At 72.4% G+C, this 57671-nt stretch carries 50 protein-coding genes and 1 pseudogene (2 of these 51 running past the window's edge); 31 read left to right on the top strand and 20 right to left on the bottom strand.

Annotated features, from left to right (window positions below):
* A protein-coding gene (locus F0L68_RS01275) for a DUF58 domain-containing protein (protein WP_149847492.1) crosses the window boundary here: on the top strand, positions 1–991 show its 3' portion. The gene continues 137 nt to the left of window position 1, outside the view; 991 of the gene's 1128 nt are visible here — the last part of the coding sequence; the start codon falls outside the window, past its left edge; it ends in the stop codon at positions 989–991.
* A gap of 485 nt (positions 992–1476) precedes the next feature.
* The gene (locus tag F0L68_RS01270; protein ID WP_223198400.1) at positions 1477–3783 is read left to right on the top strand and encodes a transglutaminaseTgpA domain-containing protein; all 2307 of its coding nucleotides are present in this window, start codon (positions 1477–1479) and stop codon (positions 3781–3783) included.
* 66 nt (positions 3784–3849) lie between these two features.
* On the opposite strand, the gene F0L68_RS01265 is transcribed toward F0L68_RS01270, so the two are convergent.
* Together F0L68_RS01265 and F0L68_RS01260 are read right to left on the bottom strand one after the other, a co-directional pair.
* Positions 3850–4632 (bottom strand): TIGR03943 family putative permease subunit, encoded by a 783-nt coding sequence (locus F0L68_RS01265; protein ID WP_149847491.1) that lies wholly within the window; start codon positions 4630–4632, stop codon positions 3850–3852.
* Positions 4629–5687, bottom strand: a complete 1059-nt coding sequence (locus F0L68_RS01260; protein WP_188316324.1) for a permease — start codon at positions 5685–5687, stop codon at positions 4629–4631. Before F0L68_RS01260 ends, F0L68_RS01265 begins: the two co-directional genes overlap by 4 nt.
* A 173-nt stretch (positions 5688–5860) precedes the next feature.
* Between F0L68_RS01260 and F0L68_RS01255 the strand changes: the two genes are divergently transcribed.
* Positions 5861–7693, top strand: coding sequence for a bifunctional metallophosphatase/5'-nucleotidase (locus tag F0L68_RS01255; protein ID WP_223198390.1), 1833 nt, complete (start codon positions 5861–5863; stop codon positions 7691–7693).
* A 145-nt stretch (positions 7694–7838) separates the two neighbouring features.
* Here the strand turns inward: F0L68_RS01255 and F0L68_RS01250 are convergent, their stop codons facing one another.
* Positions 7839–9362 carry a serine/threonine protein kinase gene (locus F0L68_RS01250; RefSeq protein WP_149847489.1) on the bottom strand — a complete coding sequence of 508 codons (1524 nt, stop codon included), beginning with the start codon at positions 9360–9362 and terminating at the stop codon, positions 7839–7841.
* Between the two features lie 141 nt (positions 9363–9503).
* Here F0L68_RS01250 and eccD point away from each other — a divergent pair, with 141 nt between their 5' ends.
* From eccD to F0L68_RS44455, 8 genes are read left to right on the top strand one after another with little or no spacing between them, the layout of a single operon-like run.
* Positions 9504–10886, top strand: a complete 1383-nt coding sequence (gene eccD / locus F0L68_RS01245; protein ID WP_149847488.1) for a type VII secretion integral membrane protein EccD — start codon at positions 9504–9506, stop codon at positions 10884–10886.
* 4 nt (positions 10887–10890) lie between these two features.
* Positions 10891–12324, top strand: coding sequence for a type VII secretion protein EccB (gene eccB, locus F0L68_RS01240; RefSeq protein WP_149847487.1), 1434 nt, complete (start codon positions 10891–10893; stop codon positions 12322–12324).
* 58 nt (positions 12325–12382) lie between these two features.
* A complete protein-coding gene (locus F0L68_RS44480) occupies positions 12383–12505 on the top strand; it encodes a hypothetical protein (RefSeq protein ID WP_276313809.1) in 123 nt (40 codons plus the stop codon).
* 57 nt (positions 12506–12562) lie between these two features.
* The gene (locus F0L68_RS44475; RefSeq protein ID WP_276313808.1) at positions 12563–12685 is read left to right on the top strand and encodes a hypothetical protein; all 123 of its coding nucleotides are present in this window, start codon (positions 12563–12565) and stop codon (positions 12683–12685) included.
* Between the two features lie 58 nt (positions 12686–12743).
* Positions 12744–12866, top strand: a complete 123-nt coding sequence (locus F0L68_RS44470; protein WP_276313807.1) for a hypothetical protein — start codon at positions 12744–12746, stop codon at positions 12864–12866.
* Positions 12867–12924: 58 nt separating this feature from the next.
* On the top strand, positions 12925–13047 hold the full coding sequence (locus tag F0L68_RS44465; RefSeq protein WP_276313806.1) for a hypothetical protein: 123 nt from the start codon (positions 12925–12927) through the stop codon (positions 13045–13047).
* Positions 13048–13105: 58 nt separating this feature from the next.
* The gene (locus F0L68_RS44460) at positions 13106–13228 is read left to right on the top strand and encodes a hypothetical protein (protein ID WP_276313805.1); all 123 of its coding nucleotides are present in this window, start codon (positions 13106–13108) and stop codon (positions 13226–13228) included.
* A 57-nt stretch (positions 13229–13285) separates the two neighbouring features.
* Complete coding sequence (locus F0L68_RS44455) at positions 13286–13408, top strand: hypothetical protein (RefSeq protein ID WP_276313804.1); 123 nt, start codon at positions 13286–13288, stop codon at positions 13406–13408.
* 91 nt (positions 13409–13499) lie between these two features.
* Here F0L68_RS44455 and F0L68_RS01235 read toward each other — a convergent pair whose 3' ends face one another.
* Genes F0L68_RS01235 through eccCa form a run of 5 tightly spaced genes read right to left on the bottom strand, consistent with a single transcriptional unit; the run spans position 13500 to position 21338 of the window.
* Entirely contained in the window at positions 13500–14771 is a 1272-nt protein-coding gene (locus F0L68_RS01235; protein WP_188316323.1) for a WXG100 family type VII secretion target, read from the bottom strand.
* Between the two features lie 10 nt (positions 14772–14781).
* Complete coding sequence (locus F0L68_RS42065; protein WP_188316322.1) at positions 14782–15375, bottom strand: hypothetical protein; 594 nt, start codon at positions 15373–15375, stop codon at positions 14782–14784.
* Between the two features lie 12 nt (positions 15376–15387).
* On the bottom strand, positions 15388–16908 hold the full coding sequence (locus F0L68_RS01225) for a hypothetical protein (RefSeq protein ID WP_149847486.1): 1521 nt from the start codon (positions 16906–16908) through the stop codon (positions 15388–15390).
* A gap of 20 nt (positions 16909–16928) precedes the next feature.
* Positions 16929–17303, bottom strand: coding sequence for a hypothetical protein (locus F0L68_RS01220; RefSeq protein WP_149847485.1), 375 nt, complete (start codon positions 17301–17303; stop codon positions 16929–16931).
* Between the two features lie 60 nt (positions 17304–17363).
* Positions 17364–21338, bottom strand: coding sequence for a type VII secretion protein EccCa (eccCa, locus tag F0L68_RS01215; protein WP_149847484.1), 3975 nt, complete (start codon positions 21336–21338; stop codon positions 17364–17366).
* A gap of 131 nt (positions 21339–21469) precedes the next feature.
* Here eccCa and F0L68_RS01210 point away from each other — a divergent pair, with 131 nt between their 5' ends.
* Both F0L68_RS01210 and F0L68_RS01205 read left to right on the top strand, forming a co-directional pair.
* Entirely contained in the window at positions 21470–21820 is a 351-nt protein-coding gene (locus tag F0L68_RS01210; protein WP_149847483.1) for a WXG100 family type VII secretion target, read from the top strand.
* Positions 21821–21857: 37 nt separating this feature from the next.
* Complete coding sequence (locus tag F0L68_RS01205; protein WP_149847482.1) at positions 21858–22154, top strand: hypothetical protein; 297 nt, start codon at positions 21858–21860, stop codon at positions 22152–22154.
* Between the two features lie 94 nt (positions 22155–22248).
* Here the strand turns inward: F0L68_RS01205 and mycP are convergent, their stop codons facing one another.
* Positions 22249–23532, bottom strand: coding sequence for a type VII secretion-associated serine protease mycosin (gene mycP / locus F0L68_RS01200; protein ID WP_223198389.1), 1284 nt, complete (start codon positions 23530–23532; stop codon positions 22249–22251).
* Between the two features lie 116 nt (positions 23533–23648).
* Between mycP and F0L68_RS01195 the strand changes: the two genes are divergently transcribed.
* The 6 genes from F0L68_RS01195 to F0L68_RS01170 are packed head-to-tail and all read left to right on the top strand — an operon-like array spanning position 23649 to position 31185.
* The gene (locus F0L68_RS01195; protein WP_223198388.1) at positions 23649–24029 is read left to right on the top strand and encodes a YbaB/EbfC family nucleoid-associated protein; all 381 of its coding nucleotides are present in this window, start codon (positions 23649–23651) and stop codon (positions 24027–24029) included.
* Positions 24026–24376, top strand: coding sequence for a hypothetical protein (locus F0L68_RS01190; RefSeq protein ID WP_149847481.1), 351 nt, complete (start codon positions 24026–24028; stop codon positions 24374–24376). Before F0L68_RS01195 ends, F0L68_RS01190 begins: the two co-directional genes overlap by 4 nt.
* 14 nt (positions 24377–24390) lie before the next feature.
* Positions 24391–29730 (top strand): WXG100-like domain-containing protein, encoded by a 5340-nt coding sequence (locus F0L68_RS44450; protein WP_149847480.1) that lies wholly within the window; start codon positions 24391–24393, stop codon positions 29728–29730.
* A 43-nt stretch (positions 29731–29773) separates the two neighbouring features.
* The gene (locus tag F0L68_RS01180) at positions 29774–30385 is read left to right on the top strand and encodes a hypothetical protein (protein WP_149847479.1); all 612 of its coding nucleotides are present in this window, start codon (positions 29774–29776) and stop codon (positions 30383–30385) included.
* Positions 30386–30405: 20 nt separating this feature from the next.
* A complete protein-coding gene (locus F0L68_RS01175) occupies positions 30406–30666 on the top strand; it encodes a hypothetical protein (RefSeq protein WP_149847478.1) in 261 nt (86 codons plus the stop codon).
* 54 nt (positions 30667–30720) lie between these two features.
* Positions 30721–31185: a hypothetical protein gene (locus F0L68_RS01170; protein ID WP_149847477.1), complete on the top strand. Its 465-nt coding sequence runs from the start codon at positions 30721–30723 to the stop codon at positions 31183–31185.
* Between the two features lie 12 nt (positions 31186–31197).
* On the opposite strand, the gene F0L68_RS01165 is transcribed toward F0L68_RS01170, so the two are convergent.
* Together F0L68_RS01165 and F0L68_RS01160 are read right to left on the bottom strand one after the other, a co-directional pair.
* Entirely contained in the window at positions 31198–32451 is a 1254-nt protein-coding gene (locus F0L68_RS01165; RefSeq protein WP_149847476.1) for a sensor histidine kinase, read from the bottom strand.
* Positions 32448–33113 (bottom strand): response regulator transcription factor, encoded by a 666-nt coding sequence (locus tag F0L68_RS01160; protein ID WP_188316321.1) that lies wholly within the window; start codon positions 33111–33113, stop codon positions 32448–32450. Before F0L68_RS01160 ends, F0L68_RS01165 begins: the two co-directional genes overlap by 4 nt.
* Before the next feature lie 34 nt (positions 33114–33147).
* Between F0L68_RS01160 and F0L68_RS01155 the strand changes: the two genes are divergently transcribed.
* From F0L68_RS01155 to F0L68_RS01145, 3 genes are read left to right on the top strand one after another with little or no spacing between them, the layout of a single operon-like run.
* Positions 33148–34449, top strand: coding sequence for a BTAD domain-containing putative transcriptional regulator (locus F0L68_RS01155; protein ID WP_188316320.1), 1302 nt, complete (start codon positions 33148–33150; stop codon positions 34447–34449).
* Positions 34449–36101: a right-handed parallel beta-helix repeat-containing protein gene (locus F0L68_RS01150; RefSeq protein ID WP_149847474.1), complete on the top strand. Its 1653-nt coding sequence runs from the start codon at positions 34449–34451 to the stop codon at positions 36099–36101. The genes F0L68_RS01155 and F0L68_RS01150 overlap by 1 nt, the downstream gene beginning before the upstream one ends.
* A 9-nt stretch (positions 36102–36110) precedes the next feature.
* Complete coding sequence (locus F0L68_RS01145; RefSeq protein WP_149847473.1) at positions 36111–36773, top strand: winged helix-turn-helix domain-containing protein; 663 nt, start codon at positions 36111–36113, stop codon at positions 36771–36773.
* Between the two features lie 22 nt (positions 36774–36795).
* Here F0L68_RS01145 and F0L68_RS01140 read toward each other — a convergent pair whose 3' ends face one another.
* Together F0L68_RS01140 and F0L68_RS01135 are read right to left on the bottom strand one after the other, a co-directional pair.
* On the bottom strand, positions 36796–37224 hold the full coding sequence (locus F0L68_RS01140) for an SMI1/KNR4 family protein (protein WP_149847472.1): 429 nt from the start codon (positions 37222–37224) through the stop codon (positions 36796–36798).
* 69 nt (positions 37225–37293) lie between these two features.
* Positions 37294–38832 carry a phytoene desaturase family protein gene (locus tag F0L68_RS01135; protein WP_223198387.1) on the bottom strand — a complete coding sequence of 513 codons (1539 nt, stop codon included), beginning with the start codon at positions 38830–38832 and terminating at the stop codon, positions 37294–37296.
* Between the two features lie 406 nt (positions 38833–39238).
* Here F0L68_RS01135 and F0L68_RS01130 point away from each other — a divergent pair.
* Together F0L68_RS01130 and F0L68_RS01125 are read left to right on the top strand one after the other, a co-directional pair.
* Positions 39239–40381 (top strand): annotated as a pseudogene (locus tag F0L68_RS01130) (transcription termination factor Rho, short form); the annotation flags it as partial.
* Positions 40382–40441: 60 nt separating this feature from the next.
* Positions 40442–41632, top strand: a complete 1191-nt coding sequence (locus F0L68_RS01125; RefSeq protein WP_149847470.1) for a serine hydrolase domain-containing protein — start codon at positions 40442–40444, stop codon at positions 41630–41632.
* Positions 41633–41698: 66 nt separating this feature from the next.
* Here the strand turns inward: F0L68_RS01125 and F0L68_RS01120 are convergent, their stop codons facing one another.
* Genes F0L68_RS01120 through F0L68_RS01110 form a run of 3 tightly spaced genes read right to left on the bottom strand, consistent with a single transcriptional unit; the run spans position 41699 to position 45508 of the window.
* Positions 41699–43666, bottom strand: a complete 1968-nt coding sequence (locus F0L68_RS01120; RefSeq protein WP_223198386.1) for a S9 family peptidase — start codon at positions 43664–43666, stop codon at positions 41699–41701.
* A gap of 34 nt (positions 43667–43700) precedes the next feature.
* Entirely contained in the window at positions 43701–44858 is a 1158-nt protein-coding gene (locus F0L68_RS01115; protein WP_223198385.1) for a sensor histidine kinase, read from the bottom strand.
* Complete coding sequence (locus tag F0L68_RS01110; RefSeq protein ID WP_149847469.1) at positions 44855–45508, bottom strand: response regulator transcription factor; 654 nt, start codon at positions 45506–45508, stop codon at positions 44855–44857. Before F0L68_RS01110 ends, F0L68_RS01115 begins: the two co-directional genes overlap by 4 nt.
* A gap of 88 nt (positions 45509–45596) precedes the next feature.
* Here F0L68_RS01110 and F0L68_RS01105 point away from each other — a divergent pair, with 88 nt between their 5' ends.
* Positions 45597–47492: a S41 family peptidase gene (locus tag F0L68_RS01105; RefSeq protein WP_149847468.1), complete on the top strand. Its 1896-nt coding sequence runs from the start codon at positions 45597–45599 to the stop codon at positions 47490–47492.
* An 11-nt stretch (positions 47493–47503) separates the two neighbouring features.
* Here the strand turns inward: F0L68_RS01105 and F0L68_RS01100 are convergent, their stop codons facing one another.
* Together F0L68_RS01100 and F0L68_RS01095 are read right to left on the bottom strand one after the other, a co-directional pair.
* Entirely contained in the window at positions 47504–47986 is a 483-nt protein-coding gene (locus F0L68_RS01100) for a P-loop nucleotide/nucleoside kinase family protein (protein ID WP_149847467.1), read from the bottom strand.
* A 109-nt stretch (positions 47987–48095) separates the two neighbouring features.
* The gene (locus tag F0L68_RS01095) at positions 48096–49211 is read right to left on the bottom strand and encodes a class II histone deacetylase (protein WP_149847466.1); all 1116 of its coding nucleotides are present in this window, start codon (positions 49209–49211) and stop codon (positions 48096–48098) included.
* A gap of 161 nt (positions 49212–49372) precedes the next feature.
* Between F0L68_RS01095 and F0L68_RS01090 the strand changes: the two genes are divergently transcribed.
* Both F0L68_RS01090 and F0L68_RS01085 read left to right on the top strand, forming a co-directional pair.
* Complete coding sequence (locus F0L68_RS01090; RefSeq protein WP_149847465.1) at positions 49373–51328, top strand: primary-amine oxidase; 1956 nt, start codon at positions 49373–49375, stop codon at positions 51326–51328.
* A 14-nt stretch (positions 51329–51342) separates the two neighbouring features.
* A complete protein-coding gene (locus F0L68_RS01085; protein WP_149847464.1) occupies positions 51343–52122 on the top strand; it encodes a MoaF C-terminal domain-containing protein in 780 nt (259 codons plus the stop codon).
* A 43-nt stretch (positions 52123–52165) separates the two neighbouring features.
* On the opposite strand, the gene F0L68_RS01080 is transcribed toward F0L68_RS01085, so the two are convergent.
* Together F0L68_RS01080 and F0L68_RS01075 are read right to left on the bottom strand one after the other, a co-directional pair.
* Positions 52166–53602, bottom strand: a complete 1437-nt coding sequence (locus F0L68_RS01080; protein ID WP_149847463.1) for an aldehyde dehydrogenase family protein — start codon at positions 53600–53602, stop codon at positions 52166–52168.
* Positions 53599–55059, bottom strand: a complete 1461-nt coding sequence (locus tag F0L68_RS01075) for an aldehyde dehydrogenase family protein (RefSeq protein WP_149847462.1) — start codon at positions 55057–55059, stop codon at positions 53599–53601. The genes F0L68_RS01080 and F0L68_RS01075 overlap by 4 nt, the downstream gene beginning before the upstream one ends.
* Before the next feature lie 280 nt (positions 55060–55339).
* On the opposite strand from F0L68_RS01075, the gene F0L68_RS01070 reads away from it, so the two are divergent.
* The 4 genes from F0L68_RS01070 to F0L68_RS01055 form a co-directional block, all read left to right on the top strand.
* Positions 55340–55477 carry a lasso RiPP family leader peptide-containing protein gene (locus tag F0L68_RS01070; protein WP_188316319.1) on the top strand — a complete coding sequence of 46 codons (138 nt, stop codon included), beginning with the start codon at positions 55340–55342 and terminating at the stop codon, positions 55475–55477.
* A 63-nt stretch (positions 55478–55540) separates the two neighbouring features.
* Positions 55541–57406, top strand: coding sequence for an asparagine synthase-related protein (locus tag F0L68_RS01065; protein WP_149847460.1), 1866 nt, complete (start codon positions 55541–55543; stop codon positions 57404–57406).
* The gene (locus tag F0L68_RS01060; RefSeq protein WP_149847459.1) at positions 57387–57644 is read left to right on the top strand and encodes a lasso peptide biosynthesis PqqD family chaperone; all 258 of its coding nucleotides are present in this window, start codon (positions 57387–57389) and stop codon (positions 57642–57644) included. The genes F0L68_RS01065 and F0L68_RS01060 overlap by 20 nt, the downstream gene beginning before the upstream one ends.
* On the top strand, positions 57641–57671 hold the 5' end (the start) of the coding sequence (locus F0L68_RS01055; protein ID WP_149847458.1) for a lasso peptide biosynthesis B2 protein. It continues 401 nt past the right edge of the window; the window shows 31 of its 432 coding nt (coding positions 1–31); it begins with the start codon at positions 57641–57643; its stop codon lies beyond the right edge, outside the window. Before F0L68_RS01060 ends, F0L68_RS01055 begins: the two co-directional genes overlap by 4 nt.

The following is a 57671-nucleotide window of genomic DNA, read 5'->3' as shown; positions in this document are numbered from 1 at the left end:
CACCATGGTGCGGCCGAAGGTCGAGATCGACCGGACCGTGCAACCAGACCGGATCGAGCGGGGCAGGCCCGCGCTGGCCACCATGGTGGTGCGCAACCCCACCGCGCGCCGGCACGGCGGTTTCGCCGCGGGCGACCGGATCGGGGCGCGGGTGCACCGGATCCAGGTGCGGCCGCTGGCGCCCGGCGCGGAGGCCACCTACCACTACGAGCTGCCGGCGACCGCGCGCGGCCGGCTCCAGGTCGGTCCGCACGTGGTCAACCGGCTCGACCCCTTCGACCTCGTCCGCAGCGACCGAACCACGGGCGGCACCACCAGCCTGTGGGTGTATCCGCGTCGACACCTGGTGCGGCCCGCGCGGGCCGCCCACCCAAGGCATCACCACGACGGGCCGATCACCGACCCGCCGCTGCACGGTTCGCTCGACCTGCGCGTGGTGCGGCAGTACGTGGTGGGTGACGAAGTTCGTTACCTGCACTGGAAAGCGACCGCCAAGACCGGTCAGCTGATGGTGCGCGAGTACGTCGACCCGGCCCAGCTGAGGTTCACCGCCGTGCTCGACACGAGGCCGGCCGCGATGGACGCCGAGGTGTTCGAGGAGGCCGTCGAGGTGACGGCGTCGCTGCTGTACGCGTCGGCGTCGGCAGGACAGCACTGCCGGTTGGTGACGCCGACCGGCGCCGGCACATCAGTCCACAGTGGACTGCGCGCGGCTAGGATGCTGTTGGACGAGCTGTGCCTGGTCACCCAGGACGCGCCGAGCGACGCGCCGCTGGTGCCGCGCGCGCTGGCCACCAACCGACCGGACGGCGCGCTGGTGCTGATCACCGGCCCGGACAGCGACATCGACTCGGCGCACCGGTGGCGGCCGGACACCGTGATTCGGCTCGGCGTCGCGCAACCGGCCGACGGCGGCACCGGACTGATCGCCGCCCTGGACGCGGCCGACGCGGCGGCCAAGTGGAACGCGGCTCGGCTGGGTGCGTCATGACGGCCGCGTCCGTGCGGTTGGTGTGTGGGCGGGTTATGGCCGGCCGGGCTGGTGTCGAGGTTGAGTGGCTCGTGGTTGTCGGGCGGCTTGGTGCGACCCGGGAGGTTCGACGGTGTGCGATCCGGTGGAGCGCGATCCGACGGGGTGCGTCGTGACCACGACGTCTGCGCGGTTGGTGTGTGGGCGGGTTGCAGTCAGCCGGGCTGGTGTCGAGGCTGAGTGGCTCGTGGTTGTTGGGCGGCTCGGTGCGACTCGGGCGGTTCGACGGGGTGCGATCCGACAGAGTGCGATTCGACGGGGTGCGATCTGGTGGTGTGCGTCGTGACGGCCGCGTCCGGGCGGTTGGTGTGTGGGCGGGTTACGTCCGGCTGGACTGGTGTCGAGGTTGGGTGGCTTGTGGTTGTTGGGTGGCTCGGTGCGACTCGGGCGGTTCGACGGGGTGCGATTCGGCGGGGTGCGATCCGATGGGGTGCGTCGTGACCACGATGTCCGTGCGGCGGCCGGCGCGGGCGACGTCGTCGCGCGGCGCGTCGTCTCTCTCGGTGCTGACCCGCCGCCGGGCGCGCGGGCCGATGCCGGGCGACCGGGCCGACGCCAGACTCAACCGGCTCGCGGTCGCCGGGCTGCTCGGTGCGACCGGAGTGGCCGGCCTGCTGTTCGCGCCGGTGTTCGGCATCGCGGCGCTGATCGTCCCGGTGCTGGTGGTCGTCCTCGTCGGCTACGGCTGCGTCGAGGCGTGCGCGCGGTGGCCGAGGATGGCGCCGTGGCGGCCGGTTCTGGTGCTGGCGGGCGGTGTGCTCGGGCTGATCGAGTCGGTGCTGTTCGGCACCACCGTCGCCGGCCTACCGACCCCGACGTCGCTGCTCGGCGTGTGGCGCGGGTTGACCGAGGGCTGGCTGCGCACGTTGCAGTCCACCTGGCCGGCCCGCCCGGAACCGGACCAACTGCTGTTCGTCCCGCTGGCCGTGCTGCTCGCGCTGCTCGTCGGCCTGGAGTTGCTGCTGCGCCTGCGAAAGCAGCTGGCGGCGTTGCTGCCGAGCCTGGCCGTGGTCGGTCTTTCCCAGGCGTACCAGGCCTTGACTGGTCTCGCGGCGGTGGCGGCCGCGGTGGCGTATGCGGCCCCGGCCGCCCTGCTGCTGTGGGCGGAGCGGCCCGGTCGGCAGGGTCCTGCCGACCGGCGGCCCGGTGGGCTGCGGTCGGCGCGGCGATTGTCCTCCGGCGGCGCGTGGTTGGCGCTGTGCACGGCGATCGCGGTGGTGGCCGGGGCCGCGGCCCTCAGCGGCCTCGACCCGGCCGACCGGGCGCCGTACCGACTCCAGGACAGCCACCCGGCCCCGTTGCGGCAGAACGCGATCAGCAACCCGCTCGACGAGATCGCGCAGCGGCTCACCCACCCGGACCGGGAGATGTTCCGCTATCGCAGCGACGCTCCGGTGGACCGGTGGCGGCTGGCCGTGCTCGACGGCTTCGACGGCGCGAACTGGACGGCCGACCCGCGGTTGCAGCGGCTGGGCGTCGGCCGGGACGGGCCGGCGGGCAGCACCACGCGGACGGCCGACGTGCGCCTGACCGACCTGTCCGGACCGTGGCTGCCGAGCCAGCAGAATCCCCTTGGCGTGGACGGGATCGCGCCGCTGGTCGACCAGTCCGGTGGCACGCTGCTGCTGGACCAGCCGACCGCCGGAACGGACCGGCAGTACCGGCTGAGCTGGTCGGCGCAGGAGGTCGACGGCAGGGACCTCGGCGTCGCGCCGGTCGACACCAGGGCCTCGGCCGGGCTCGGCGGGCTGGGTACGGTGCCGCCCGGCCTCAACCAGTTCGCCAGGGACGCCGTGCTCGGGCTGCGCCCCACATTCCAGTCCGCGCTGCAACTGGAACGCTTCCTGAGCAAGAACTATCAGGTCACCGTCGGCGGCGAGCTGCCGACGGGACACGGCTGGCCGCAGCTGAGGTACTTCCTCACCGACAGCAAGCGCGGCACGAGCGAGCAGTTCGCCGCGGCGTACGTGGTGCTCGCTCGGCTGAACGGGATCCCGGTCCGGCTGGCCGTGGGCTATCGAGGCTCGACCGAGACCGACGGCGGTTTCGCCGTCGTGCGCAACCGCGATGTGCTCGCCTGGCCGGAGGTCGCGGTCGCCGGGGTGGGCTGGGTGCCGCTGGATCCGACCTCGACGGCCGCCAAGGCCGGGCAGGCGCAGCCGGGTCAGGCGCGATCCGATCTCGCCAGGGCGGCGGCCCAGGCGCGGGACCAGCTGCCACCGGAGGGATCGCTTCGCCCGGCGCAGTTGCCGCAGCAGCAACAGAAAGCGGGAATCGGCGCGGCGGACGGCGCCGGTCCCGGCCGGTGGGGGACGGTGGCGGCCGTCGGGGCGCTCGCGCTGCTGCTGTGCTGGCTGGCCGGTGTGCCGCTGGCGAAGGCCCTGCGCGCCAGGCGAAGGCGGCGTTGGTCCGGGGCCGACGGGGTGGTCGGCGCGTGGGCCGAGGCGCGCGATCGGCTGCGCGCGCACGGCGTGCCCTACCGGGTCGGGATGACGCCGAGGGACCTGGCCGAGCTGGCCGGCCCGGTGGTCGGCGAGCCGACCGTGCGGCCGATCATCGGGCTGTCGCGGGTGCTGGACATGGCGCTGTGGTCCGGCGAGCCGGTGACCAACGGAGCCGTCCGGCGGGCCTGGGACGAGGTCGGCGCGATCCGCCGAGACCTCGCCGGGCGGCCGTGGTCCGCCCGGTTGCGGGCCGCGGTGGAGCCGCGCACCCTGCTGCCGCCGGCGACTCGGGGGAGCAGCAGGCGCTAGGGGGCGTCCCGTGGATCTTGTCCGCGCTAGCCGGGACTCCCATCGAACAAGATCCGCAGGACACCTCTAGGTCTCGTAGGGGTCGGCCGGGTCGGGGATCTTGAGGTCGCCGCCGGGGACCACGGTGAGGTGCACGCGGGGCTGCGCCGGGTCGGCCGGCGAATGGTCCACCGAGGTGAACTCGGCGATGACCTCGTACCACTGCCCGGTGCTTGGTTTCGGGGGCGGCGACTGCGGCCAACTGAGGTCCACCGAGGCCAGGAAGGCGTCGGCGGCGCAGCAGGAGATCACATACCGGGACAGGGTGGCGGTGCCCGGTTCCCCCTGCGGCTTGGTGAGGAAGCCCTGGACCCGAATCCGGTGCCCGCGCAGGGTTTCGCCGTCGTTGGACAGCCCGCGCTGGATGGTCTCCAGCAGGCTCAGCCGTGCGGTGCCGTCCGGTCCCGTCTGTAGTGGGGCATAGGAGGTGGATCGGCCCTGCGGCTGCGCCTGGACCTGCGGCGGGGCCGCGCTGATGCCTTCGGTGTCCGCGGTGGCCGCGTTCAGCCCCGGATGCCCGACGAGATACGCCAGTAGCAGCGGAACCACCAACAGCAGGGACACCGGCGTGATGCCGAGCCGGCCGTTCTCGTGGTCGTGGTCGTGGTCCGGTGTGGGTGGCCTGGCCGACAGTGCCCGCGCTGTCGTCCACAGGCCGGCGGCCGCCAGCAGCGCCGCCGAGGCCAACAGGTACGGCCCCATGCTGGGGCGAACGTAGGCCGTGTGCGCCCCCGAGAGCACAAGCTTGCCGAGCACCACCCCGGCCAACGCCGTCAGCAGGCCGGCGGCCAACCCCCTTGGCAGCCTCACAGCAGCACCGCCCCGACACCGGTGGCGGCCAGCACCGCGATCACGAAGGTGGCCGGTGCGAACCGGGCCGCGAACCGGCGGCCGAAGGTGCCGGCCTGTAGGGCGATCAGCTTCACGTCCACCATCGGCCCGACCACCATGAAGGCGAGCTGCGCGGTGCGGGAGAACTGCCGGAAGCTTGCGGCGAGGAACGCGTCGGCCTCCGAGCAGACCGCGATCGCCACCGCGACCAGGGCGAGGGCGAGCACCGCGACCGGGCCGAGGGCGGCGGCGGCATCGGCCACCGTGCGGGGCAGCAGCGCCTGAAGGGTCGCGCCGAGCCCCGCTCCGACCGTCAGGTACCCGGCCGCGTAGGCGAAGTCCTCCACGATGACCTCGGCCAGCCGGGACAGCCGGGCCCCGCTGCCGGCGCCGTCCGGCGTCGAGACGTACCGCTTCGGCAACCGGATGGGCACCCCGATCCGCCGCCACAGCAGGCCGACCGCCATCGCGGTGATCCAGGAGGCGAGGAACCGCGCCAACGCCATTTCGGGGTGCCCGGGGAAGGCCACCAGTGTCGCGGCGATGACCACCGGGTTAACAGCGGGAGCCGCGAGCAGGAAGGCCAGCGCCGCCGACTCGGAGACGCCCTGGCCGAGCAGCCGGGCGGCCACCGGCACGGAGGAGCACTCGCAGCCGGGCAACAGGGTGGCCGCGGTGCACGCCACCGGCACCCCGATGACCGGCCGGTCGGGGACCAACCGCCGGAGCGCGGCGGGAGTGACGAACGCGGCGAGGGCGGCCGAGACGCAGACGCCGAGCGCGAGGAACGGCATCGCCTGCACCACCAGCGCGATGAACACGGTGGCCCAGCGCGTTCGCTGGCCGGCGTCGGCCTGGACGAGCAGCAGCAGGCACCAGCCGACGACGAGGGCGGCCACCGCCATCGTCGGGGCCTTCGACCACCGCGACCTTGGCCCGGCGTCGGCGACGATCACCGGCCCGGCCGCGGTCGCGCCGGGTTCTGTCGCACCATCCTGGGTCGCCTCAGCCTTGGCCACCGGGGTCCCGTCCACGCCGAATGCCAACTTTCTACTCGGTCTAATCAGACATATTGCCCGGGATTGAGAGCACTCCGTTATGCGCAGTTGACGATATTCGTTCATCAGTATGAGTTAAGGTCTCGCCTCGTCAAGCTGGGGAAACAGGCTGCAAAGGCGTGTGCGGCCGTCGTCGAGGGAGATTTGTGATGAAGCGCACCAGGTTCGGTTGGCTGACCGGGGCGGTGACGATGGTCGGTGTCGCGGCGATCGCGACCGCCGTGGCCTGCAGCCCCAATCCGAGCACCGGTGACAACTCGGCGAAGGCCGCCGAGGCGGTCAAGCCCCCGTGTCAGCCGTCCGCTCCGGCCACTGGGCAGGCCGCGGCCGCGCCGGCGGCGGGCAAGATCCCGCTGGTCTCGACCGAGTCGGGGGAGCTGCCGGAGGCCAAGCCCGACCAGATCCACCTGTTCGGGTTCAACGACTTCCACGGGAATCTGGAGCCGCCGGTCGGCTCCGGCGGCAAGCTGGCCGGGTATGACTCCGGCGGCGCGGCCTACTTCGCCACCCACCTCAAGCGGCTGGCCCAGAAGTACCCGAACAGCGCCACCCTGATGGCCGGCGACGCGGTCGGGGCGAGCCCGCTGGACTCCGGGCTGTTCTACGACGAGCCCTCGATCAAGTTCTACAACCAGCTCTGCGTCAGCGCCTCCTCGGTCGGCAACCACGAGTTCGACAAGGGCATCGGGGAGCTCGCGCGCAAGCAGACCGGGGGCTGCCCGGCCGATGGCTGCGACCCGGGCAACCTGGGCGAGGGCGCCAAGTACCAGTACCTGGCGGCGAATGTCACCGACGCCGCCGGCAAGCAGCCGCCGGCCCTGAAGCCCTGGATCATGCTCGACCTGGCCGGCCGCAAGGTCGGCGTGATCGGCGTGGTCACCAAGAGCACGCCGAGCATCGAACTCGCCGACAACATCAAGGGCTACACCTTCGGCGACGAGGCCGACGCGGTGAACAAGTACGTGCCTGACGTGAAGAAGGCCGGAGCCCAGGCGATTGTGGTGCTGGTGCACGAGGGCGGCTCGCAGACTGTTCCCAAGGGCTCCGACGCCGACTACAACAAGTGCGACAACATCGACAAGATCACCGACGGGCTGGCCGCGAGGATGGACTCGGCCGTGAACGTGATCATCTCCGGGCACAGCCACATGCCCTACGTGTGCAAGCTGCACGACAAGCTGATCACCCAGGCCTCCTTCTACGGCAAGCTGATCACCGACATCACGTTGACCTTCAACGGCGACAAGGTGACCTCCGCCGAGGCCGTCAACCGGATGGTCACCCGCTCGGTGCCCGAGGACCCCGACGCCAAGAAGCTGGTCGACTTCTTCAAGCAGGCCGCCGGCCCCAAGGTCAACCGAGTGGTCGGCTCGATTGGCGGGGACATCACCAAGACGCCGCTGGCGGGCGGGGACACCGCGCTCGGCGACCTCATCGCGGACTCCATGCTGGCTGCCACCAAGGACACCGCCAAGGGCGGCGCGGTGGCCGCGTTCATGAACCCCGGCGGGGTGCGGGCGGACCTGACCGCCAAGGCCGGGGCCGGGGTGCAGAAGCAGGACGGCCAGGTCACCTACGGGGAGCTGTACACCGTGCAGCCGTTCAACAACCAGGTGACCACACTCGACCTGACCGGCCAGCAGATCCTGGCCCTGCTTGAGCAGCAGTGGAAGAACGACCTCGGCCCGAAGGTCCTGGACATCGCCGGAATCACCTACGCCTTCAAGGATGCCGGCGAGGCAGGCAGCAAGATCGTCGCCGACAGCGTGAAGATCGGCGACCAGCCGTTGGACGCGGCCAAGACCTACCGGGTGGCGACGAACAACTTCCTGGCCGGCGGCGGTGATGGCTTCACCACCTTCACGCAGGCCAAGAACCCCTCGCCGGGGCCGATCGACGTCGATGTGTTCGAGGCCTACTTCAAGGCCGCGGGCAGCTCGCCGGTCGCGCCGCTGACCACCGGCCGGGTGACCAAGCAGTAGGGCACCGCCTGGATGCCGCCCCCGCGCACGTAGCCACGGTTGGCCTTGGAGGAGTACGCCTTGTCCTCCAAGGCCCGCCCGGGACGTGTGCGGGGGCGGCCCAGGCCGCGACCACGAACTCGATGACGTGTAGGTGGCTACCGGCTCAGGAGCTGCACTGCGCGCCGCGGATCGGCAGCGGCTTGGTCTTGTACGTCTGTTGGCCGTTCGTGGCCCGCACCTGGAAGCAGTACCTGCGCGTCGGGTCGATCGGCACCCGCATGCTGTGCTGGCGGTTGGCGACCAGCACCATGGTGTTGATCTGTTCGCCGGCCACGACCACCGCGAAGTCCAGGTCGCCGTCGGCCTTCCAGTCCAGCTGGACGGCGGTGCCCTCGTCGGTCGGCGCGGCCAGTTCGAGGTTGATCACCTGCGTCGGGCCCGACGACGTCGCAGGCTGGTCGGACGACTGCGTCGGCACTCCGACGGCGGCGGGGGCTGGCGGGGTGGCGGGACCGCCGCGCCCGGCGATCAGCGGCACGGCGGTCAGCCCGACGACGACCGCGCCGATGCCGACCAGAACGGCGGGACGCCACCGAGTCCTGGCGGAGCCGCCCTGGCGGGGTGGTGTCGCGCTGAAGGTGTGCAGCAGGGTGCGTCGAGGCACGGCGGGCGCGATCGGCGGCACGATCGGCATCGCCGGCACGGTCGGCTGGTCGGGCAGGAAGCGGGTGTCGAGCGCCGCGGCGGGAGCGGTGGCCTCGGCGAAGTCGTCGAAGTCGAAGTCGTCCTGGCCGTCGTCGGCCGGTTCCGCCGCGTCGATGGTGCGGGCGGGCTCGGTGGTCTCGGCGGCGGGATCCGGTTCGGGCTCCGCAACGGGGACCGCCGCAACCCTGCTCAGGTGTTGGAACAGCTCGGCCACGCTCGCCGCGTCCTGCGGCCGGTCCGCGGGATCCTTGGCCAGCAGCTGACCGACCACAGTGGACAGTTCGGATGGGACGCCGTCGGCCTGGATCGGGGGCACCTGCTCCCGCAGCACCTGGAGGATCCGCTCGCCCGGTTGTTGGCCGGTGCGGCGAGGAAACGGCGGCGCCCCGGTCAACGCGGTGTACAGCACCGCGCCGAGCCCGTACAGGTCGGACGCCACGGACCTGGTGTCGTCGCGCAGCGTCTCCGGGGCGGTGTACTCCACCGCGTGCATCGGATCGCGCGGAAACCGTTCGCGCAGCGCGAGTCCGAAGTCGGCAAGGCAGACCTCGCTGGACCGGCGATACAGCACGTTCTGCGGCGTCACCCCGCCGTGCAGCACGCCGACCTGGTGCGCGGCGGCCAGCGCCGTGGCGACCGCCGACCCGACGACGAGCACATCGCCAACGGCCAGCGGGCCGGCGAAGGCGTCGAGCAGCCCGGCAAGCGAACCCCGACACAGCTCCATCCGCACACCGGACCGGCCGTCCGGGTGCTCGACCACGCCGTCGACGGGCAGCACCGATCGCACCGACCGCACCGAGTCCAGCGCCGCGCGCTCCCGGTCGAGCCAGGCCGCAGTGTCGCGGTCGATGCGGTCGTAGAACATCTTCACCGCGACCTCGACACCGGTGTCGGCCGACCGACCGACGTAGACCGTGGCGATCGGACCCTCGCCGAGCGGTCGCAGACCGCCGACCGCGCCGCCACCTTCGATGCTCATGAGCCGTTCTCCCGCCTGCGGAATCCGCAGTGTCCAGGGTAGGAAGTAATGCGCCCCAAGGAAAGGGATACCGCGTTCCGTCGCATGGCAGCTTCCTGCCTTCGCCGACCGCGAGCGGGTGTCGCGGGCGAAGCTCGTGCCATGCAGACCACCGGCCTGGTGCGGGTCACCATCGCCACTCCGCGTCGGCGGATCGACATGGCACTGCCGGAACACGCCGCCATCGCCGAGATCCTGCCCGGCCTGCTGGCCCGCGCTGGCGAGGGGCTGGCCGACGACGGTGTCGCCGACGGCGGCTGGCTGCTGCGTAGGGCGGACGGGACGGCGTTCGACCTGGATCGGACGCTCGGCGCGCACCGGGTGCGCGACGGGGAGATCCTGCATCTGACCGCGCGGCGGCTGGACTGGCCCGAGCTGGAGTACGACGACCTGGTCGACGCGATCGCCACCGGCTCCGGCCGCGCGGGGCGGGCGTGGGGGCCCAGGCACACCAGGCTGGCCGGGCTGGCGGCGGGCGCATCGGCGATGCTGCTCGGGCTGGTCGCGGTGCTGCGCGCCGGGCCGCCGTGGGCGTCGCCCGCGCAGTGGGCACTCGGCGCGGCCGCGCTGCTGCTGGTCGCCGGGGTGGTGCTGGCGCGCGCGATCGGCGACGCCGAGGCGGGCGCCGTGCTCGCGGCGGTCGCGCTGCCGTTCGCCTTCGTCGGCGGCGGGCTGCTGCTGGCCGGCGACAACCCGGTGACCGGGCTGTCGCCCGGCCACCTGCTGCTCGCCGGTGCCGCGCTGCTGCTGGCGGCGCTCGTCGGCTACCTGGGGGTGGTCGCGGCCCCCGCGCTGTTCGCCGGCGCGGCCACGGTCGGCCTCCTCGGCGTGCTCGGCGGCTGGCTGGCCACCACCGACGCGGTCGCGGGCTATCGGGCCGCCGCCGTGGTTGGCGCGGGACTGCTGGTGCTGTCCACCGTGTTCGCCCCGCTGGCGTTGCGGCTGGGCCGGGTGCCGATGCCGGTGCTGCCCCGGTCGACGGCGGACCTGGTCAGGGACGATCCGCAGCCGCCGCTCGCGCTGGTGCACGCCGCGGTGGCCAGGGCGGACGCGCTGCTCACCGGCCTGCTCGCCGGGGCGTGCGCGGTGGTGCTGTGCTGCCAGGTCGTGCTGGTCCGCAGCGGCAGCGAGGCCGGCGTGGTGTTGGTCGCGGTGCTGTCGGTCGGCTTTCTGTTGCGAGCACGGCTGTATCCGATCCTGCGGCAGCGGATTCCGTTGCTGGCCACGGGAATGGTCGGGGTCGGCTGCCTGGTGGTGGGCCCGGTCATGGCGGACCGCGCCGGACTGCTCGCCATGACCGGCCCGCTGCTGTTCGTCGTGGCCGCCGCCGTGATCGCGGCCGGTGTCGTGCTCAGCACCAGGGCCGCGAACCCCTACCTCGGCCGGTTCGCCGAGTACTTCGAGGTGTTGGTCATGGTCGCGATCGTGCCGGTCGCGTGCTCGGTGCTCGGCCTGTACGGCTACGTGCGCGGACTGGGGGGCTGAACCGGTGGCAAGCAGGCGCGACCAACTCCAGGCCTACCAGTTCCTGGTGCAGCGCGCGGTTTCCGCCCTGGCCACCAGGGAAACCGACCCGGAGCAACCGCCGTTCCGCAGGGCGACGAGCGCGTCGTTCGCCAGCGTCGCCATCGCGATCGTCGCGCTGGCCTGCGTCGGCGTGTACGGGATGATCGTGCCCGGCGGCAACAACGCCTGGCGCAAGGACAGCACGGTCATCGTGGAGAAGGAGACCGGCACCAGGTACGTCTACCTCGACGGCCGGCTGCACCCGGTCGCCAACTACGCCTCCGCGCTGCTGCTGCTCGGCGACCACCGCAGCACGACGCAGGTGTCGCGGGACTCCCTGGTCGGCGTGCCGAGGGGACCCAGGATCGGCATCCCGGACGCGCCGGACGCGCTGCCCGGCGCCGACCGGCTGCTGTCCGGCGCGTGGTCGCTGTGCTCCGCGCCGGCCAGCGACGTGGCCGGCAGCCGGATCGAGGAGTCGGTGCTGCTGGCAGGGGCCGACCCGACGGGCGGCGCCGAACTCGGCGACCAGGCGCTGTTGGTGGAACTGGTGCCGACCGGGGACCATTTCGTGGTCTGGCGCGGCCACCGGCACCGGATCACCGACTACGGCGCGGTCGGCACGGGCCTCGCGCTCACCACGGAACCGTGGGCCAGGGTCGGCCAGGCGTGGCTCGACGTGGTGCCGGAGGGAACGCCGATCGGGCCGGTCACGCTGGCGCAGCCGGGGGCGGTGTCCACGGCCGTGCCGGGGCGCACCGACCTCCGGGTCGGCACGCTGCTGATGGTGGAGACCTCCGGCGGCGGGCGGCAGTACTACCTCGCCGAGCAGGATACGCTGCGGCCGATTTCCGAGTTACAGTACGACATCCAGCGGGCCTACGCGCCGATCATGGCCGCCTATCCCGACGGCGAGCCGAAGGCCGTTGCGCTGCCGCCGTCGCTCGCCGCCGCCGCGCGGCAGCTCGACCCGGTCGGCGCGGCCGCCGACGCGGCGCCGGCCACCCGGCCGTCGATCGCCAGGATGCCGGACCGGAACGCCACGGTGTGCGCCACCTTCGCCAGCGGCGACACCACGCCCCGGCTGACCCTCGATCCCGCGCTGCCGCCAGCGGACCCGTTGGCCGCCACCGCGCGCCGCTCGGCGAACGGCACCCCGCTCGCGGACCGCAGCTACGTGCCGCCGGGCTGGGCCGCGGTGGTCGAGGCGATGCCGTCCGGGCAGGCGCCGAGCGGCACGCTGATGGTGGTGACCGATCTGGGACGCCGGTACCCGCTCGCGACGCCGGACGTGTTGAAGACGCTCGGCTACCCGGCCGCGCGTCCGGTGCGGCTGCCGGCTGGCCTGGTTGCCAGGTTGCCGGAGGGGCCGAGTCTCGATCCGGCGGCCGCGACTCACCAGTCCATCAGCGGCTGACCGCGGCGGTCCGGGACAATTCTGTTCTGGCACAACGACAATCCAGGAACGGCACGGCGTGAATGCGCTCGGTTGTCCGGCCGCGCGTCCGGTGCGGTTGCCGGTCGGGCTGGTCGCCAGGCTGCCGGAGGGGCCGAGCCTTGACCCGGCGGCCGCGACTCACCAGTCCACTATCGGCTGACGCGACGGTCGAGGACAATTCTGTTTCGGCACAACGGCAGTCCAGGAACAGCACGGCGTGAAGACGCTCGGTTATCCGGCCGCGCGTCCGGTGCGGTTGCCGGTCGGGCTGGTCGCCAGGTTGCCGGAGGGGCCGAGCCTCGACCCGGCGGCGGCGACCCGCCAGTCCACCATCGGTTGACCGCGACGGTCCAGGTCAATTCTGTTTCGGCACAACGACGATCCAGGAACGGCACGGCGTGAATGCGCTCGGTTGTCCGGCCGCGCGTCCGGTGCGGTTGCCGGCCGGTCTGGTCGCCAGGCTGCCCGAGGGGCCGAGCCTCGATCCGGCGGCCGCGACCCGCCAGTCCATCACCGGCTGACCGCGACGGTCCAGGACAACTCTGTTCTGGCACAACGACATTCCAGGAACAGCACGGCGTGAAGACGCTCGGCTACGCGGCCGCGTGCCCGGTGCGGTTGCCGGCCGGGCCGGTCGCCAGGTTGCCCGAGGGGCCGAGCCTCGATCCGGCGGCCGCGACCCGCCAGTCCACCACCGGTTGACCGCGACGGTCTGGGGCAATTCTGTTCCGGCAAAACGATAATCCAGGAACAGCACGGCGTGAATACGCTCGGCTATCCGGCCGTGCGCCCGGTGCGGTTGCCGGCTGGCCTGGTCGCCAGGTTGCCGGAGGGGCCGAGCCTCGACCCGGCGGCGGCGACCCACCAGTCCACTATCGGCTGACGCGACGGTCGAGGACAATTCTGTTTCGGCACAACGGCAATCCAGGAACAGCACGGCGTGAATACGCTCGGCTATCCGGCCGTGCGCCCGGTGCGGCTGCCGGCCGGCCTGGTCACCAGGTTGCCCGAGGGGCCGAGCCTCGATCCGGCGGCGGCGACTCACCAGTCCACCACCGGCTGACCGCGACGGTCGAGCACAACTCTGTTCCGGCACAACGACAACGACCCGGTGCCGGCCAGCGGATTGCTGGCCGGCACCGGGTCGGTTGTGGTCAGCCGCCGTGGCCCGGCGAGCCGGGGGTCGCCTCCCACAGTTCCTCGTCGAGCAGCTCGACGGAGCCGAACTCGGTCTCGGGGGCGTGCCGGTCGCGCGGCATGGTGAAGCCGCCGTGGTCGCCGGTGCCGGACCGACCGCGCAGCGTCGCCGCGACGCCGTCCGTCTCCGCCGCGCGCCGCCGCCCGCTGCCGGAGCGGCCGGTCGGGTGCTCGGTGGAACTCGGCCGGATCGTGCCGGCCGCGCCCCGGCCGGCGTGCGGCATCATCGGCATCCCGCCCGCGGTTCCCTTTGACGCCGCCGAGTTCGCCGCGCCCGGCTGGATCTCGGCGGCGCTGCCGGCGGCCCTGCGGGCCCCGCTCGGGCGCATCAGCGACGGGACGCCGCCCGTCCCGGTGAGCCCGCCCAACCCGCCGAGCGCGCCGAGCGGCACCGGCGGCGCGCCCGAGCCGGGCAGGCCACCGGACAGGCCGCCCGACATGCTCTCCAGGCCGGGAAGCTGGCCCGGCATCAGCGTGTTCGGCGCGAGCCCGGCCAGCGACGGCCCGCCCGCCGACGTGAGGTCCGGCAGCGACGCGCCGGAGCCCGTCGAGCCGAGGCCGCCGGTGAGGTCGGGCGACAGGCTGGACAGGTCCGGCGTGCTGCCGCTCCCGCCCCCGGTGAGGCTGGAACCCAGGCTCTGCAACGCGGACAACGCGCTCGTCGCCGACTCTGCCGACTTCGCCAGCTCCGCCGCCGTCGGCGCCTTGATGTTGTCAAGGCCGGGCACGAGGTCGGCGGGTGTCGCGGCCCCGGCCGCCGCGCACACCGAGAGCATGGAGCCGTCGAACTGCGCGCCAAGCGCGGTCATCCGCGTGCCGGACAGCTGCTGGATCGCGATGGCGGCCGGCACGCCGAGGCCGAACGGGACGGCCATGGCGGCTTGGTACGACTCGTGCAGGGCCGTCACCTCGGCGTGCGCCTCCGGGATCGCGGTCGACATGGTGGTCAGCGTCTGCACGACGTTGGAGCCGTCGATCCGCTCGCCCCACGTCTTCAGCTCGGCGAGGGACCGCTGAACCTTCTCGTCCAGCGCCCGCCCGGCGTCGTCGTTCCAGCCCTGGCTGAGGGTGCTCGCGCGGGAGTTCAGCTCCGTGTGCGCGGCCTCGACCCAGCCGCGCACCTCGGTCCACATCCGCGCCGCGTCGGCGAGGACCGAGGCGTTGGGGAGTTCGGCCGAGATCATCGCCACGTGCATCTCGATGGGCAGCAGGTTGTAGGGGATTGACATGGGTCGCTCCTCAGACGGTGCGCTGCGGGGCGTTGCCCACAGATTGGTCGGCGGGCTTCTGGACTGGCACGCCGCCGACGCCGGCCGCCGGTTGGCCCGCGGTGGCCGGGTGGGTCGGGGAGTGCGCTCCCGGCGTGCCGGGGTGCTGCTGGGTCGCCGAGTCGGCGCCGGTCGCGCCGGTGTGCTGGGTCGCCGAGTCGGTGGCGGTCGCGCCGGTGTGCTGGGTCGAGGAGGCCGAGGAGTCGGTGCTGGACGAACCTGAGGACCCGGTGACCTGCTTGACCAGGCTGATGCCTTGCTGCGCGAACTTCGCCCCCGAGGCGACCAGGTCGAGGCCGCTGGTCACGTCGGCGATGGAGTAGGTCGCGGCGGCGGTGTTGACCTTCGTCGAGTAGGTGACCATGTCGCCGGTGACCTTGGTCAGGTAGGCGGCCGTCACCGCCGTGGCGGCCTTGTCGAGCAGGGACATGGCGATGCCCTCGAACAGCCCGGCCAGGTTCGGCGGCGTGCCGAGCCTGGCCAGCGACGACGGCATCGTGGGAGCGGTGAGCTGCCCGGCGAACGTGACCATCGCCTCGGGGTCGCCGTCGATGTGTGTGGGCATGTGCCCCCTCCTTCAGTGTCCGGTGCGGTGCCTTGGTTCGGTGTCTTTCCGATCGACCTGCCACAGCTCCTCGTCGAGCAACTGGACGGTGTCGTTCTCGGGATCCCAGCTCCGCCGGGGTTCGGTCGGCGCGGCGGACCGCGGCGCGGCACCCTTGGCCCGCGCGGTGCGGCCGAGCAGCGACACACCGGGGGTGCCGTTGGGTTTCCGCTCGCGCGGCCGTGCGGGGTTGGCCTGTTCCGCGGCCCCAGGGCGGACGCCGCCTGCCGACTTCGCGCCTGCGCCGTGCGGCGGGTACATCGGCGGCACCATCCCTGTTCCGGACGTCGCGGACGTCCCGGTGGTGCCGGTGCCCGTCGTGCGCGCGGCGGCGATCGGCGCGGCCGCCAGCGGGGGCGCCAGGTCCGACCCGTGCACCGGCGCGACCCCCGGTTGGCCCGCCGCGCTGCCGAGCCCGGCCGTACCGCCCAACCGGCCGGCACCGCCGCCGATCCCGTCGCCGCCGCCGAGCCCGGCCAGGCTGGGCAGGCCGAGCGGATTGTCCGACGGGGCAAGGTGGTTCAGGTGCTCCAGGGGGTTGATCAGGCTGCCTAGCGGGCTTTGCAGCGACGCCAGGTCCGTCGGGGACAGCCCAACCGGGCTGGGCAGCCCGCTGCTGCCGCCGCTGCTCCCGCTGCCGCCGCCGAGCAGCTGTTCGAGCGTCTGGGCGGCCTGGGTCAGCGAGTCGAGCGTCGTGGCCGCCGTCTGGAGCTGGGTCGAGAGGGTGTCCTGGTTCGTGCTGGTTGTGTCGTTGTTGGTGGGCTGGGTGGTGGCGGGGTCCTGTTTCGGGTCGGTCGCGCCAGGGTCGGTGCCGCCGGGTTTGCCGCTGGAGTCGTTGCCGCCCTTGTCCTTGCCGGGTGTCACGGGCCCATCCGACGTCTCCTGTGTCGCGGCACGCGGGCCGGTCCACCTACCACCGATGGCAACGCGCATCGCGTCCGCCGCGGTCCCGTACTTCTGGTCGAGGGCGTCGAGCTGCGCGATCATCTGCGCCTTGATCAGGCTCTCGGTGTTGCCCCGCACCGCCACGTCGAGGCCGTAGTAGTAGTTGCGCAGCCGCTCGATGTTCTGTTGCGCCGTCTTGATGTCGCCGGCCAGCCCGGTGAGCTGGTCGATCACCTTGGACTGCGGGATGCCGACGCTCATCCTGGTCTCGTGCCCGAAGTTGGGCAGGAACGGGAGCGTCGGGAACGAGCCGCTCGGCGGAATCGCGGTGTGCGGCAGCGCCATGCTGCTTATCAGGTTCGAGTCGACCCACGAGTACATGGCCAACAGGTCCTTGTTCACCCGCTCGGTGAACATCCTGCCGGCGTTGTCCGGCCAGTTCCCGGTGAGCTTCTTCACCTCGTTGCTCAGGTACCCGGCCTGGGTGTCGATCCAGGTCGCCGCCTCGCGCCACATCGCCGCGGCCTCGGTGAGCCGCTGGGCGTGCGGAGCCTCGGCCGTGATGACGTCGTGCAGTTGGTCGATGTTCATGCCGTCGTACGCGGACATCTGGACGCACCTAACTCCGGCTACCGGGTTTCCGTCGTGTCGAGTTCGGGGATGATGGCCGGCAGTCCCTGGCCTGTCATCCCGTCGAGCGCGGCGAGAATGCCCTGCCGGCCGGTCTCGTCGGCCGCCACGTACGCGGCAGCCGAGCGATGCACGAAGGAGCTGTACGCGGCGAACCCCTGCACCACGTCGGTGATGAACGTGTGCAGGAAGTCGGTGCTGTCCTGGTCCGCCTTGGTGAGCACCTCGCACGAGCGCAGGCCGCCGCCGCACGCCGCCGCCACGTGCCGGCTGACGGCCTTGGGCATCCGTTCGAGCTGGACGCTCCCCGCCAGATGCCGGGAGAACTCCCGCATCGCGTCCGTTTCCCCGTTGATCTCGTCCCCAGCGCCCATCTCTCGCTCCCGATCTCGACTGTTTCCCTGCCAGGCACCCGATTTCGCGGTCTCCGCCGGCTACTCCGTCGGCGGCAGCCAACCGAGCTGGACGAGGTTCTTGTTGCCCCTGCGGTCCACCAGCCAGCCCCGCCCCGGCGGCAGCACCTGGGCCCGCATGCCGCCGAGCAGCGGTCCCTCGTCCCGGTCGCCGGACATCATCAGGCCGGGCGCGCCGACCTCCCGCAGCCTGCCGAGGAACGGCTCGAACAGCCCCCGGCCCGCGCCGCCGGTGCGGCGGGCCAGCACCACGTGCAGGCCGATGTCCGAGCCCTGCGCAGCCAACGGCAGCAGCGCGAGCAGCGGATGCTCCTTGTGCGTCGCCACCATGTCGTAGTCGTCGACGAGCACGAAGATCTCCGGGCCCTGCCACCAGCTTCGGGCCCGCAGCTGCTCCGGCGTGACGTCCTGGCCGGGCAGGCGCTTGGACATCGCCTCGGCCACCTCGGCCAGCACGCCCCTGCTGTGCGAGTCGTTGGTGCCGTAGGCGAGCAGGTGTTGCTCGCCGACCTCGCCGAGCAACCCGAGCCGGTGGTCGATGACCACGATCCTGGCCTGCTCCGGCGTGTACGCCTGGCAGATCCGCTTCGCCAACACCCGGAGGAACGTCGTCTTGCCGCTCTCCGTGTCGGCCAACAGGAAGAAGTGCGGGTCGGCGCGGAAGTCCAGCCGCACCGGCGAAAGGTCCCGCTCGTGGATGCCGACCGCGAGCCCGGCCTCCGGACCGGTCAACGAGTCGGTGGCGGGCAGTTCCGCGTACGGCAGCACGGCAGGCAGCAGTCGCACCGACGGCGCGGGCTCGCCCTGCCACGCCGCCCGGACCGCCGCCACGAGCGCGGCGGTGCCGGCGGCCAGGTCCTCGGCGTCGGCGCTGCCGTCGATCCTGGGCAGTGCCACCAGGAGCTGGTGCCCGCTCATCGCGACGCCCCGGCCGGGGGCACCGGCCGGCACGCTCATCGCGGCGCGCCGGTCGATGATCGAGTCGATCGGATCGCCGATCTTCAGCTCCAGCTTGCTGGCGAACAGGTCCCTGACGGTCATCCGCAGGTCGAAGGCGCGGGCGCAGCTGGCCACCACGTGCACGCCGTAGGCGAGGCCGCGGGCGGCGATGTCGCCAACCGACTCCTCGAGCTCGGCGAAGTCGTTGCGCAGCGTCTGCCAGCCGTCGATCACCAGGAACACGTCGCCGTGCGGCTGGTTGGCGAACCCGCCATCGGCGCGCATCCTGCGGTAGCTGACGATGCCGTCGATCTGGTGCTCGGCGAACATCCGTTCCCGTTGCGCCAGCACGGTTGCCACCTCGGCGACGGTGCGGCGGACGGCGCCGGCGTCCAGCCGGCTGGACACGCCGGCGACGTGCGGCAGGCCGGCGAGCGCGGCGAGCGTGCCGCCGCCGAAGTCCAGGCAGTAGAACTGTGCCTCCCTCGGCGTGTGGGTGAGCGCGAGGCTGGTGACCAGCGTGCGCAGCGTGGTGCTCTTGCCCGTCTGTGGAGCCCCGAGCACCAGCACGTGTCCTGCCGCGCCGGAGAGGTCAAGCACCAGCGGGTCGCGCCGCTGCTCGAACGGCCGGTCGACGATGCCGAGCACCGGCCGCAGCCCGCCGGCCAGCTCAGCCGAGTCGGCGGTCAGCCCGCGCTGCGGGTGCGGGACGATGGCAGGCAGCAGGCCGTCCAGGGTCGGCGACTCGGCCAGCGGCGGCAGCCACACCTGGTGGGCCGGGGTGCCCCTGCCCTCCAGCCGGTCGACGAGGATGTCGAGCAGGGTCTCGCCGACGGCGGCCTCGGCCTCCTCCGCCCGCGCGGCCTCGTCCTCCTCGTCGACGTCGACCTCGGGGGCGAGGTAGGTGGTGCTGTACTCGTGCAGCGCGAACTGCCGGCCGATGGCCGCCGCCACCCCGGTTCCCGAGGTGCGCTGGTACACGCCGGAGACGTAGGCGGAGCGGAACCGGTCCATGGGGTCGGTGCCGACCTTGAGGAACCCGTGGCCCGGCGCCCTCGGGAGGTGGAACCCGTCGGCGACGCCGAGCACGACGCGGCTCTCCATCTCGGAGAACGTGCGCAGCCCGATTCGGTAGGACAGATAGGTTTCCAGGCCGCGCAGCCGACCCTCGTCCAGCCGTTGCGAGGCGAGCAGCAGGTGCACGCCGAGCGACCGGCCGACCCGGCCGATCTGGACGAACATGTCGATGAAGTCGGGCTTGGCGGACAGCAGCTCGGAGAACTCGTCGCAGATCACCAGCAGAGTCGGCACTTCCGGCAGCGGGGCGCCCGCGGCGCGGGCCTTCTCGTAGTCCCGCAGGGACGAGAAGTTCCCCGCCGCGCGCAGCAACTCCTGACGGCGGATCAGCTCGCCGCTGATCGCGTCGGTCATCCGGTCGACCAGGTGCAGCTCGTCGGCGAGGTTCGTGATCACCGCGCTGGTGTGCGGCAACGCGTCCAGCCGGGTGAAGGTGGCGCCGCCCTTGAAGTCGACCAGCGCGAAGTTCAGCGAGTTCGGCGGGTGCGTGACGGCGAGGGCGAGCACGAGGGTGCGCAGCAGCTCCGACTTGCCGGAGCCGGTGGCGCCGATCAGCAGGCCGTGCGGGCCCATGCCGTCCTGGGCCGACTCCTTGAGGTCGATCTCGATCGGCACGCCGTCGGCCTGGATGCCGAACTTGACCCGCAACCGGTCCCGGTTGGGCCGAGGGGTCCAGGTGTCGTCGGGGTCGAGCTCGTAGGGGTCGCCGAGTTCGAGGAGGTCCGCAAGGCCGAGCTCGGAGCTCATCGGCGCGTCGCCGCGCATTCCCGCGGTCAGCCGCAGCGGGGCGAGCTGCCTGGCCAGCCCCTCGGTCGCCGTCGGGCCGAGCGCGTCGGCCCGGCCGAGCGGGGCGTCGCCGTCGATGGTCTCGCTGACCAGGGTGCCGTCGGCGTCCACGGCCAGCACCACCGAGGTCCGGTCGAGCGCGCGGGGCGGCACGGTGGTCAGGTCGACGACGGTCACGCCCTCGACGCCGCCGCCCGTCATCAGGTGGTCCGAGCCGGCGACCGAGCCGCCGTCGAGCACCACCACCAGGTGCGGCCCCGGGACGCGCAGGTCCACCTCGGGGTCGAATCTGGGCCGCTTGACCAGTTCCTCCTCCAGCATGGACTCCAGCGCCGGAATGGTCGCGGCCACCAGGCGCAGCGGGCCGAGCGCGTCGGTGCGTTCCGGGTGCAGGGCGTGCGGCAGCCACTTGACCCACTCCCAGTCGGCGCGCTGGTCCTCGCCGACGCACACCGCGACGCGCAGGTCGTCCGGCGACTGGAGGGTGGCCAGCTGCGCGAGCAGCGCGCGCAGCACGCCGAGCGCGGCCGCGCGGTCGCCGCGCAGGTAGATCCGGCTGAACCCGTTGACCGCGATGGCGATCGGCAGCCCGTCGACGGTGGTGTAGGTGCTGATGAACCGCCGTAACGCCAACGCGGACAACGGTTCCAGCTCCTCCAGCGGCTTGGTGTCCGGGGCGACCAGCGTCATAGCCGGGCTCTGCGGGCCGCGGCCGATCCGCGCGACGGCGAAGTCCGGGTCGTCCTTTCGCCGTTCCCACAACCGGAAGCTCGTCGCGAGCGACCACAGCGCGGTCGGGTCGGGGTGCAGGTACTCCATGGCCGTGCGCTGCCGGCGCACCGAGCGGCGCAACCGCAGCCGGTGCTGGGACAGGTGCCGCAGGTACCGACGCCGGGCGTGGCCCATCTCCCGCTTGCTCGGGCCGCCGCCCTGGAGCAAGCCCATCACGACCATGCCGAGCATGGCGACGCCCATCATCCCGTACATGACGAAGCGGATGGATCCGCCGACGCTGCCCGAGTACAGCAGCAGCGACGACGCCATCATCGCCACCATCGGCAGCACCATGAGCACCTGCGCCCACTGCCGGCCGGGCGGCGGCGGAATCTCCGGCGGCGGCTGAAGAATCAGCTCGCCCGTCGGCATCTCCGGGGCCGGTCGCCTGCCCGGCCGCTTCACCACGACTGTCGCCACATCCGCGATCGTCCGCGACCAACGGCGCCGGTCGGGCGGCATGGCATGAACATGCCGCCGGACCAGGGAGCGCGGTCCGTCGACCTAGCGTGTCGACGACAACGCTTGTAGGAAAGAGAACGGAGCGTGAGATGACAGGAGTTTCAGGCGATTTCATCCACGGTGATACCGAGGAGATCATCCGGCTGGCCCAGACCACGATCGGCAACTCCGAGGACATGCAGTCCAGGAGCGTGGCGCTCGGCAAGAGCCTCGACGAGCTGTCCGGGAGCTGGCGCGGGACGTCCTTCTCCGCGTTCCAGAACGTCTCGCAGCTGATGAGCGGCGACCACGTGAAGCACACCAACAGGTTGCAGCACAACGGCGAGAAGACCCGAGTCGTCGCCACCACCTACGACTCGGCCGACCAGGACGGGCACGGCGCCGTCGGCTCGGTCGACTTCGGCAGCGGCGGAGCCATCGGCGCCGCCATCAACCTGTGACGGCACGCCGCACCCCAATGTCCAGAAAGGACTGACCATGCCTCAGATCAGTATGAACTTCGGCCACGTCGACGAGAAGGTCGGCACCCTGCGGTCGGTCAAGCAGGAGAACTGGGACACCGCGCTCAACCACCAGTTCCGGTACGACCAGGACGCCGCCGAGGAGGTGCTGGCCGACGGCACCGGCATGGTCCGCGTCGACGACCAGCGCTCCTGGTTACAGGGTTACGACCACCACGTCGAGACCGCCGAGGTGTTCGCGTCGAAGACCACCGCCGCGCGCGACGTGCTGAACCAGGCACTGACCAACTCGATGCGCCTGTTCTCCTCCTAAGCAACCAGCAACCCTGGCCTGTTCTCCCAGCCAGGCAACGCGGTTGACGGCCCCGGCACGCTTCCCCGCTGTCGGGGCCGTCGCCGTGCTCGTCTTACGGCTCGGAGATCAGGAACACCTGCTCCGGCGGCTCTACGACGATCGGCTCGGTCGGCACCCGCGTCGCCCGGCTCGCCCGCCAGCGGCGGCGGCGCCCGCGCGGCAGGACCGCGGCGGTGAGCGCGGCCAACACGATGCCGCCGATAGCCGCTGCGGTGAGCCATTTCGCCACGGTCGCCGTGTGCTCCTCCTGCGCGATCCGGTGCAGCAGCGGCAGATCCGGCGGCTGCGGGACGTACGCCGGCAGCGCGGCCGGCTTGTTCGGGTCGAGGCCGTCGGTCACCGCGCGGTACGGGTTGACCAGGCCGGCGCCGTAGCCCGCGCTGCCGAGACCGCCGCGCGCCGGACTGGCCGTCGCCTTCAACCGCTGGACGACCTGTGCCGCGGTGAGCTGCGGCCACGCCGCGCGCACCAGCGCCGCGGTGCCGGCGACGAACGGCGCCGCGAAGCTCGTGCCGTCGACGTAGGCGTGGCCGTCCACCCTTGTCGCGGCGAGCACCTTGGCGCCGGGCGCGACGATCCCCACGTACCGGCCGAGCTGCGAGCCGGACATGCGGGCGCCGTCGATGTCCACGGCGCCGACGCCGAGCACGCCGTCGTAGGCGGCCGGGTAGGACGGCAGCTCGGCGGTCGTGTCCTGCTGCCCGTTCCCGGCCGCGGCCACCACGAGCGCGTCCCTGGCGACCGCGTAACCGACCGCGTCCCGGATGACGGGGAAGTCGCTGTGCCCGGCCAACGACAGGTTGATCACCTTCGCGCCCTGGTCGGCCGCGTAGCGGATGCCGTTCGCCACCGCGTCCGGGTTAATCTGGAGGGTCTCGCCCTGGTCGCCGAAGTCGCGGTCGGTAATCCGCACCGGCAGGACCTGCGCGTCCGGCGCGATCCCGTGGAAGCCGACGCCGGGCAGCGGATCTGCGGCGATGATGCTGGCCACCCCGGTGCCGTGGGACACGCAGTCGAACGCGCCGGGCAGCCCGCCGGTCAGGAAGAAGTCCCGGCCCGCGCGCACCTTGCCCGGCGCGCGCAGTTGCGGGTGGTCGGCGTCGACGCCGGAGTCCACCACCGCGACCAGCACGCCGGCGCCCCGGCTGTACGGCCAGGCACGGTCCGGGTCGAGCGTCTGCTGCGCCCAGGGCTGCGCCTGCACCTGCGGGTGCGCGGGCTCCGCGTCGTGGCAGGCCCCGGCGGGCGGCGCCGCGTCCGCCGCCGCGCCGCCGCCGACCCGCAGCGCCGTCGCGGCCAGTACGGCGGCGACCGCCGCCATCCGATGTCGTCTCATCGCCGCCATCGTCCGGCCGGCCAGGCCCGAATCGCGGCCGGTGGCCGCAACCTGTCACGCGCCCGTGCCGCGTCCGTGCCGGAGCCACACTGGCCGGACGCGACGAGGGAGGCACCGTGGACTCCACGCTTCATTCGGGCATGTACGCCGAGTACCAACGGATGGCCGAGGACGTTCGGTCGGCCAAGCGGCGCCTGACCGAGATCAGGGCCACCGCCGAATCCGAGGACGGGTTGATCAGCGCGACCGTCGGCGGCTCCGGCGAGCTGGTCGAGTTGTGGCTCGACCCGCGCATCTACCGCACCCCCGACTCGACCGCGCTGGCGGAGGCCATCGCCGGCACGCTCCGCGAGGCCGCCCAACGCGCCCAGGAGGAGGGTTTCGCCATTCTCGCGGACTTCCTGCCGTCCGACGCCACACCCGAGACCGCCGACCTCCGGTTCGACCCGCTGCTGACCGACCTCGACCGGGAGATCGCGGGAGGTGGCCGGCGATGACCGGGATCAGCCTGAACAACGACGGCGTCATCGACATGTATCCCGAAGAGACCAGGACACAGCTGAACAAGCTGAAGGCGGCAGGCGAGGACCTCGCCACCGCCTGGCGGTCGGCCAAGGACTCGATCACCAACCCTGGCGCGGTCGGGCAGGGCCCGCTCGGCGCGAAGTTCCTTGCGCAGTATACGGAAGCGAAGGACTCGATCATCAGGTCCATGGACTGTACTGGCGACTCCGACGGGGGCGGCGTCTCGGGCGTGTACCAGGGCTTCGCCGAGGCCGGCGGCAACTCGGTGCGGGACTACGAGGCCGCGGAAGTCCAGGCCACCAACGCGCTCAGCGGCTGACCTGTCCCGAGCCCATGGAAGACGCCGCCGAGCCGTCCTGCGAACTGTGGACCTACATCCTCAACGACGGCGGCCGCCCCAAGGACCATCTGTGGCCGCCGGACAGCGAGTCGGCCATCACGGCGCTCGCCCTGGCGTGGGGCAGGGCCGCGATCGCCCTGGACACCGCGCTGAAGATCTCCGAGTCCGCCGCGACCGAGCTGCTCAACACCTGGCCCGACGCGGCGGGTTACGCCATGGTGCACAAGCTCCAGTCCGTGAACAACGGTTCCTCCGGCGGGGGCGGGATCTCGCAACTGCACACCGTCATGACCAAGGTGGCGGTGTGCTGCGCGTCCTACGCGGCGCAGATCGCCGGGGCCAAGCAGATGGTCCGGGAGATGGTGCACCGCAACGAGGGCCGGTTCGAGCTGGCGGGCCTCATCGGCGGAACCCACGCCTTCTGGTGGTCGGCAAGCGATGCGCGGAACGCGCGGCGGTGGTTCGCGAAACGGCTGGCCACGCAGATCGCGGTCGCGCTCGGCGATCACGAGAACCGCAGCGTCCTCGAACAGGTCGAGGCATTCGGCGGCGGCCTGTTCGACGCCCTCGCCGGCAACCTCGAGGGCATCACCGCGCTGGTCGGCTTCGACTGGGAGAAGGGCTGGAGCTGGGGAACGGCCGGCAACGCCTGGAAGGGACTCGCCGAACTCACGGTGCTGATGTCGAGCGTCGGTCCGATGGCCCTGGGGCTCAACTCGGCCGTGGATCTGCCGTTCCTGCCCAAGGGCGAGCTGGCCAACACCGCGCTCAACATGGGCAAGAGCATCATCGCCTACAACGACTGGAGCACGGATCCGGCCCGCGCGGCCGGCGAGGCCACCTTCAACATCGGGGCGATCATCGGCACCAGGGGCACGTCGTCAGGGTTGCGCGCCCTGGCCACGGCGGCGAAGGCCAGCGATATCGCGTCCGTGGCGCGGTTCGGGGCGCAGCTGGAGAACTTCGCGAACGCCATCCCGCATCTCCCCAGGGTCACGGACCTGGCGCTCGACTCTCTGAAGAAGCTGCCCGGCGTGATCGAGCCGGTCAGGAACCTGTTGGGGCGCGAGCGAACCCCCGGTCTCGAAGCGCCGCGCACCGTGGAGCCCCCCGGCACGGTGGCTCCGGTCAAGGCGCCCCCGGTCGGCGGGTCCCCCGGCGGCGCCAACCCGGTGCGCGGGCCGGGCGTCCCCGATCGAGGCGCCGGCGAGCCGCCGCAGACCGCGCCGCCGGCCAGGGCGCTGCCGACCGAGCCGAAGCCCGTAACCCCGACGCCAGCCGCGCAGCCGCACCCGACGGTCGAACCCGCGCCGACGTCCGCGCCCCGGCCGGTGGCCGAACCACCGGCGGCCGGGCGGTCGCCGAACACCGAACCGACCCAGCACACCGCGCCGCCCAACGCCGCCCCGGCGCACGGCCCCGCCGTCGAACCACCCGGCCGAGGCGGTTCGGGCGTCCCCGCCCACGCCGAGAACCCGCCCGCTCTGGCCGCGCGTGCCGACCCGCCCCCGGCCGCGCCGCACTCGCCGCAACCGGCTCAGGTCCACGGTGGCGAACCCTCGACCGCGCCGGTGGCGGCCAGTTCGCCGCACGACCTCGGAGCCGGCCAGACGCAGCACACCGTCGTCGGCGCCACGCACGATGGCTCGACGGCCCGGCCGGCGTCGGCGGACACCGCGCCGGGTGAGTCGAGGTCGCCGGTGGAGTCGCGGGGCGACCAGGGGGCGACGGCCGAGCCGGTGAGGAACCCGCCGTCGGTCCTGCCGGCCCAGCCGTTGTCCGTTGGCGAGCCGTTGTCCGGTCGGCCCGTGTCGGCTGCCGGCGGGGGCCAGCTTCCGGCTGAGTTGCGGGGGGATCGGGGGCCGGCGTCGGCTGAGCCGCCAGGGGGTCCGCCGGCTGCGGTGTCGCCCGAGCCGAAGGGGGAGCCGCCGTCGGGTCGGTCCGGTCCGGCGCCCGGCGGAACCCAACCGCAGCCGTCGGTCGAGGGCGCGGGGCCGGGCGGTGCGACCGGCCGACCGGGACCAACGGTCGAGCGGCCCGGTGGTTCCGCGCCTGGTGGCCCGGTGCCCGGTGGTTCCGCGCCTGGTGGCCCGGTGGCCGGTGGTTCCGCGCCTGGTGGTCCCGGCCGGTCGGGACCCGGCGCTCCGCCGGTGGCCAGGGCCAACGGCGGGCTCGGGGGCACTCGACCGGCGGGACCCGGCGGCGCGGTCGCGCTCAAGGAACCCCACGCCGAGACCGGCGGGCCGGTCGAGCCGGACGTGCTGCCGCAGCGCGTGCACGAAAGCCCTGCCGAGGCCGTCGAGAACGGTCGGGCCGCCGCGACCGCGCCCCGGGGCGCGGCGGAACTGCCGGCGCTCGAAGGCCGGGGCGGACCGAAGCCCGTCCGGGCGCCGGAAACGGGCGACCGTCCATTCGGGACACATCAGGAGCCGGCGCAGCCCGGCGCGGCCGCCCGAACCGAGCCGCGCACCGGAGATCGCCCCATCGGAGATCGCCCCGTCAGCGAGCAGAAGCCACCGGCGGGGCCGGCAAAGCCGGAGGGAGGGCAGCCGGAAGGTCGAAAGCCGGGGGAGCAGCAGCCCGAACAGTCGAAGCCGCAGCCGTCGAAGCAGGCGAAGGAGCCGTCGCCCGATTCGCCGGCGAAGCCGCCGGGGGAGCCGCCGAAGAAACCGCCGGCACCGCCGGGAGAACCGCCGGACCCACCCGGCGAGCCGCCGGAATCGTCCGGGCCGCACGGGGAACCGCCCGAGGAGCCAGGGAAGACGCCTGGAGAGCCGCGCGAGCCGGGGCCAACCGTGGTGTTCGATCCCGTGACCGGGAAGTTCCACCTGCCCGACACTCCCGAGGTCGAGCAGACGATCCCGCTGCACGAGCGGGTCGACGGGGAGTTTCACCGGATGGCGCAGGAGGCGTCGTTCACCGACGGCCGGATCGTCTTCCAGCACCGTTGGCAAAAGTTGCTGTGGATGCTCCTGAGAGGTTCATCCGCGGAGAGTTCGACGGACCACGGGGTTCATGGGGACATGCCGACCGGCCCGCCGAGCGGTCCGCTGCCCGCGCTGGAGGCTGGTCCTGGGCTGCCGCACCGGACACCCGACGATCCGGTGTCCGGTCCGGGAAGCGAGCCCCCGTTGCGGCCGGGCGATCCGGGCTTGCCGCCGCATCCAGAGCTGAACGAGTTCGTCCCCATCGACCCGGCCTCCGGCAAGCAGGGGCGGCCGGAACCACCGGAGGAGCAGCCGCCCGGTGGGCCTGAGCCGGAGGGGCCGCCTCCACCGGATCCGTCCGGCCCGACGGCCCCGTCAGGCCCGACGCGCCCCACCGAGCCGACCCAACCGCCAGGCACGCCGCATTCGCCGGAGCAGTCGGTTCCAACGGAGCCAGTGAAGCCGCCGGAGCCGGAGCAGCCGCCCCCAGCGGAGCCGTCGAGGGGACCGGAGCAGTCGAGGGAGCAGGAGCAGCCGCCCCGAACGGAACCGGTGAAGCCGTCGGAGCCGGCCAAGTCGCCGGAGCCGGTCAAGGGGCCTGAGTCACCCAAGCCTGCGGAGCAGTCGGTTCCAACGGAGCCGGTCAAGCCGTCGCCGGAGCCGGCACAGCCTGTGGAGCCGGTCAAGCCGTCGGAGCCGGCAAGCGCACCCGAATCGCCCAAGCCGGTGGAGCCGTCGAAGGAGCCGGAGCAGTCGCTTCCGCCGGCCTCATCCGAGCCACCCAAGCCGCCGGAACAGCCGCCTCCGCCGGAGCCACCGCACTCTCCCGACCCTCCGGAGTCTCCCGAACCGCTCGGCAACCAGCCCGACGGCTCGTGGCGGGGCGAGGAGTTCGGGCAGCCGCTGCACCTGGATCCCGAGGCGAACCGGGCGGCCAAGGAGTTCATGGAGTCGGCCGCCAGCAACGAACCGGGGATCACCGACGCGCTGCACGATATCGAGCAGCGCATGCAGCGCGACGCCCCCGACGCGCACCTGGAGGGCCTGGAGTACCGGCTCAAGGGCGAGGACTCGCTCAAGCGCAAGCTCTCCGGCGACCTGGCCAACATCGCCGACCACGACCTGTCGCCCGCCGAGGTGTTGGCGAGCATGAAGGACGCGGTCCGCTACACCTTCGAGATCCCAGTGCACGACTACACCCGCGTCGCCGAGCAGGTGCACGACGCGCTGGTGGCGGACGGCTTCGAGAGGTCCGCCTGGAAGAACACCTGGGACAGTGACGGTTACAAGGGCATCAACTCCACCTGGGTGGATCCCCGGACCGGCCAGAAGTTCGAGGTCCAGTTCCACACGCCGGAGAGCCTTGAGGCCAAGACGGTCACCCACGAGCTGTACGAACAGAAGCGGTTGCCCGGCACCTCGGCGGAGGAGGCGGCGGAGCTGCAACGGCGGCAGGACGAGATCTTCGACAGGGTGGAGAAGCCTCCCGGCGCCGCCGAGTTGGATCCGGAGATCGCCCCGAAGGGCAAGGCGCCCGACCCGCCGTCGAAGCCGGAGACCGAGGCCGATCGCATCCACAACGCGATCAACCCGGACCAGCCGCGCGAAGCGACCCTGGATCCGGAGTCCCAACCCACCAACGAGCCGACGCTTGAGTCCACAAAGGATGCTGCCAAGGAGCCGGAACGCGAACCTGCCAAGGAACCGACCCGCGAACCGACTCACGAGCCCGCCAAGGAACCCGTCAAAGAGCAGCCCACCAAGGAGCCCACGGAGGGCGATCCGCACGAGACTCCGCCGGCCACCTCGCACGGTCACGATGGCCACGGCGGCCAGCACGCGGAGCTGACTCCGCCGGACCCGAGCGCCATCCACCACGACGCGGACGCCGTGCACCACATCCTGGACGGAGAGGGCGGAAAGCAGGGCGGTCACCGCGCCGGAACGGGCGTCCCCACCAAGAACGAGTTCCCGGAGCGCTGGACCGACCAGCAGATCCTCGACCGCACCGAGGAGATCGCGCGCACCACCGAACCCGTCGACGGCCCGTACAAGTCGAAGGACAGCGCGGGAAACGATTGCATGGCCTGGGAGTACGTCGCCGAGCGGGACGGCGTGGTCGTCCATGTGGTCGTGTTGGAGGACGGTCGCATCAGGACCGCCTATCCGGAGCCGGGCGGCACCGGCGTGATCGAGAACCCGCCGGCCATCAACCCTCCGCCGAAAGGCACCCCGCCAGGCTCCTCCCCGCGCTACAGCCATCCCGACGTCGGCGGCGACGGCACGTGGACCTACGTCGGGCCGAAGCGGAACAAGGCGACCAAGGTCGTCGAGATCCTCCGGGTCGTCACCGACGGACAGGGGAACACGCTGTCGTCCGAGGTCATCGGACTTCCAGAGAAATGAGTAGGGTCAGCATGCAGACGTGGGCACGGAAGGAAGAGACGGCGTGACGGTCGAGACGTACGAGTCCCGTGCGGTCACGCTGCTGCGCGGGTTGGCCGGACGGCTCGGCGACGGGACGCTGCGAACCCTGTGGTCGTTCCTGGGGGCGGGCGAACTGGTGTTGCTGGAGGACGCGCTCTTCGGCAGCCTCGACTCTGAGTCGGGCGCGCTGGACCCCGGCGAGCTGGACCTGCTCCGCGCGATGCTCGACGACGAGGCTGACCCCCGGTTGTCGGGGATCCGGCTGCTCGCCCCGGACGAACAGCGGCCCGCCTACCGGTTCACGGACGCGGCCGAGGACGCGGCGGCGGAGCCGAACCCGATCGCCGACGAGGTCGCGGTCGAGCTGGCGTCCCGTCGCCCCGAGGTGCGGCGGGTGGTGCGCGCCCTCCGGTTGCCGGCGAACGCGGCGGCGTCGGCCCCGGTAACCTGGGTGTACGTGGTGCAGGCCGCGCCGGGTTCGTATGTGCCGCACGCACTCGCCGGTATCCCGTCGGGGTTTCTGGTGAAGGGGCTGCGGAGCCGCTATCCGGTGGAGCCGGTCGTGCAGGGCGAGGATCTCCCGCCCTACCAGGCGGCGGCGTTGGCCGCCGGACGCCGGCTCTGGCCGGCGTGAGTCCGAGCGGAGGCCGGAGCATGGAGACCGTCACCTACTACGGGCTGCTGTACGGCGACCGACCCCCGGACAACCCCAGCGGCCTGCTTCGCCGCCGGGTGGTCGACGGCGGCGCCCCGGTAGACGAGGTGCTGTCGCGGAACCTGACGTGGGAGCCGTCGGACTTCCTGTACCGGTACCACATGCTCGGGCACAACGACACCGACTACGTCGAGCTGACCGAGGAGCAGGCCGACGCGTTCGTGGCAAAGGTGACCAGGCAGGCCAAGGACAGCAGGTGACCAGGCGGGCCAAGCACACCTGAGGAGACCGCCCCGGCGGCTACCGTTGGCGGCGTGCGCGGAACGCGGCCGCTGTGGCCATACCTGGCGGCCGCGGCCGCTGTGCTCGTGGTCGCGGGCATCGTGGTCGCCAACCTTCGCGGGCCGGACCTCGTGCCGATCGGCCCAACGGGCAGCGGCGACACGAACCTGACCATCGCGGGTCGGGTCGTGGTCGAGCCCTCGGCACCCATCGCGGGCCAGCAGGTCACCGCGCGCGTCACGATCAGCGCGGACCGCGCGGTCGTGCTGCGCGGCCTCGTCGTCAAGGCGCGCGACGAGGCCGGCGCGTTCCACGACTTCCCCGAGCTGGCGGACGTCACGGTCGACACGACCTCGAAGGAACTCGTGTCGCGCCGCCGGTTCGACGCGCCGGGCATTTACACCTACTACCTGGCCTACCGGCTCGACGGGGACTGGGTCGGCCTGCCGCCGTGGCAGACCGTCACGATCGGCGGACCCAGCCCCACGACGGGCTGACCTGCCGCCCGATCACGCCGCGCTGACCGGCAGGGTCAGCTCGAAGATCGCGCCGCCCTCGTCGGCGTTGTAGACCGACAGCGTGCCGCCGTGCGCCTGCGCCACCCACCGCACGATCGACAGCCCGAGCCCCGAGGACCCGCCGGTGCTGCTGAACCGGTCGAAGGCGTCCTCGACGGCCGCGGCGTCGATGCCGGGCCCGTGGTCGGCCACCGTGACGGTGCCACCGGCCACCGTGATGTGCACGATCGCCTCCTCGCCGGGCCTGCGGCCGTACCGCACCGCGTTGTTCAGCAGGTTGCCGACGGCCCGCTGCAACAGCGTCGGGTCGGCGTCCACCTTGGTCGGCGCCGCGGTGACGGTGACCTGAGCGCCCTCCGCGTGGGTGTCCTCGACCACGCCGGTCACCAGCTGGTCCAGCCACACCGGCTGGATGGTCAGCTGCTCGACGCCGGCCGCGAGCCTGGCCCGCACCAGCAGGTCGTCGATGATGCTGCCCATCCGCACGGCCAGCCGAACCGTGCGCGGCAGCAGGTCGGCCCGCTGGGTCGGGTTGTCCAGCGCGGTCTCGGCGAGCGCGCGCAGCGCGGCCACCGGGGTGCGCAGGTCGTGCGCGGTCTCGGCGAGCAGCACCTCCTGCTGTTGCAGCGCCGCCGCGGCCGGCTGGATCGACCGCCCGGACAGCAGGTGCCCGGCGACGCCGAGCGCGGCGACCAGCAGCACGCAGCCGCCGACCACCAGCAGCACCAGCCTGGTGTGGGCCTCCTGCACCGGCCGGGTGTCCGCGACCGCGACCACCGCGCCGATGTACCTGCCGTTGGCGGGGTTGAGCAGCGGCTCCACCCGCACCCGCACCAGGTCGCCGTTGCTGCCGGTCTGGTAGCCGGTGACGATCCCGTGCGTGCGCACCGCGTCGGCGGCCAGCCCGTTGAGCACGCCGGTGTCCATCGGCACGCACGTCTTGGTCGACAGGTGCGCCTGGAACTCGGGCGCGCCGCCGGGCATGATCGCGAACTGCGGGCAGCTGGAGTTCAGCTCGTCGCTGTTGACCATGCTGAAGTTGATGGTCCCGTCGAAGCTGACCTGGCGGCTGATCGCCGAGGTGACCCGGTCCAGCTGGACGTCGATCTGCGCGATGCCCTGCGCGTCGTCCCGGCTGAGCACGAACCAGGCGAGGATCACCAGCCCGACGGTGTTCATCCCGGTGAACAGCGCGGTCAGCACCCAGCGCAGCCTGCGCAGCCGGTCGGCCGACGAGCCGTTCACGCCGCGCCGAGCCGGTAGCCGATGCCGCGCACGGTGTGGATCAGCTCGGGCTCGCGCAGCTTGCGGCGCAACCGTTTCACCACGACGTCGACAACGTTGGACATCGGGTCGGTCTGCGTGTCCCAGCAGTGCTCGATCAGGTCGGCCCGCCGCACCGTGTGCTCGGCCCTGCCGAGCAGGTACTCCAACACGGCGAACTCCTTGTTCGACAAGGTGAGCAGCACGCCGTCCCTGCGCACCTCGCGGCGCGCGCAGTCCATCACGAGGTCGTCGTGCCGCAGCACCGTCGGCCGGTCGACGCCCGCGCGCCGACACAGGTTGACCACCCGCTCGGTCAGCTCCGCCACCGCGAACGGCTTCACCAGGTAGTCGTCGCCGCCGTGCTCGAACCCGGCGATCCGGTCCGCGAGGCTGTCGCGCGCGGTGAGGAACAGCACCGGCGCGCTCCAGCCGAGCTGGCGCTGCGCGTGCACGTAGCCGATGGCGTCGCCGTCCGGCAGCATCCGGTCGAACACCACGCAGTCGTAGTCCTGGTCGCGCACCGCCCGGTGCGCCGCCGCGATGTCGTCGGCGGTGTCGACGTCGAGGCCGGTCGCGTGCAGCTGGGCGGCCACCGCGACCCGCAGATTCTCGTCGTCCTCGACGACCAAGACCCGTGTCATCAAAACCTCATGCGTGCGGACGGAAAGTAGACGCATGCAGTTTCGCGTACTCGGTCCGCTCGAGGCACACCGTCGACACGGTGTGCGGATCGAGGTGCGGGCCAAGAAGCCTGCCGCGTTGCTGGCGGTGTTGCTCCTGAACGCTAACGCGTGGGTGAGCGTTGACCAGTTGATCGACGCGATTTGGCATGAACAGGCCGTGCCGCTGTCCGCCGTCCGCAACCTGCGCAGCTACGTGTGCCAGCTGCGCAGGGACCTCGGCGACCGGCTGGAGGGCCGGCCGGGCGGCTACCGGATCACGGTGCTGCCCGGCGAGCTGGACACCGACGAGGTCCGCGCGCACGCCGAGGCCGCCAGGTCGGCGCTGGCCGACGGCTCGCCCTCGGCCGCGGCGGAGCACCTGGCCGACGCGCTGGCGCTGTGGCGGGGCGCGCCGTTCGACGGGCTCGGCTTCGCCACCGCGCGGACGGCCGTCGCCGCGCTGGACGTGCTGCGCGGGGAGCTGCGCGGACTCCTCGCCGACGCGCACCTCGCGCTGGGCGGGCCGGCCGGGCCGCGCCGGGCCGCCAGCGACCCCGGGGTCGACCCGGCACCGGCCGAGCACACCGCGCCGGTGCTCGGCCGGCCCCATCCGTCGCCAACCGCACCCGACATCGACCGGAGGTCGCCCGCCGTGCGCGCCCTGCCAACCGGACAGCTCACCCTGGTGGAGAACACCCCGACCCGTGGCCAGGCCGGCATCGACGCGCTCATCGCGTCGGCCGTCAGCGACGTGCTGATCATGAGTTCCAGCGCGGGCGCAGGCCGGATCGGCACGTTCCACCGGGTCGACCACGACAACCTGCGCCGAGGCGTGCGGTACCGGGTGCTGTTCCCGGACGCCGCCAGGCTGACCGGCGCGCTCAGCAGCCTGTCCTTCGCCGGCGCCGAGGTGCGCACCGACGTCGACATCCCGATGGAGGCGATCGTGATCGACCGGGCCGCCGTGGTGCTGCCCTCGGACCGGGGCAGCGGCGTCGCGGTCTTCCGGCTGCCCGGTGTGCTCACCGCGACGACGGGCCTGTTCGAGCGGATCTGGCCCGCCGCGGTGCCGCTCGTGCCATCGGACCCCACCGAGGCCGAGGACGCCGCCGTGCTGACCCGCCGGGAGCGCGACCTGCTCGCGCTGCTCTGCTCCGGCAGCACCGACGAGTCCGCGGGGGCGCGGTTGGGCATCTCGGTGCGCACGGTGCGGCGGATGGTCGCCGACATCATGAACCGGCTCGGCGCCAGGAGCCGGTTCCAGGCCGGGGTCAAGGTCGCCGACCGGGGTTGGCTGCTGGACGAGGCGGGCTGATGACACTCTCGACACCGGGGCGGACCCTGCTGGTCGCGCACCAGCCCGGCGCCTACCCGACCATCGGCGACGCGCTCGCGGAGGCGCCGGACGGCGCGGTCATCGTCATCGCGGACGGCACCTACCCGGAGACCATCGACCTCACCGACCGGCGGGTGACGCTGGCCGCCGCGGACGGCGCCACGGTGGTCGTCGACGGCAGCGGCGTCGACTGGCCGGTGCTCCGCGCGACCGGCGGATCCGTTGTGCTGCAAGGCATCGGGCTGCTGGCGGGCGGCGCGGCCATCGCCGTCGACGACACCGCCCTCACCGCGCAGCGCTGCACCATCGCGGGCGGGCGCGGGCCCGCGATCAGCATCCGGGGCGCGGCGGCCTTCGCGGTCACCGAGTGCGCCATCGCCGGGGCCGAGCAGGGCGTGGTCATCGAGGGCACGCCCGGCCGGCTGGCGGACACGACCATCCAGGACGTGGCAGGCGACGGCATCGTCGTCTCGCTCGGCGCCGACCCGGTGATCCGCGACTGCACGGTGACCGGGTGCGGGCTGCGCGGGATGTACGTCTACCAGTACGGCAGGCCGGTCGTCGAGGGCTGCGTGGTGTCCCGCACCGGCGACGAGGGCATCTCGGTGGCCAACCACGGCGCGCCGGTGCTTCGGCGCTGCACGGTCCGCGACACGCGCGGCGTCGGCATCGCGTTCGCCCCGGGCTGCGGCGGCGCCGTCGAGGGGTGCCGGGTCGAGAACACCGCCGCGCCGGGCATCTCTCTGGCCGACGGCGCCACGGCGACGGTGACCACCGGCGAGGACGCGGGCCGTTCGGCGGGCGGTGACCAGGCGTTGGACGCGCTGCTGGCCGACCTCGACACGATGATCGGCCTGCCGGGCGTGAAGTCCGAGGTCCGCGCCCTCGTCGACGAGCTCCAGGTGAACGACTGGCGCCGCAGGGCCGGGCTGTCGGTCGGGCCCGCGAGCCACCACCTGATCTTCGCGGGCGCGCCGGGCACCGGGAAGACGACGGTGGCGCGGATCTACGGAAAGCTGTTGAAGGCACTGGGGGTGCTGCCGCGCGGCGAGTTCCACGAGGTGGCCAGGCGCGACCTGGTCGGCCAGTACGTCGGGCACACGGCGGAGAAGACCGCGTCGGTGTTCGAGGAGTCCATCGGCGGGGTGCTGTTCATCGACGAGGCGTACACGCTGTCCCGGTCGGCCGCCTCGGGCGGCGACTTCGGCCAGGAGGCGATCGACACCCTGGTCAAGATGATGGAGGACCGCCGGGACGAGATCGCGGTCATCGTGGCCGGCTACACCGGCGAGATGATCGAGTTCCTGTCCGCCAACCCCGGTCTCGCGTCCCGGTTCGGCAAGACCGTCGAGTTCGAGAACTACACCCCGAACGAACTGCTCGGCATCATCGGCAGGATGGTGTCGGCGGGGGACTACGAGCTGGACAGGGCCGCCGACCCGGTGTTGGTCGACTACTTCGCGCGGATCGCGGACGACCCGAACTTCGGCAACGCCAGGGACGCGCGCAGGCTGTTCGAGGGCGTGCGCAAGGCGCAGTCGCAGCGGCTGCGGCTGCTCGGCCGGATGCCGACCGTCGAGGAGCTGCGCGGTTTGCTGGTCGACGACGTGCTGGCGGCCATCGCGCGCTAGCGTTCCGGTGTGCGGGTACTGGTCACCGAGGACGACGACAACCTGCGGCTGGCGCTGGAGGTGGCGCTGCGCGGCGCCGGTTTCGCCGTGGACACCGCCGCCGACCTGCCCGCCGCCGACGAGGCGCTGTTCGTGAATTCCTACGACTGCGCGGTGTTCGACCGGATGCTGCCCGCCGGTGACGCGCTGCGGTACGTGCACGGCAGGCGGCAGGCGGGCTGGGCGACGCCGGTGCTCTTCCTGACCGCGCGGGACAGCGTGGCCGACCGCGTCGACGACCTGCGCTTCGGCGGCGACGACCACCTCGGGAAGCCGTTCGCAATGGCGGAGCTGCTCGTGCGGGTGCGCACGCTGTGCCGGCGCGGCACGGCGCGACAGCCGACGGTGCTGCGGCACGCGGACGTCGAGCTGGACGGCGACCGACACCACGTGCGCAGGGCCGGCGTGCTCCTCACCGTGACCCGCAAGGAGTTCCTTGTGCTGCAACGGTTGATGATGACGCCGGGCCGGCCGGTCTCGCGGCAGCAGCTGATCGAGCACGCGTGGGACGAGGCGGCCGACCCGGCGTCGAACGTGCTGGACGTCGTGATCGCCCAGCTGCGGCGCAAGCTGCACGATCCGCCGCTGATCGGCACCGTGCGCGGGATCGGCTACCAGATCGGGGCCAGCTAAGGATTCCCTGTGCCGCGACGGCCTAGTTCGCCTCGTCCGCCCGGATCCAGTCGAACATCTCACCGAGGAAGTCCGCGAGCGCCTTCTCCTCGCTGTACCAGGGCGGTTCCTCGCCGCCGTCGTTGACGCGCTGCCACACCTCGGGATCCTCGCTGCCGAGCACCTCGACCGGGAAGCCCCACGACACCACGTCCTGGTTCTCGTCGGCGAACACGAGGTGGCCGCCGTCGACGGCGAGCCGCTCGACGGGAACGAACACGTTGTGACTGTTCAACAACTCGTCGCACGCCCCGATCGTGCGGTAGAGCGCGCGGAGCGACCCTGGCATCGGGTGACCGACCCGCCGCTCGGCGGCGTTGACGTCCTCGGCCGGCACCCCGTCCGACTCGCGCCACGGTCGGTGCAGGTAGCGCGGCGGGAACTCCCGGAACACGGCGTCGAGATCGCTCACCCGGCCAGGCTACGGGTGCGCACGTAGGGGCGGAAACCGAGGCCGCGGTAGAGGCGTCGAGGGAGAAAGCTAGGCCTCGCGCGCCAGCACGGCCATTGCCGCGTTGTGCCCGGGAATGCCGCTGACGCCGCCACCGCGCACGGCGCCTGCTCCGCAGAGCAGGATCCGCTCGTGCGCCGTCTCCACGCCCCACCGCCCGGCCTGCGCCGGATCCTCGGCGTAGGGCCAGGACAGGTCGCGGTGGAAGATGTGGCCGCCCGGCATGCGGAGCTGGTCGGCGAGGTCGAGCGGGCTGCGCGCCTCGAGGCACGGCTCGCCGTCGACCCGCAGCAGGCAGTCCTCGATCGGCTCGGCGAGCACGGTGTTCAGCGACCGCAGCGTCGCCAGCAGCGCGCGGTCGCGCGCCTGCTCGCGGTCGTGCTCGAACAGCCTGGCCGGCATGTGCAGGCCGAACAGCGTGAGCGTCTGCACGCCGGCCGCCCGTTCGGCGTCGCCGAGGATCGAGGGATCGGTCAGCGAGTGGCAGTAGACCTCGCACGGCGGCAGGCTCGGGATGCGGCCGGCGTCGGCCTCGGCGAAGGCGGTGGCCAGCTGGTCGTAGCCCTCGTTGACGTGGAACGTGCCGCTGAACGCCTCCTCCGGCGTCACGCGGTGGTCGCGCAGCCTCGGTAGCCTGCGCAGCACCATGTTCACCTTCAGCTGGGCGCCCTCTGGCGCGGGCTGCGGCGGCGTCTCGCCGAGTAGGCCGGCGAGCACGTGCGGGGCGACGTTGCCGAGCACGTGCCTCGCACCGACGCTGATCTCCTTGTCCCGCAACCGATAGCGCACCTCGCCGGCCGGGTCGACCGAGACGACCTCGGCACCGGTCACCAGCTCAGCGCCCGCGGAGCGGGCCGCGTCGGCGAGCGCGTCGGTGACCGCGCCCATGCCGCCGATCGGCACGTCCCAGTCCCCGGTCCCGTTGCCGATCAGGTGGTACAGCAGGCATCGGTTCTGCCGCAGGCCCGGATCGTCGGCCGAGGCGAAGGTGCCGATCAGCGCGTCGGTCAGCACGACCCCGCGCACCGTGTCGTGCGTGAACAGCTCGCCGAGCGTGTCGCCGAGCGGCCTGCCGAACATGACCTGCCAGGCCCGCTCGTCGTCGATCGCGCGGCGCAGGGACTCCCGGTCCGGCAGGGGTTCGGTGAGCGTGGGGAACACCCGACGCGCGACGCGGCCCGCCAGGTCGTAGAAGTCCCGCCAGGCGGCCAGTTCGCGCGGGCCGCCAGTGACGCGCCGGAAGGACGCGGAGGTGCGCTCGTCGTCCGCCGTGTCCACGAACAGGCCCGAATCGCCGACGGGTGTGTAGGAGGAGATCCGGCGGCGGCGCAGGGGAATCGAGAGCCCCAGCTCCGTCACGATCTTCCTCGGCAGCAGGCTCACCAGGTACGAGTAGCGCGACAGCCGCACGTCGACGCCGGGGAAGCAGCGGGCGGACACCGCCGCGCCGCCGACGTGGTCAAGGCGTTCGAGCACAAGCACGGACAGCCCGGCCCGCGCCAGATACGCGGCCGCCACCAGTCCGTTGTGGCCGCCGCCGACCACCACCACATCCCGCAGGCCGATCATCGCCGGCCAGTATGCCGCCCGGCGCGGCCCGGGGTCCACCGCCGATCGGCGGTGCCCGCCGTCTCGCCGTCCCGCCGTCCGGCCGGGTGACCGGGTGACCGGGTGACCGGGTGACCGGGCACACCCTTGCGCCGCGGCCGTCCAGCGCGTAACGTCCCCAACGTCTCCCCAATGTGGATGCAGGCAGTGAAAACGCCTCCCACGGGAACCTTCGGATCTCTCGTCGCATCGCTGACCGCGGCCCCCGTGCCGCAACCATTTCCAGCGCGAACCGGGATTCCGTCTGCGGCAAGCATCGGCCTGTCCATGGCCCGGTCGCCGCGCATCCACCGAACCTGAAAGAAGAACTCTCATGATCACCACCACCATCATTCCCAGTCAACGCACCGAAACCGACCACGTCAACGAGTCCCGAGTGGACGGTTCGCTCGCCTCAGTGACCGGAATCCTCGACATCGTGGACAACCGCGCCGTGCTCCGCGCCGACGGCTACCTGCCCGGCCCCGGCGACGTCTCCGTCTCTTCGGCGCTGGTCCGCCGACATTCGCTGCGCCGGGGCGACGCCGTCACCGGCAAGGCGGGCCCGGCCGGCAAGGGTCGGCAACAGGCTGCCCTCGTCCAGGTCGACACCGTCAACGGACGAGACCCCGCGCACGCCTCGGCACGGCCGGCGTTCGCGGAGCTGGTTCCCCTGTACCCCAACGAACGCCTGCGGCTGGAGACCGAGTCGCACGCCATGACCGCCAGGGTGACCGACCTGGTCATGCCGGTCGGCAAGGGGCAGCGGGCGCTGATCGTCGCCCCGCCCAAGGCGGGCAAGACCTCTGTGCTGCAAGCGATCGCGCACGGCATCAGCAGGAACCACCCCGAGTGCCACCTGATGTTCGTCCTGGTCGGCGAACGTCCCGAGGAGGTCACCGAGCTGGCCCGCGCCGCGCCCGGCGAGGTCATCGCCGCCACCTTCGACCGTCCGCCGCACGAGCACACCGCGCTCGCCGAGCTGGCCATCGAGCGCGCCAAGCGCCTTGTCGAGCTCGGCGAGGACGTCGTCGTGCTGCTGGACTCGCTGACCAGGCTCGGCCGCGCCTACAACCTGGCCGCCCCGGCGTCCGGGCGGATCCTGTCCGGCGGCGTGGACGCGTCCGCTCTCACCCCGCCGAAGCGGTTCCTCGGCGCGGCCCGCAACATCGAGAACGGCGGCTCGCTGACCATCTTCGCGACCGCGCTCGTGGAGACCGGCTCGGCCGGCGACACGCTGATCTTCGAGGAGTACAAGGGAACCAGCAACGCCGAGCTGAAGCTGGACCGGAAGATCGCGGCCAAGCGAGTCTATCCCGCGGTCGACGTGAGCCAGTCCGGCACCCGCAAGGACGAGCTGCTGCTGTCGGCGGGGGAACGCTTGGCGACCCGCACGCTGCGCAGGGCCCTGGACGGCAGGGACAGCCCGCAGGCCGTCGACATGCTCCTTGACGGCCTCCGCAGGACGCCGACCAACACCGACTTCCTCACCCAGCTGGTCAAGACGACCCCGGGATCCGCCGTGTCATAGGAATTTCATGGCTCCCCACTATCGTCGCCGTCAGTGACCGTCCGCAGACAAGGAGACACGATGCGTACGAAGTCCAGACCGGCCAGGTGGCTGCTGGCGACGGCGAGTGTCGCGGTCGTCGCGGCGACCGTGGCGCTGGCGCCCCTGGCGGCCGCGGACCCCGCGACGCACGCGGCGACCCAGGACATCGCCGACAGGTACCGGGCCAGCAACCAGGCGCCCGGCGTCGGCGTCACCGTCCGGAACGGCGCGACGATGTGGACCGTGGCCAGCGGCAGCCGGGACGTCGGCAGCGTCTCGCCGATCGACGCCGACACCAAGGCGCACATCGGCAGCCTGACCAAGACGTTCACCGCGGCGATCGTCCTTCAGCTGGTCGCCGAGGGGAAGGTCCAGCTGGATACCTCTGTCGAGACCTACCTGCCCGGCGTGGTCGACGGCAACGGGTACGACGGCAGCAAGATCAGCGTGCGCCAGTTGCTCAACCACACCAGCGGGATCGCCGACTACATGACGGCGCAGGGCGGGTTCAACCCGCTCAACCAGCTCGGTCCGCACTCGCTGGCCGAGGTTGCGTCCTGGGGTCTCGCCCAGCCGCCGCTGTTCGCGCCTGGCAAGGGCTGCCAGTACTCCGACACCAACTTCATCATCGCCGGCATGATCATCGAGAAGATCACCGGGAACACCTACGCGCAGGAGGTGTCGTCCAGGATCACCACGCCGCTCGGCCTGACCAACACCTACCTGCCGACGCCGGGCGACCGGTCCATGCCGGCGGGTAGCGAGCGCGGCTACGTCGCGCAGTGGTTCCTCGGCGCGTACTTCTGGGCCGACATCAGCGAGATCGCCGAGCCGAGCGTCGGCGGGTCCGGCGGCGGCCTGGTGTCCACCGGAGCGGACCAGACCAAGTTCCTCCAGGCCCTGCTGGCCGGCCAGGTCGTGCCGCAGGCGCAGCTGGCCGAGATGCTCACGGTCGGCTCGATCGTCGACGCGGCCTCCGGGGACTACCTCGGGCTCGGCATCGTCAAGTTCCAGCTGCCCTGCGGTGAAACGGCCTGGGGGCACTACGGATTGTGGCCCGGCTACACGTCCCTCGTGGCGGCCACGGCCAGCGGCAGGTCCACGTTCATCACGCTCAACGTCACCAGCACGGCCGGCCTGAGCGGCGGCAGCGGCAGTGGCAACGGCGGCAACGGCGCGGTCATCGACAGGCGCGAGGTCATGAACACCGCGCTCTGCGACCGAGGCTGACGCCGAACCACCACCGGGGGTGACGCCGGACCGGGCCCGCGCGGGCCCGGCCCGGCGCCGGCGTTGTCATGCGTCGGTGGTCAGCGCGGGTTCCGCTACGCGCGGCGCGAGCCATCGGTCAAACCACGCGCGGGTGCGGCGGAGCAGGTCGAGCTGGTGGCCGCGCTCCCGGATCGCGTGGCCCTCCCTCGGATAGACGACGAACTCGTGCTCGACCCCGAACCGGCGAAGCGCGCGGTGGAAGAACTCCGCCTGTCCTAACGGGACGTTCGTGTCCTGCTCGCCGTGCAGGATCAACACGGGTGTGCGGATCCTGGCGGTGAACGAGATCGGGCTGCGCCGGTCATGCGGGTGCGGTCCCGTTCCCTCCCAACCGATGCTGCCGCCGAGGCCCGCCTCGAACCGCCCATGCTCGCCGGTCCCGGCGAGCATGCCCCAGTCGCTGATGCCCGCGCCCATGACGGCCGCCCTGAACCGGTCGGTCTGGCCGACCGCCCACGCGGCCGCGAAGCCGCCGTGGCTCCAGCCGCCGATGCCGAGCCGGTCGGCGTCCGCGACGCCGTCGGCGACCAACGCGTCGATGCCGGTCAGCACGTCGGTCCACTCGGCGTCGCCGACCGCGCCGGCGACCCGCGCGGCGAACTCGTGGCCGTGCCCCTGGCCGCCGCGCGCGTTGGGCAGGAACACCGCGTAGCCCGCCGCCGCCAACCACTGCCCCGAGGGATACCAGCCGAGCTGGAGCTGGTCGGCGTACCGGTCGTACGGGCCGCCGTGCACCAGCGTGACGAGCGGGAACGGCCCGTCCCGCCGCGACCGTCCCGGCGGCAGGATCAACAGTCCATCCAGCGCAAGGCCGTCGGATGCCTGGTAGGACAGGCGTTCCTGGCCTCCCCACCGGACTTCACGCAGCGCCGGGCTGGTGTCGCTGAGCCGCCGCAGCGGCCCGTGCGGCGGCCCGGCGTGCACGTCCCTGGGTTCGTGCGCCGTGCTGAGCACAGCCGCGACGACGTCGCCGCGCCGGCTCACGGTGAGCGACCCGGCGAAACCCCTGATGCGGCCGACCTCCGCGAAGCGCAGCCGGGCCGGGTCGAGCCGGTGAATCGCGGAGTCCAGGCCGTCGGCGACCAGCGCGAGCGGCCCGCCGGAGTCGAGCTGGACGAGTTCCGTTGGACACACGGTCATCCCGGCGGTCAGGTTGCGGTGCTCGGCCGATGGCCCGCTCGCCGACACGGCCAGGTCGAACACCGCGGTCCCACCGACCAGGCCGGGCGGGGTGACCGCCAGGTACGCGAGGCGCCAGCCCGTCTCGTCGCGCCACCACGCGAGATCGGACGCCAAAACCCCTGCGGGGCCGAGGTCCCGCACGCTGTCGCCGTCCGGGTCGACCAGGTGCAGCCGGGGTTCGAGCAGGCCGGGGTCCGGATCGGGCGTCGCCAGCGTGAGCACCGCCAGCGGCCCGCCGTCGGGCCGTTGCGCCACTTCGGCCACGTGTCGATCGCCGTGAGCGCACGGAGTTCGGATCCGCCCGGTCCGCAGGTCCAGCAGCCGCAACCGCGCCACCGGCACCCGCTCGCCCCGCACCACGGCATCGTCGCGCCGCTCGGCCCTGCGGACGTCCTCCTCGGTCGGCTCGTCCCGTGCGACCAGCGCGACCAGGTTCGGGTCGGCCAGCGGGAGATGGTCGTCGATCCCGGCCCGCCACGCGGTCAGGGCCTCGGCGTCGCCGCCCGTGCGCGGAATCCGGTGCAGCTGCGGGACTCCGCGTTCCACTCGATCCGACAGGAAGAAGACCGTTGCCGAATCGGCCGCCCAGCGGGGCGTCGAGTCCGCCGTGACTCCCGACGTCAACGCCACCGGCGACGGATCCCCTGCCACGGCGGCGATCCACAGCGCGCTGACCGGATGGTCGCCGGCCCGCCCGACCGAGGCGACGACGAAGGCGACCCAACGCCCGTCGGGCGACAGCGTCGGCGTGGCCGGCACGTCGCCGTCGACCACCAGCTCCCCGGTCAGTTCCCGCGCGTCGTCAGCCACACTCAGTTCCTCCGCTCCGCCAACCCGTTTGGCTTCAGATCATGACAGGGCGGCTCTCCGCGCCCGAGGTCGCCTGCCGGGCGCGGAACCGCACGGTCAGCTCGAGACCGCCGCCGGGATTGGGGCGGGCGGTGACGGCGGCGTCGTGGGCGCGGGCGATCGCGGCGACGATCGACAGGCCGAGACCGGCGCCGTCCGACGGCCCGGTCCTGGCGGCACGCAGGCGGCGGAACGGCTCGAACAGCTCGTCGACCCGGTCGGCAGGGACCTCGGGGCCGGTGTTGCGGACGGTGAGGTCGCCCGTCGAAGCGAGGCGCACCTCGACGGTCCCGCCGGATCGGTTGTGGCGGACCGCGTTGTGCACCAGGTTGGCGACCAACCGGTGCAGCAGCACGGGATCGCCGGCGACCTGGACGGGTTCGGTCGCCAGCGTGACGGCGATGCCCTCCCCGGGAGTCTCGCCGACGGCCTGCCGGACGACGGCGTCGAGCGCAACGGGTTCGCTGGTTTCCAGGCCGTGCTCGCTCTGGGCCAGCACCAGCAGGCCCTCGATCAGCCGCTCGGCGCGGTGGTTGGCTAGCAGGAGTTCCCGGCGGATCTCGTCGAGCCGCTGCGGGGTCGGGTCGTCCAACCCGATCTGGATCGCGGCGCGCTGGATGGCGAGCGGCGTGCGCAGCTCGTGCGAGGCGTTGGCGACGAACCGACGCTGACTGTCCACAGCGGACTGTAGGCGGCCGAGCATGGTGTCGAAGGTGTCGGCCAGTTCTGTGAGCTCGTCGCGCGGACCGGCCAGCGCGATGCGCTCGTGCAGCGTGGACACCGACAGCCGCCGCGCGGTGGCGGTGATGCGGTGCAGCGGGCGCAGCAGCCGGCCGGACAGCCACCAGCCCGCCGCGATCGACACGAGCGTGAGCGCGGCGATCGTGACACCAGAGACGGTCCACTGGTACCGCAGCACCGCGTCGGGCAGATCGGCCACGTCTCCCATGACCGCCCCGGTCATCGGCGAACCGCTCGGCGGCCCCGCGAACGTCGGCGGCGCCGCCTCGGCGATCTTCATGCCGGCGACCCTCTGGTGCAACATCGTCTGTAGCAACAGGTTCACGGTGAGGACCAGGATTGCGGAGGTGGCGACGAAGAGGCCGGTGTGGACGGCGGTCAGCCGCAGCCGCACCGTGCCGCGCCGCCTCACAGCTGGTATCCGGCGCCCGGAATGGTGCGGATGCACGCCAGTTCCCCGAGCTTGGCCCGCAGCCTGCTGACGATGAAGCGGACCACGGTGGTGAACGGGTCGGCGTGCTCGTCCCACGCCTGTTCCAGCAGTGCCTCAGCGCTGACCACCGCGCCGTCCGCCCGCAGCAGCACCTCCAGCACGGCGTACTCCTTGACCGACAACGACAGGTGACGGCCGTCGCGGCTGGCCTGGCGGCGCGGCACGTCGAGCACGATCCCGGCTCGCCGGAGGACCGGCGGCACGGGCGCCCGGCTGCGCCGACCAAGAGCCTGCACCCGCGCCACCAGCTCGCCGTAGTCGAACGGCTTGGTCAGGTAGTCGTCGGCGCCGAGCCCGAGCCCCGCGACGCGGTCGCGCACCGATGCCGCGGCGGTCAGCATCAGGATGCGGGTGCGGGCGCCGGCCTCGGCCAGGTCCCGGCAGATCGTGTCGCCGTGCACCAGCGGCAGGTCCCGGTCGAGCACGAGCACGTCGTAGTCGTGCACGGCGAGCCGCTGCGCGGCCGCGTCGCCGTCGTAGGCCACGTCCACCGCCATCGCGTGCCGCCGCAGCCCCTCGGCCACCAGGTCGGCGAGCGTCCGTTCGTCCTCGGCCACCAGAATCCGCATGTCGACTGGAATAACAGAGCCGGCGCAACGGTGGCGTTAACGTTTGCGTTCACGCCAGGGCAAGCCGGCGACCGCGATCGTTCGCGGCGTGAAACCAAAACTTCTCGCCGCCGCCGTCGCGGCCATCGTGGTCGGTGTCGTCGGCCTCGCCTCCGCCGACCTGTTCGCCAGCGCCGATCCCGATGCCGCGACCGCCGACCACCGGTCGACGTGCACACAAGCCCCCGACCAGCCGGGGCCGCCGCCACCGTTGACCGCGACCACCATCGGCACCATCGAGGCGGCCTACTACTGCGTCCTCGCCAACGACTACAGCGGGCCGGTGCTGGACGACCGCGCCCTGCTGGCGCCAGCATTCGCCGCGATCACCAAGGAGCTGCGCGGCCGCGGTGTCGACCAACCCGACGCGACGCTGCCCGCGCTGACCGGCCACCGGGACGCCGACTGGGCCGCGTTCGCCGCCGCCTACCAGCGGATCGCGGCGGAGCTGCCCGCCGGGGCCGAGGTGCGGCAGGCGGTCGCCGAGGCGGCGATCCGGGGTATGGTGGACAGCCTCGGCGACAACCACGCCGGCTGGCAGCGTCCCGGCCCCAACCCGCACGTTCCGCTGCTGGGCCTGCGCTTCTCCAACGCCGCGGGCGCGCCGCGCCTTGACTCGTCGACGGTCGGCCCGCTCTACGTCACCGACGTCGCTCCCGGCGGCCCTGCCGCGAACGCCGGGATCCGGCTCGGCGACGAGATCGTCGCGATCAACGACCTGCCGTTGTTCGTCAACGGGAAACTGTCCGAGGGCGTGCTGGCGTGGCTCGGCGAGGCGAAGCAGGGCCAGCCGGTGCGGCTCACGCTGCGCCGCCCATCCACCGGCGGCACCGTCGCCGCCACGATCACGCCCGCGCCCTTCCAGCAGGCCCCGCCCAAGGTCGAGTCCACGCTGCTGCCCGGCGGGGTCGCCGTCGTCACGGTGCCCGGCTTCTTCCCAGGGGTGGCCGACCAGGTGTTCGCCGCCGTGGCGAACCTGCGCAAGGGCGCGACGCTGCACGGGCTCGTTCTCGACCTGCGCGGCAACGGCGGCGGCCGAGGGGAGGAGGTCGCCAAGCTGCTCGGCGCCTTCGCGCACGGCAGGACCACCAGCTACCAGTGCGACGTGCACGACCACTGCACGGCCGTGCGCACGGACGACTCCGTGCCCCTGCTGAACCTTCCGCTGGTGGCGCTCACCGACGGCATGTGCGCGTCGGCCTGTGACTCCTTTGCCAGCTCGGTCAAGGATCTGCGCCTCGGCCGCCTGGTCGGCACCCGCACCGCCGGCGTCGTGGCGGGCCAGGCGCTGGGTTCGTCCTCGACGACGGCAGCACCTGCTGTTGCCGAAGCTCCACGAACTCGGCGCGAACCGGGAAATGGTCAACACCATCGGCGTCGCCGTCGACTACCAGGCCCCGATGACCGCAGAGGACCTGTCCGCCGGGCGCGATCCCGGTCTCACCAAGGCGTTGGCCCTGCTGCGCTAGACGCGTCGTCGGGTGCGCGGCAGGCCCCGTCGGTGCGCCGGCGGAGCCTGCCCTGGCCGGCTACGAGCGCACCGAGCCGGTCATCGCCTCGACCGAACCCTGGGTCGTGCCGTTCGGGGTGCAGTTGGCCGGCGAGTACGTCGTGGAGATCGTCCAGGCGATCAGTCGAGGGCTCCCGCAACGTGCGCACCATCCAGGTCCTCATCGACCGCGACAGTATCCTCCGTGGCGCGGCGGCCAGCGGTGAGCAGCCGTGGAAGTACTACGACCTGGGCGAGGGCTACCGCAGCTACGACTTCTTCGCCAAATGTCCCCACCGCAGCAACTCGGCCAGCTCGACAGCATCGCCGGTATCCAGGTTCACGGCAGGCATGGTGGGCGCCGTCGTTGGTCAGTTGGCCGTGTCGAGATCCGAAGCCCGCCACACCGACACCGCGTGCATGTCGCACACGCCGCAGACGATCGCTACCGGATAGTCGCAGCTCGCCTACGGCTGCGAGTAGTCAAACAGGTCCACTTCGTCCTGACCAGGAGCTTGGAACAACCGCTGATACTCCGTCATCAACTCGCGGGTGATCGGTACGGTGCCGACCATTCCCTCGCTGTGGCGAGCGTCAACCCGGCGGACAAGCTCGTCAAACGGTACCGCCAAGTAGTGGAGTTCCACCGAGACGCCAAGCGCCCGGCCCGCAACCCGCATCTCGTCGCGCTCCGCACGCGACCAAAAGCCGAACTCCAAGATCACGCTCTGGCCGATCCTCAGCAAGTCCAGCGCGTGCTTGCGAAACACACGCTCAAGGCGGTCTCGAAACTGTTCGTCGAACAGGTCGACCCCGAGTTCGGCCATCCACTCATCGGGACACAAGCGAAGGGCAGGGACCTCGCTCGCCAGCCGCTTCGCCAGCGTCGTCTTGCCCGAGCCTGGAAGGCCGCACAGCAAGATCAGCCTCGGCAGACGTCGTCCGATCACTCACCGCCTCCAGCTGATCAACCGGCACAGCCGCAAGGAACCCGCCCGGTCGAACATGCTTGCACGATCCCGAAGCGATCGTTACCGGATATTCTCAAGACTTGCAGGTTCACGCGGGATGGATGTCCGCGAGCAGGCCGACCGCGCGGTCCAGCAGGGCCGCCTGGTGCGGCTGTAGCTCCTGCTGTCCCATCCCGCCGAAGTTCGGCTCGAACGGGTCGGGGAACGGCTCGACGCCGGCCATCGCCTCGATCACCGCGAGCCCGCAGAACGGTACGTACACGGGGTTGTAGCCGCCCTCGTGCGACATCGCGACCCGCCCGCCGCACAGTTCGGCCGCCGCCTCCAACAACAGCCCGGTCAGCTCGCGGTAGCCCGCGCTCGTCACCATCTGCCTGGCCAGCGGGTCCGCCGCGTTCGCGTCGTAACCGGAGGCGACAAGGATCAGGTCCGGCCGGAACCGGTGCAGCGCCGGCACGATCACCCGGCGCATCGCCTCGAGGTAGCCGCCGTTGCCGGTGCCGGGCGGCAGCGGGATGTTCAGCGCGTAGCCCGCGCCAGCGCCGGTGCCGCGCTCGTGCAGGTGGCCCGAGTCCGGCGGGAACACCCGGTCCTGGTGCACCGAGATGGTCAGCGTGGCCGGGTCGTCGGCGAACGCGGCCTGCGTGCCGTTGCCGTGGTGCACGTCCCAGTCCACCACGGCGATCCGCTCGACGCCGTGGCTGCGGCGCGCCGCCTTCGCCGCGATCACCAGGTTCGCGAACATGCAAAACCCCATGCCGTGCTCGCGCAGCGCGTGGTGGCCGGGCGGCCGGACCAGCGCGTAGGCGTTGTCCACGGTGCCGTCCAGCACCGCCTGCACGGCCTCGATCACGCCGCCCGCGGCCAACCGCGCGATCTCCACGCCGCCCTTGCCGAACGGACTGCCACCGTCGCCGGCGTCGCCGCCCCGGTCCTGCTCGCTCTGCTCGACCATCCGCCGGAGGTGATCCTCGGTGTGCGCCAACAGGATTTCCTCGTCGGTGGCCTTGCGCGGGCCGATCCGCACCAGCCGGTCGATCAGTCCCGTCGCGACGATCAGCTCGTGGATCCGCCGCTTGGTCTCCGCGTTCTCGAAGTGTTGGAACGGCTGGAGACCCAGGCGCGGATCGGCCGGCAGCATCCCGACGAAACTGCCGGTGTCGTGCCAGGCGTACAGCTCGTGATAGACGTACCCGGTGGCCATCGGCCCTCCTTCCTGCCCCGGCGAAGTATTCGGGACGGGACCAGATCCGGGCTTGTCCGTGGGCGACCGGGTCTTGCTCGTGGACGCACGGGTTCGCTCCCGGTCAACCGCTGTACACCGGGAGGCAAGACCGGCCGGCCGAGTCCGCCGATACTGCGCCAATGACGGCGACGCAGCAGGCGGTCCGGCACCCACTCGACCCGCTCACCGGCGCGGAGATCGCGCGCGTCCGGGCGGTGCTCGCCGAGGCGGGCAGGGTCGGCGACAGCATCAGATTCCCCTGCGTGCTCCTGCTTGAGCCGCCCAAGGACGAGGTCCGCGCGCACCGGGCAGGCGCGCCGTTCTCCCGCCGCGCGCAGGCGGTGCTGCTGGACACCGCGACCGGCGCCGCCGCCGAGGCCGTCGTCGACCTGGTGGCCGGTGCGGTGGCGTCCTGGCACGACCTGGACACCGCGACGCACCCCTACGGGCAACCGGCCGTGCTGCTCGCGGAGTACGACCGGTGCGCCGACCTGGTCCGCGCAGATCCGCGTTGGCAGGCGGCGATGCGCAGGCGCGGCGTCGAGGACTGGTCGCTGGCGTTCGTCGCGCCGCTGTCACCGGGGTTCTTCGACGACCCGGCCGAACGCGACCGCCGGGTGCTGCGCGCGCTGACCTTCCTGCGCCACCACGAGGAGGACAGCCCGTGGGCGCATCCCGTCGAGGGGCTGATCGCGGACGTCGACCTGATCAGCGGCGCGGTGCTGCGGCTGGAGGACAGCGGCGACGTGCCCATCCCCGCCGAGCACGGCAACGTCGACGCCGCCGCGGTCGGCCCGGCGCGCGGCACGCTGCGGCCGATCGAGATCACCCAGCCTGACGGGGTCAGCTTCCGGGTCGACGGCACCGAGGTCGCTTGGGAGAACTGGCGGTTCCGGGTCGGCTTCAACGCCCGCGAAGGCCTTACGCTGCACCAGATCTCCTTCACCGAGGCCGGCGAGGAACGGCCGGTCGTCTACCGCGCCTCGGCGCCCGAGATGGTCGTGCCCTACGGCGATCCGACGCCGTGGCGGCACTGGATCAGCTACTTCGACGCCGGCGAGTACCTGCTCGGCAAGAACGCGAACTCGCTGCGGCTGGGCTGCGACTGCCTCGGCGTCATCCACTACTTCGACGGCGTGGTCGCCGACGACAACGGCGACCCGCTGACCATTCCGCAGGTGGTGTGCCTGCACGAGGAGGACCACGGCGTCCTGTGGAAGCACACCAACATCCTCACCGGGGCGAGCGAGGTGCGCCGATCCCGGCGGCTGGTGGTGTCGTTCTTCACCACCATCGGCAACTACGACTACGGCTTCTTCTGGTACTTCTACCTCGACGGCACCATCGAGCTGGAGGCCAAGGCGACCGGCGTGGTGTTCTGCGGCGCGGCGGAGCCCGGCACGGACTCGCCGCACGCCGCCGAGATCGCGCCGGGACTGCTGGCCCCGGTGCACCAGCACCTGTTCTGCGCCAGGCTGGACATGGAGGTCGGCGGCGTGCGGAACACGGTCGAGGAGGTCGACCTGGTCGGCCTGCCGATCGGCGCGGACAATCCGCACGGCAACGCCTTCACCTCGAAGACCACCGTGCTGCGCAGGGAGTCGGAGGCCGCGCGGTTGGCCGACCCCTCGGCCGCAAGGACCTGGTTGGTGCGCAGCACGGACAGCCGCAATCGGCTCGGCCGGCGGCGCGCCTACCAGCTGGTGCCGCGCCCCGGCCCGACGCTGCTGGCGCAGCCGGAGGCGACGGTCACGGCGCGGGCCCGCTTCGCCACCAGGCATCTCTGGGTGACCAGGTACGACGAGTGGGAGCGGTTCCCGGCCGGCGACTACCCGAACCAGCACGCGGGCGGGGCCGGCCTGCCCGCGTGGACGGCCGCCGACCGCGACCTGGTCGACACGGATGTGGTGCTGTGGCACGTGTTCGGGCCGACCCACCTGCCAAGGCCGGAGGACTGGCCGGTGATGCCGGTGGACTACAGCGGATTCCTGTTGCGGCCGGTGGGTTTCTGCGACCGCAACCCCGCGCTGGACCTGCCGGACGGGACCGCGTCCTGCCGGCACTGCCCGCCGGGCGACTGTCACTGCGCACACTGACCAAGAGGAGCGTCATGGGAAACACCGAGGACACCAGCACGTGGTTGCCGCTGGACGGGCTCGCGCCGGGTTTCGACGAGAACCGCGCGCCGCACAGCAGGAAGCTGGCCGGCCGCGAGGTGACCGTGCTGCTGGCCGGCGGCGAACGCGTCTGGCACGAGTTCGGCGCCGACACCGTGCGCTGGTGGTCGGGGGAGCGGGTCGCCGAGGACGCCTGCGAGGTGTTCGAGGTCGACACGGACCTGTACTACGTGTCGTTCCACCGAGGTGACGATCCCGCCGGCGCGGTGTCACTGGTGCTCGACCTATCCGCCGGCAGGACGCTGCTGGTGCGCAGCGCGATCGGCGAGCCGGACCAGCGGCCCACCGTCGTCACGCAGAGCTTCCACACCGGCACCGTCGAGGGAGTGGAGCCGACCGGCGAGCCGCCGGCGCCGAGCGGGGACCTGCTCGGCCGGCGGGTGCTCTGGTCCTACAGCAGGGAACACCACTACGAGCACGTGTACCTCAGCGAGCACTGGTACAGCTTCCACTGCCTGTCCGGGCCGGAGCGCGGCCTGGCCGACACGGACGCCTGCGCCTACTACCGGATCCGCCCTGGTATCTACCTGTTCGCCTGGCGGGAGAAGGTGATTCCGTGCGCGGCGGTCACCGTGGCCGACCATCGGCTGTTTCGCTCGCACGGCACGCTGTTCGGGCTGCACGAGGACGGCGTTCGCCCGGTGCACTTCACCTTTGGCGCGCATGGCCGGCTGCTCAGCAACACCATCTATCCCGCCGTTGGCGGACACTGACGTCTCGACGGCGGCACGCAACGGCTTTCGGCCCCGGCCACCGTCAGGGCTGAAAGCCGTTGAGCACCACGACCTTCGGCTCGGTCAGGTCGCGCATCGCCGCGAGCACGCCCTCCCGCCCGACCCCGGACGCCTTCACCCCGCCGTAGGGCATCTGCTCCGCCCGATAGCTCGGCACGTCCCCGACGATCACCCCGCCGACCCGCAGCTCCGCCGCCGCGCGCGACACCAGCCGGAGGTCGTGGGTGAACACGCCGGCCTGCAAGCCGTAGCGGGATTCGTTGGCACGCTTGAACGCCTCGTCGACCGAGTCGACCTGGACCAGCGCCAGCACCGGGCCGAAGACCTCCTCGGTGAGCACGGCGCACCCGGCCGGCACGTCGGCCAACACGGTGGGGGACAGGGTGTTCCCGGTCCGGCCGCCGCCGGTCAGCAGCCGCGCGCCCGCGTCGACGGCGTCGCGCACCCAGGACTGCACCCGGTCGGCGGCGGCCGCGTTGATCAACGGGCCGACGTGCGTGCCGGGGTCGCGCGGATCGCCGGTGCCCAGCGCCGCGACGTGCCGCAGCACCCCGTCGACCAGCGCGTCGTACACCGCCCGGTGCGCGTAGACCCGCTGCACGGACACGCAGGACTGCCCGGCCTGGTACATGCCGAACTCGGCGATGCGCCGCGCGGCCCAGTCCAGGTCCGTCGCGTCCGTCCAATCCGGACAGACGACGGCTGCCGCGTTGCCGCCGAGTTCGAGCACCACGTGCTTGCGCGGGTTCTGGTCCCTGATCCGCCAGCCGACCGCGTCCGACCCCGTGAACGACACCACCGGCAGGCGCGGATCGCCGACCAGCGGGGCCGCGGTCTCGTTGGCCATCGGCAGCACCGCCCAACTGCCGTCCGGCAGCTCCGTCTCGGCCAACAGCTCGCCGAGCAGCAGGGCGGACAGCGGCGTCGCGGGGGCCGGCTTGATGATGATCGGGCAGCCGACCGCGATGGCCGGCGCGAGCTTGTGCGCCACCAGGTTCACCGGGAAGTTGAACGGCGTGATGCCCAGCACCGACCCCCTCGGCACGTACCGGACCAGCGCCAGCCGCCCGGTCGAGCCTGGCTCGGTGTCCAGGCGTTGCAGCTCGCCGGAGAACCGCCGCGCCTCCTCGGCGCCCCACCGGAACGTGCCGACGGCCCTGGTCACCTCGGCTCGTGCCCAGGCGATCGGCTTGCCGGACTCGGCGGTGATCAGGTCGGCGGCCTCGTCGGCTCGCTCGGCCAGCCGGCGCGACACGTGGTCCAGCGCGGCGGACCGCACGTGCGCCGGCAGCGCGGCCACCTCGTGCTGGGTCTGGTCGGCGAGGCGCACGGCCAGTTCGATGTCCTCGGCCGTTGCCTGGCTGGTCGCCCCGGCCGGTGCGCCGTCGTGCGGGCTGCGCACCGCGACGACCTCGTCGCCGCGCCGCGCGCGGCCCGCCACCCAGTAGGGCGTGCTCACTGCGTCGCTTCGGTGCCGTAGTGCAGCCAGACGCCCTTGAGTTCGGTGAAGCTGTCGATGGCCTGGCTGCCCATCTCCCTGCCCCAGCCACTCGATCCGAAGCCGCCCCACGGGCCCGCCGCGTCCGGCACGCACGGCATGTTCACGAACACCGCGCCCGCGCGGATCCGCTCGGCCAGCCGGTGCGCGGTGCGGACGTCGTTGCTCCACACGGAGGCGGCCAGCCCGTAGGGCGAGTCGTTGACCCGGTGCACCAGCTCGTCCTCGTCGTCGTAGCCGAGCACGGCGAGCACCGGACCGAAGATCTCCTCGCGGGCGATCGCCATGCCGTCGTCGACGTTGCCGAACACCGTTGGCCGGTAGAAGTTCCCTGCCGACAGCTCGCCCCCGGCCCGCGCGCCGCCGGTGACGAGGTGCGCGCCCGCCTCGATGCCGCCGCGCACGAAACCGTCCACCCGCGCCAGGTGCTCCTCGGTCACCAGCGGCCCGAGCTGCGTCTCCTGGTCGAGTCCCGGGCCGAGCCGCAACGCGCCCGCGGCCTTGCCGAGCTTCTCGGTGAACTCGTCCGCGCGCGCCCTGTCCACGTAGAACCGAGCGTAGGCGGCGCAGACCTGGCCGCTGTTGAGTAGCCCGCCCCGCACGCTCCCCGCGACGGCCGCGTCGATGTCGGCGTCCCTGGCGATGACCGTCGGCGTCTTGCCGCCCAGCTCCAGCGTGACCCGCTTGAGGTCGGGCGCGGCGGCCGCGACGATGGACCGGCCGACCTCGGTGGACCCGGTGAAGGAGACCTTGTCCACGCCGGGGTGCCGCACCAGGGCCCTGCCGACCTCGGGGCCGCCGGTCACCAGGTTGACCACGCCGGCCGGAATGCCGGCCTCGGTGCACAGCTGGGTCAGCAGCACGGTCGTCAGCGGCGTCTGCTCGGCCGGCTTGAGCACCACGGTGTTGCCACAGGCCAACGCGGGGGCCAACTTCCAGGACATGATCATGAGCGGGAAGTTCCACGGCGCGATCAGCGCGCAGACGCCGACGGGCTCGCGCCGGTTGTACTGGAGCGTGTCGGGGTAGGACACCGGATTCACCGCACCGTCGATCTTGCTGCACCAGCCGGCGAAGTAGCGGAAGTGGTCGACCGCGCCGGTCACGCTCACCGCGCGGGCCACCGCGAGCGGCTGCCCCTGGTCGCGCGTCTCCAGCTGGGCCAGCTCTTCCCCGTTGGCCTCGATGAGATCGGCGAGGCGCCACAACAGGTTTCCCCGCTGTGCCGCCGAGATCCTGGCCCAGTCCGGCGCGTGCAGCGCGGCCCTCGCGGCGGCGACCGCGTCGTCGATCTCGGCCTGGCCGGCCTCGATGCACCGCGCGATGGGCTGACCGGTGGCCGGGTCGAGGGTGGCGAACTCGGCCGCGCCGGCCGGCCGCACCCACTGGCCGTCGATGTAGAGACCCTCCGTGCGCATGGCTTTCCCTCCGCTCACTGGTGCTTCGCTGCCAGTGTGGGTCGGGGGTGTCGGCGGAGGTTTGCCTGTCAGCGCATGGTCGTTGACACAGCGCGCATCCCGCGCCGGCGCAGCGGCGGTACCGCGGCGACATCCTGTGCGCCCCAAGGAACTGCGGTAGAGCCAGCCATGCCGACTCCGCTGACGAGCGTGTCATCGGAGTTCATCGGAGTTTCATCGCCCGTGGCTAGCTTCGGTCACGGAGGGCGGAAGGCCCGCCCGCGAAGTGGAGGCGCCCACAGTGAGTGAGCCGCTGAGCATCGAACCGTCCGACATCTACGAGACCCCGCTGCTGGTCGAGGTCGGCGGATTCGCCGACCACACCCAGGGCGGTCCGCACGTGGTCCCCGAGGGCGGCCACGCCCTGATGTCCCAGTAACGACGCGCGGTGGGCGGGGCGGACCTCCTTCCGACCCGCCCGCCACCGGGAAAGGTGCCTGCCATGCCCGAGGTGTCGACGTCATGGTTCGTGGTGCTGCCCGACCAGGACCTGCCGCCCGAGTTGCTGGCCCGGTTGCGGCGGCACGCTCCGCAGCGGGTGCCGCATCCTTCCGGTCGGCCGTGGCTGCTCGGCCGTTGGTCGCCCGACCAGGTGGCACTCGCGCGCGTCGGGGACGTCCGGTTGGCGGTGGCGGGGCCATCCTCGCTCAGCGCACCGGACTTGGCCGCGCGGCTGCGCGGCACACCGACACCCACCGCTGTCGAGGAGGCGGTGCGCGGCGCCCACGGCAGTTTCCACGTGTTCGCCTCCCTGGGCGACCGGGGATACGCGCGCGGCACCGCGTTCGGGACGCGGCGGCTGTACCGCGCGGCCGTCGACGGCGTGACCGTGTGCGCGGACCGGGCCCGCATCCTGGCCTGGCTGATCGGCGCCGAGGTGGACACCGGCCAACTCGCCGCACGCCTCTGCGTCCCGCCGGCGCCGCACCCGGTGGCCGGCGGCGCGATGTGGCGGGGCGTTCACGCCGTGCCTCCCGGACAGGCGCTCCTGCTGGAACGCGACGGACGCCACCGCACCCTGACGTGGTGGCGTCCACCGGACAACACGACGCCGCTGGACAAGGGAGCCCTCGCCCTGCGCACCGCGCTGCGGGACGCGGTCGCCCTGCGGGTGCGGCCCGGCGAGGTGCTCGCCGCCGACCTCTCCGGTGGCATGGACTCCACGTCCGTGTGTTTCCTGGCCGCCGAGGCCGGGGCCAGGCTGATCACCGCGACCCTGCACTGGACGGCCCCCGGCAACCAGGACCGCGACTACGCCCGCCACGCGGCGGAGCTCCTGCCCGACGCGCAGTCGCTGGTCTTCCCGTCCACCGACCTGCCAGCCTGCTTCACCGGGCTGAACGAACGCCAGGAACCAGCCGACGAGCCGTCCCTGGCGCTGCGGGACCAGGCGCAGCAGGCCTCCATCGCGGCGGCCCTGCGCGCCAGGGGCGCGGTACGCCGGGTGGGCGGTCACGGCGGCGACCACGCCGTCCAGCCGCCCAACGGCGTCGTCCACGGCCTGCTGCGTCGCCAACCCGTCACGGCGCTGCGGCACGCGGCCGGCTGGCGGGCCAGGGAACGGTGGCCGCTGACGGCCACAGCACGTGCACTGCTCGACGGCCGCTCCTACGGCCGCTGGCTCGACGGGCTGTCCCGACAGCTCTACGCGCCAACGGATCCGAGGTCGGTGCCGCACGCTTGGGGTGCGGTCACACGCCTTCCGTCGTGGGCCAGCGAACAGGCCGGCGTGCTCGTGGCCGACCTGCTCCGCGCCGCCGCTCGAGACGGTCGTCCGCTGTCCGGGGACCATGCCCAGCACCGGTGGATCGGGCAGGCACAGGAGGCCGGTTGGGTCGCCACCCGGATCGAGCACTCCACCACCCTGCTGGGGCTGCCCACGGACAGTCCGTTCTGCGACGACGCCGTGATCACCGCCTGTCTCGCCGTGCGGCCACACGAGGCCCTCGACCCGTGGACGTACAAGCCCCTGCTGGCTGCCGCCATGGACGGCGTCGTGCCCGAACGGGTGCTGCGGCGCGTCACCAAGGACCACTGTGGCGAGGAATGGCATCGCGGTGTCAAACAACACCGCCGCGACCTCGCCGCCTGGGCCGAAGACTCCCACCTCGCCGGCGCCGGAGTCGTTGACTCGAACCGGCTTCGCAGCGCATTCCTCAGCCCTGGGCTGCTCGCCCGCAACGAAGCCGAACTGGAGTACACCATCGGCGCCGAGGCGTGGCTGCGTGACGTCGCCGCCCACCCCGTTCCCGCCGGTCTGGAGCCAACTGATCCCGAGGAGTCCAGCCATGCCACGGCTGCGCGCTGATGTCACCTGCTCCGCCACCGAGGACGGCATGGTCCTGCTCGACGGGCGGGCCGGCCGCTACTGGCAGCTCAACGCGACCGGAGCCTTGGTGGTGCGCGCATTCCTGGACGGCCACGACCCCGAGCAGATCATCGACCGACTCACGCAGGCGCGCCCGGTGACCAGGGAACGGGCGGCGGCCGACGTCACCACCCTGCTCGACCAGCTCACCCGGGCCGGACTGGTGACCGCGCGATGAGCCACCGCCAGACCCTCGACACCGACG

It is taken from the genome of Solihabitans fulvus (assembly GCF_008386585.1).
Lineage (GTDB): Bacteria > Actinomycetota > Actinomycetes > Mycobacteriales > Pseudonocardiaceae > Solihabitans > Solihabitans fulvus.
The sequence above is the reverse complement of the archived record's forward strand: the minus strand, read 5'-3'. Positions and strand labels throughout refer to the sequence as shown.

Excerpts from the sequence above, each read along its gene's own strand:
- F0L68_RS01270 (WP_223198400.1), top strand. The coding sequence starts at position 1,477 with ATGTCCGTGCGGCGGCCGGCGCGGGCGACGTCGTCGCGCGGCGCGTCG.
- F0L68_RS01255 (WP_223198390.1), top strand. The coding sequence starts at position 5,861 with ATGAAGCGCACCAGGTTCGGTTGGCTGACCGGGGCGGTGACGATGGTC.
- F0L68_RS01250 (WP_149847489.1), bottom strand. The coding sequence starts at position 9,362 with ATGAGCATCGAAGGTGGCGGCGCGGTCGGCGGTCTGCGACCGCTCGGC.
- eccD (WP_149847488.1), top strand. The coding sequence starts at position 9,504 with ATGCAGACCACCGGCCTGGTGCGGGTCACCATCGCCACTCCGCGTCGG.
- F0L68_RS01235 (WP_188316323.1), bottom strand. The coding sequence starts at position 14,771 with ATGTCAATCCCCTACAACCTGCTGCCCATCGAGATGCACGTGGCGATG.
- F0L68_RS42065 (WP_188316322.1), bottom strand. The coding sequence starts at position 15,375 with ATGCCCACACACATCGACGGCGACCCCGAGGCGATGGTCACGTTCGCC.
- F0L68_RS01225 (WP_149847486.1), bottom strand. The coding sequence starts at position 16,908 with ATGTCCGCGTACGACGGCATGAACATCGACCAACTGCACGACGTCATC.
- F0L68_RS01220 (WP_149847485.1), bottom strand. The coding sequence starts at position 17,303 with ATGGGCGCTGGGGACGAGATCAACGGGGAAACGGACGCGATGCGGGAG.
- F0L68_RS01210 (WP_149847483.1), top strand. The coding sequence starts at position 21,470 with ATGACAGGAGTTTCAGGCGATTTCATCCACGGTGATACCGAGGAGATC.
- F0L68_RS01205 (WP_149847482.1), top strand. The coding sequence starts at position 21,858 with ATGCCTCAGATCAGTATGAACTTCGGCCACGTCGACGAGAAGGTCGGC.
- mycP (WP_223198389.1), bottom strand. The coding sequence starts at position 23,532 with ATGAGACGACATCGGATGGCGGCGGTCGCCGCCGTACTGGCCGCGACG.
- F0L68_RS01190 (WP_149847481.1), top strand. The coding sequence starts at position 24,026 with ATGACCGGGATCAGCCTGAACAACGACGGCGTCATCGACATGTATCCC.
- F0L68_RS44450 (WP_149847480.1), top strand. The coding sequence starts at position 24,391 with ATGGAAGACGCCGCCGAGCCGTCCTGCGAACTGTGGACCTACATCCTC.
- F0L68_RS01175 (WP_149847478.1), top strand. The coding sequence starts at position 30,406 with ATGGAGACCGTCACCTACTACGGGCTGCTGTACGGCGACCGACCCCCG.
- F0L68_RS01160 (WP_188316321.1), bottom strand. The coding sequence starts at position 33,113 with ATGACACGGGTCTTGGTCGTCGAGGACGACGAGAATCTGCGGGTCGCG.
- F0L68_RS01155 (WP_188316320.1), top strand. The coding sequence starts at position 33,148 with ATGCAGTTTCGCGTACTCGGTCCGCTCGAGGCACACCGTCGACACGGT.
- F0L68_RS01150 (WP_149847474.1), top strand. The coding sequence starts at position 34,449 with ATGACACTCTCGACACCGGGGCGGACCCTGCTGGTCGCGCACCAGCCC.
- F0L68_RS01135 (WP_223198387.1), bottom strand. The coding sequence starts at position 38,832 with ATGATCGGCCTGCGGGATGTGGTGGTGGTCGGCGGCGGCCACAACGGA.
- F0L68_RS01125 (WP_149847470.1), top strand. The coding sequence starts at position 40,442 with ATGCGTACGAAGTCCAGACCGGCCAGGTGGCTGCTGGCGACGGCGAGT.
- F0L68_RS01110 (WP_149847469.1), bottom strand. The coding sequence starts at position 45,508 with ATGCGGATTCTGGTGGCCGAGGACGAACGGACGCTCGCCGACCTGGTG.
- F0L68_RS01095 (WP_149847466.1), bottom strand. The coding sequence starts at position 49,211 with ATGGCCACCGGGTACGTCTATCACGAGCTGTACGCCTGGCACGACACC.
- F0L68_RS01090 (WP_149847465.1), top strand. The coding sequence starts at position 49,373 with ATGACGGCGACGCAGCAGGCGGTCCGGCACCCACTCGACCCGCTCACC.
- F0L68_RS01085 (WP_149847464.1), top strand. The coding sequence starts at position 51,343 with ATGGGAAACACCGAGGACACCAGCACGTGGTTGCCGCTGGACGGGCTC.
- F0L68_RS01075 (WP_149847462.1), bottom strand. The coding sequence starts at position 55,059 with ATGCGCACGGAGGGTCTCTACATCGACGGCCAGTGGGTGCGGCCGGCC.
- F0L68_RS01065 (WP_149847460.1), top strand. The coding sequence starts at position 55,541 with ATGCCCGAGGTGTCGACGTCATGGTTCGTGGTGCTGCCCGACCAGGAC.
- F0L68_RS01060 (WP_149847459.1), top strand. The coding sequence starts at position 57,387 with ATGCCACGGCTGCGCGCTGATGTCACCTGCTCCGCCACCGAGGACGGC.